The organism is Coleofasciculus sp. H7-1, assembly GCF_057473865.1.
Map to the genome: position 1 here is coordinate 1 of NZ_JBYCCT010000083.1, position 57,119 is coordinate 57,119.

At 46.9% G+C, this 57,119-nt stretch carries 57 protein-coding genes and 1 tRNA gene (1 of these 58 running past the window's edge); 26 read left to right on the top strand and 32 right to left on the bottom strand.

Going from position 1 to position 57,119, the window contains the following annotated elements:
• The coding region (locus AC2VDX_RS23865) for an IS1 family transposase (RefSeq protein WP_378172274.1) at positions 1-65 on the bottom strand (65 nt) is incomplete at its 3' end.
• 139 nt (positions 66-204) lie between these two features.
• Here AC2VDX_RS23865 and fni point away from each other — a divergent pair.
• From fni to AC2VDX_RS23880, 3 genes are all read left to right on the top strand, one after another.
• Entirely contained in the window at positions 205-1,278 is a 1,074-nt protein-coding gene (fni, locus tag AC2VDX_RS23870) for a type 2 isopentenyl-diphosphate Delta-isomerase (RefSeq protein ID WP_378172116.1), read from the top strand.
• 89 nt (positions 1,279-1,367) lie between these two features.
• Complete coding sequence (sppA, locus tag AC2VDX_RS23875; protein ID WP_378172119.1) at positions 1,368-3,182, top strand: signal peptide peptidase SppA; 1,815 nt, start codon at positions 1,368-1,370, stop codon at positions 3,180-3,182.
• A gap of 110 nt (positions 3,183-3,292) precedes the next feature.
• The gene (locus AC2VDX_RS23880) at positions 3,293-3,535 is read left to right on the top strand and encodes a hypothetical protein (protein ID WP_378172122.1); all 243 of its coding nucleotides are present in this window, start codon (positions 3,293-3,295) and stop codon (positions 3,533-3,535) included.
• 78 nt (positions 3,536-3,613) lie between these two features.
• On the opposite strand, the gene AC2VDX_RS23885 is transcribed toward AC2VDX_RS23880, so the two are convergent.
• From AC2VDX_RS23885 to AC2VDX_RS23895, 3 genes are all read right to left on the bottom strand, one after another.
• A complete protein-coding gene (locus AC2VDX_RS23885; protein WP_378172124.1) occupies positions 3,614-4,306 on the bottom strand; it encodes a GDYXXLXY domain-containing protein in 693 nt (230 codons plus the stop codon).
• Between the two features lie 15 nt (positions 4,307-4,321).
• Complete coding sequence (locus tag AC2VDX_RS23890) at positions 4,322-5,815, bottom strand: DUF2157 domain-containing protein (protein WP_378172127.1); 1,494 nt, start codon at positions 5,813-5,815, stop codon at positions 4,322-4,324.
• Positions 5,816-6,542: 727 nt separating this feature from the next.
• Entirely contained in the window at positions 6,543-6,947 is a 405-nt protein-coding gene (locus AC2VDX_RS23895; RefSeq protein ID WP_378172130.1) for a PPC domain-containing DNA-binding protein, read from the bottom strand.
• A 137-nt stretch (positions 6,948-7,084) separates the two neighbouring features.
• On the opposite strand from AC2VDX_RS23895, the gene AC2VDX_RS23900 reads away from it, so the two are divergent.
• Both AC2VDX_RS23900 and AC2VDX_RS23905 read left to right on the top strand, forming a co-directional pair.
• Positions 7,085-9,544 (top strand): dynamin family protein, encoded by a 2,460-nt coding sequence (locus AC2VDX_RS23900; RefSeq protein ID WP_378172276.1) that lies wholly within the window; start codon positions 7,085-7,087, stop codon positions 9,542-9,544.
• A 222-nt stretch (positions 9,545-9,766) separates the two neighbouring features.
• A complete protein-coding gene (locus AC2VDX_RS23905) occupies positions 9,767-10,111 on the top strand; it encodes a KGK domain-containing protein (RefSeq protein ID WP_378172134.1) in 345 nt (114 codons plus the stop codon).
• Between the two features lie 93 nt (positions 10,112-10,204).
• Here the strand turns inward: AC2VDX_RS23905 and AC2VDX_RS23910 are convergent, their stop codons facing one another.
• Genes AC2VDX_RS23910 through AC2VDX_RS23920 form a run of 3 tightly spaced genes read right to left on the bottom strand, consistent with a single transcriptional unit; the run spans position 10,205 to position 11,020 of the window.
• The gene (locus AC2VDX_RS23910; protein WP_378172279.1) at positions 10,205-10,459 is read right to left on the bottom strand and encodes a BrnA antitoxin family protein; all 255 of its coding nucleotides are present in this window, start codon (positions 10,457-10,459) and stop codon (positions 10,205-10,207) included.
• A gap of 3 nt (positions 10,460-10,462) precedes the next feature.
• On the bottom strand, positions 10,463-10,693 hold the full coding sequence (locus tag AC2VDX_RS23915) for a BrnT family toxin (RefSeq protein WP_378172137.1): 231 nt from the start codon (positions 10,691-10,693) through the stop codon (positions 10,463-10,465).
• Between the two features lie 33 nt (positions 10,694-10,726).
• Positions 10,727-11,020: a small RNA NsiR4-regulated ssr1528 family protein gene (locus AC2VDX_RS23920; RefSeq protein ID WP_190410805.1), complete on the bottom strand. Its 294-nt coding sequence runs from the start codon at positions 11,018-11,020 to the stop codon at positions 10,727-10,729.
• 33 nt (positions 11,021-11,053) lie between these two features.
• Here AC2VDX_RS23920 and AC2VDX_RS23925 point away from each other — a divergent pair, with 33 nt between their 5' ends.
• Positions 11,054-11,299 carry an HNH endonuclease gene (locus tag AC2VDX_RS23925; protein ID WP_378172141.1) on the top strand — a complete coding sequence of 82 codons (246 nt, stop codon included), beginning with the start codon at positions 11,054-11,056 and terminating at the stop codon, positions 11,297-11,299.
• Between the two features lie 259 nt (positions 11,300-11,558).
• On the opposite strand, the gene AC2VDX_RS23930 is transcribed toward AC2VDX_RS23925, so the two are convergent.
• From AC2VDX_RS23930 to AC2VDX_RS23940, 3 genes are all read right to left on the bottom strand, one after another.
• Positions 11,559-12,521 (bottom strand): Npun_F2552 family protein, encoded by a 963-nt coding sequence (locus tag AC2VDX_RS23930; RefSeq protein ID WP_378172144.1) that lies wholly within the window; start codon positions 12,519-12,521, stop codon positions 11,559-11,561.
• A gap of 125 nt (positions 12,522-12,646) precedes the next feature.
• On the bottom strand, positions 12,647-12,949 hold the full coding sequence (locus AC2VDX_RS23935; RefSeq protein WP_378172147.1) for a hypothetical protein: 303 nt from the start codon (positions 12,947-12,949) through the stop codon (positions 12,647-12,649).
• A gap of 170 nt (positions 12,950-13,119) precedes the next feature.
• Complete coding sequence (locus AC2VDX_RS23940) at positions 13,120-14,547, bottom strand: aspartate ammonia-lyase (RefSeq protein ID WP_378172150.1); 1,428 nt, start codon at positions 14,545-14,547, stop codon at positions 13,120-13,122.
• A 290-nt stretch (positions 14,548-14,837) separates the two neighbouring features.
• Here AC2VDX_RS23940 and AC2VDX_RS23945 point away from each other — a divergent pair, with 290 nt between their 5' ends.
• The 6 genes from AC2VDX_RS23945 to AC2VDX_RS23970 all read left to right on the top strand — a co-directional run bounded on the left by AC2VDX_RS23945 (position 14,838) and on the right by AC2VDX_RS23970 (position 22,257).
• Positions 14,838-15,767, top strand: coding sequence for a tetratricopeptide repeat protein (locus AC2VDX_RS23945; RefSeq protein ID WP_378172153.1), 930 nt, complete (start codon positions 14,838-14,840; stop codon positions 15,765-15,767).
• 271 nt (positions 15,768-16,038) lie between these two features.
• Positions 16,039-17,154: a tetratricopeptide repeat protein gene (locus AC2VDX_RS23950; RefSeq protein ID WP_378172156.1), complete on the top strand. Its 1,116-nt coding sequence runs from the start codon at positions 16,039-16,041 to the stop codon at positions 17,152-17,154.
• Between the two features lie 152 nt (positions 17,155-17,306).
• On the top strand, positions 17,307-17,561 hold the full coding sequence (locus tag AC2VDX_RS23955; protein ID WP_378172159.1) for a UPF0175 family protein: 255 nt from the start codon (positions 17,307-17,309) through the stop codon (positions 17,559-17,561).
• Positions 17,554-18,060 (top strand): PIN domain-containing protein, encoded by a 507-nt coding sequence (locus AC2VDX_RS23960; RefSeq protein ID WP_378172162.1) that lies wholly within the window; start codon positions 17,554-17,556, stop codon positions 18,058-18,060. The genes AC2VDX_RS23955 and AC2VDX_RS23960 overlap by 8 nt, the downstream gene beginning before the upstream one ends.
• A gap of 68 nt (positions 18,061-18,128) precedes the next feature.
• Positions 18,129-19,652: a carboxypeptidase M32 gene (locus tag AC2VDX_RS23965; RefSeq protein ID WP_378172165.1), complete on the top strand. Its 1,524-nt coding sequence runs from the start codon at positions 18,129-18,131 to the stop codon at positions 19,650-19,652.
• Positions 19,653-19,836: 184 nt separating this feature from the next.
• A complete protein-coding gene (locus AC2VDX_RS23970; protein WP_378172168.1) occupies positions 19,837-22,257 on the top strand; it encodes a sucrose synthase in 2,421 nt (806 codons plus the stop codon).
• A 91-nt stretch (positions 22,258-22,348) separates the two neighbouring features.
• Here AC2VDX_RS23970 and AC2VDX_RS23975 read toward each other — a convergent pair whose 3' ends face one another.
• Positions 22,349-23,413: a WD40 repeat domain-containing protein gene (locus AC2VDX_RS23975; protein WP_378172171.1), complete on the bottom strand. Its 1,065-nt coding sequence runs from the start codon at positions 23,411-23,413 to the stop codon at positions 22,349-22,351.
• A 393-nt stretch (positions 23,414-23,806) separates the two neighbouring features.
• Between AC2VDX_RS23975 and AC2VDX_RS23980 the strand changes: the two genes are divergently transcribed.
• Complete coding sequence (locus AC2VDX_RS23980; protein WP_378172174.1) at positions 23,807-24,112, top strand: RNA-binding regulator; 306 nt, start codon at positions 23,807-23,809, stop codon at positions 24,110-24,112.
• A 737-nt stretch (positions 24,113-24,849) separates the two neighbouring features.
• On the opposite strand, the gene AC2VDX_RS23985 is transcribed toward AC2VDX_RS23980, so the two are convergent.
• From AC2VDX_RS23985 to AC2VDX_RS24000, 4 genes are all read right to left on the bottom strand, one after another.
• A complete protein-coding gene (locus tag AC2VDX_RS23985) occupies positions 24,850-25,893 on the bottom strand; it encodes a WD40 repeat domain-containing protein (RefSeq protein ID WP_378172177.1) in 1,044 nt (347 codons plus the stop codon).
• A gap of 148 nt (positions 25,894-26,041) precedes the next feature.
• Positions 26,042-26,194 (bottom strand): hypothetical protein, encoded by a 153-nt coding sequence (locus tag AC2VDX_RS23990; RefSeq protein ID WP_378172180.1) that lies wholly within the window; start codon positions 26,192-26,194, stop codon positions 26,042-26,044.
• 25 nt (positions 26,195-26,219) lie between these two features.
• Positions 26,220-26,693: a peptidoglycan-binding domain-containing protein gene (locus AC2VDX_RS23995; protein ID WP_378172182.1), complete on the bottom strand. Its 474-nt coding sequence runs from the start codon at positions 26,691-26,693 to the stop codon at positions 26,220-26,222.
• A gap of 160 nt (positions 26,694-26,853) precedes the next feature.
• Positions 26,854-27,654, bottom strand: a complete 801-nt coding sequence (locus AC2VDX_RS24000; protein WP_378172185.1) for a TIGR01548 family HAD-type hydrolase — start codon at positions 27,652-27,654, stop codon at positions 26,854-26,856.
• A 127-nt stretch (positions 27,655-27,781) separates the two neighbouring features.
• On the opposite strand from AC2VDX_RS24000, the gene AC2VDX_RS24005 reads away from it, so the two are divergent.
• Positions 27,782-28,081, top strand: a complete 300-nt coding sequence (locus AC2VDX_RS24005) for a 30S ribosomal protein PSRP-3 (RefSeq protein ID WP_378172188.1) — start codon at positions 27,782-27,784, stop codon at positions 28,079-28,081.
• Positions 28,082-28,401: 320 nt separating this feature from the next.
• Here AC2VDX_RS24005 and AC2VDX_RS24010 read toward each other — a convergent pair whose 3' ends face one another.
• The 5 genes from AC2VDX_RS24010 to AC2VDX_RS24030 form a co-directional block, all read right to left on the bottom strand.
• Entirely contained in the window at positions 28,402-29,370 is a 969-nt protein-coding gene (locus AC2VDX_RS24010; protein ID WP_378172191.1) for an FTR1 family iron permease, read from the bottom strand.
• Between the two features lie 247 nt (positions 29,371-29,617).
• Entirely contained in the window at positions 29,618-30,052 is a 435-nt protein-coding gene (locus AC2VDX_RS24015; protein WP_378172194.1) for a ferritin-like domain-containing protein, read from the bottom strand.
• Between the two features lie 23 nt (positions 30,053-30,075).
• Positions 30,076-31,104 (bottom strand): ComEA family DNA-binding protein, encoded by a 1,029-nt coding sequence (locus AC2VDX_RS24020; RefSeq protein ID WP_378172281.1) that lies wholly within the window; start codon positions 31,102-31,104, stop codon positions 30,076-30,078.
• Positions 31,105-31,201: 97 nt separating this feature from the next.
• The gene (locus AC2VDX_RS24025; RefSeq protein ID WP_378172197.1) at positions 31,202-32,239 is read right to left on the bottom strand and encodes a multicopper oxidase domain-containing protein; all 1,038 of its coding nucleotides are present in this window, start codon (positions 32,237-32,239) and stop codon (positions 31,202-31,204) included.
• A gap of 323 nt (positions 32,240-32,562) precedes the next feature.
• Positions 32,563-33,537 carry an aldo/keto reductase gene (locus tag AC2VDX_RS24030; RefSeq protein WP_378172200.1) on the bottom strand — a complete coding sequence of 325 codons (975 nt, stop codon included), beginning with the start codon at positions 33,535-33,537 and terminating at the stop codon, positions 32,563-32,565.
• A 15-nt stretch (positions 33,538-33,552) separates the two neighbouring features.
• Here AC2VDX_RS24030 and AC2VDX_RS24035 point away from each other — a divergent pair, with 15 nt between their 5' ends.
• A complete protein-coding gene (locus AC2VDX_RS24035) occupies positions 33,553-33,735 on the top strand; it encodes a hypothetical protein (protein ID WP_378172202.1) in 183 nt (60 codons plus the stop codon).
• An 18-nt stretch (positions 33,736-33,753) separates the two neighbouring features.
• Complete coding sequence (locus tag AC2VDX_RS24040) at positions 33,754-35,436, top strand: iron uptake porin (RefSeq protein ID WP_378172284.1); 1,683 nt, start codon at positions 33,754-33,756, stop codon at positions 35,434-35,436.
• Between the two features lie 59 nt (positions 35,437-35,495).
• Here the strand turns inward: AC2VDX_RS24040 and AC2VDX_RS24045 are convergent, their stop codons facing one another.
• The gene (locus tag AC2VDX_RS24045; protein WP_378172205.1) at positions 35,496-35,987 is read right to left on the bottom strand and encodes a hypothetical protein; all 492 of its coding nucleotides are present in this window, start codon (positions 35,985-35,987) and stop codon (positions 35,496-35,498) included.
• A 217-nt stretch (positions 35,988-36,204) separates the two neighbouring features.
• Here AC2VDX_RS24045 and AC2VDX_RS24050 point away from each other — a divergent pair.
• Positions 36,205-36,277, top strand: a tRNA-Glu gene (locus tag AC2VDX_RS24050).
• 98 nt (positions 36,278-36,375) lie between these two features.
• Here AC2VDX_RS24050 and AC2VDX_RS24055 read toward each other — a convergent pair.
• The 4 genes from AC2VDX_RS24055 to AC2VDX_RS24070 form a co-directional block, all read right to left on the bottom strand.
• On the bottom strand, positions 36,376-38,058 hold the full coding sequence (locus AC2VDX_RS24055; RefSeq protein ID WP_378172208.1) for an ABC1 kinase family protein: 1,683 nt from the start codon (positions 38,056-38,058) through the stop codon (positions 36,376-36,378).
• A gap of 221 nt (positions 38,059-38,279) precedes the next feature.
• Positions 38,280-40,511, bottom strand: coding sequence for a GAF domain-containing sensor histidine kinase (locus AC2VDX_RS24060; RefSeq protein ID WP_378172211.1), 2,232 nt, complete (start codon positions 40,509-40,511; stop codon positions 38,280-38,282).
• A 220-nt stretch (positions 40,512-40,731) separates the two neighbouring features.
• Positions 40,732-40,992, bottom strand: coding sequence for a hypothetical protein (locus AC2VDX_RS24065; RefSeq protein WP_378172214.1), 261 nt, complete (start codon positions 40,990-40,992; stop codon positions 40,732-40,734).
• A gap of 306 nt (positions 40,993-41,298) precedes the next feature.
• Entirely contained in the window at positions 41,299-42,198 is a 900-nt protein-coding gene (locus AC2VDX_RS24070) for a hypothetical protein (protein WP_378172217.1), read from the bottom strand.
• A gap of 386 nt (positions 42,199-42,584) precedes the next feature.
• Here AC2VDX_RS24070 and AC2VDX_RS24075 point away from each other — a divergent pair, with 386 nt between their 5' ends.
• Positions 42,585-43,130 carry a LeuD/DmdB family oxidoreductase small subunit gene (locus AC2VDX_RS24075; protein WP_378172220.1) on the top strand — a complete coding sequence of 182 codons (546 nt, stop codon included), beginning with the start codon at positions 42,585-42,587 and terminating at the stop codon, positions 43,128-43,130.
• A 136-nt stretch (positions 43,131-43,266) separates the two neighbouring features.
• Entirely contained in the window at positions 43,267-43,611 is a 345-nt protein-coding gene (ndhM, locus tag AC2VDX_RS24080) for an NAD(P)H-quinone oxidoreductase subunit M (RefSeq protein ID WP_378172286.1), read from the top strand.
• A gap of 73 nt (positions 43,612-43,684) precedes the next feature.
• Here ndhM and AC2VDX_RS24085 read toward each other — a convergent pair whose 3' ends face one another.
• On the bottom strand, positions 43,685-43,957 hold the full coding sequence (locus AC2VDX_RS24085) for a hypothetical protein (RefSeq protein ID WP_378172222.1): 273 nt from the start codon (positions 43,955-43,957) through the stop codon (positions 43,685-43,687).
• A gap of 85 nt (positions 43,958-44,042) precedes the next feature.
• A complete protein-coding gene (locus AC2VDX_RS24090; RefSeq protein WP_378172225.1) occupies positions 44,043-44,390 on the bottom strand; it encodes a hypothetical protein in 348 nt (115 codons plus the stop codon).
• A 354-nt stretch (positions 44,391-44,744) separates the two neighbouring features.
• On the opposite strand from AC2VDX_RS24090, the gene AC2VDX_RS24095 reads away from it, so the two are divergent.
• The 6 genes from AC2VDX_RS24095 (at position 44,745) to AC2VDX_RS24120 (ending at position 53,256) form a co-directional block, all read left to right on the top strand.
• Positions 44,745-44,984: a DUF6737 family protein gene (locus tag AC2VDX_RS24095; protein WP_378172227.1), complete on the top strand. Its 240-nt coding sequence runs from the start codon at positions 44,745-44,747 to the stop codon at positions 44,982-44,984.
• A gap of 153 nt (positions 44,985-45,137) precedes the next feature.
• Positions 45,138-47,501, top strand: a complete 2,364-nt coding sequence (locus tag AC2VDX_RS24100) for a protein phosphatase 2C domain-containing protein (RefSeq protein ID WP_378172229.1) — start codon at positions 45,138-45,140, stop codon at positions 47,499-47,501.
• 354 nt (positions 47,502-47,855) lie between these two features.
• On the top strand, positions 47,856-49,493 hold the full coding sequence (locus tag AC2VDX_RS24105; protein WP_378172232.1) for a CHAT domain-containing protein: 1,638 nt from the start codon (positions 47,856-47,858) through the stop codon (positions 49,491-49,493).
• 120 nt (positions 49,494-49,613) lie between these two features.
• Positions 49,614-50,246: a hypothetical protein gene (locus AC2VDX_RS24110; RefSeq protein ID WP_486928252.1), complete on the top strand. Its 633-nt coding sequence runs from the start codon at positions 49,614-49,616 to the stop codon at positions 50,244-50,246.
• Positions 50,247-51,124: 878 nt separating this feature from the next.
• Positions 51,125-51,733, top strand: coding sequence for an exopolysaccharide biosynthesis protein (locus AC2VDX_RS24115; RefSeq protein WP_378172237.1), 609 nt, complete (start codon positions 51,125-51,127; stop codon positions 51,731-51,733).
• A 446-nt stretch (positions 51,734-52,179) separates the two neighbouring features.
• The gene (locus AC2VDX_RS24120) at positions 52,180-53,256 is read left to right on the top strand and encodes a YheT family hydrolase (RefSeq protein ID WP_378172240.1); all 1,077 of its coding nucleotides are present in this window, start codon (positions 52,180-52,182) and stop codon (positions 53,254-53,256) included.
• Positions 53,257-53,260: 4 nt separating this feature from the next.
• Here AC2VDX_RS24120 and AC2VDX_RS24125 read toward each other — a convergent pair whose 3' ends face one another.
• From AC2VDX_RS24125 to AC2VDX_RS24145, 5 genes are all read right to left on the bottom strand, one after another.
• Positions 53,261-54,619 carry a PrsW family glutamic-type intramembrane protease gene (locus tag AC2VDX_RS24125; RefSeq protein WP_378172243.1) on the bottom strand — a complete coding sequence of 453 codons (1,359 nt, stop codon included), beginning with the start codon at positions 54,617-54,619 and terminating at the stop codon, positions 53,261-53,263.
• A gap of 218 nt (positions 54,620-54,837) precedes the next feature.
• Positions 54,838-55,032 (bottom strand): hypothetical protein, encoded by a 195-nt coding sequence (locus AC2VDX_RS24130; protein WP_190410931.1) that lies wholly within the window; start codon positions 55,030-55,032, stop codon positions 54,838-54,840.
• A gap of 17 nt (positions 55,033-55,049) precedes the next feature.
• Complete coding sequence (gene def / locus AC2VDX_RS24135; protein WP_378172246.1) at positions 55,050-55,613, bottom strand: peptide deformylase; 564 nt, start codon at positions 55,611-55,613, stop codon at positions 55,050-55,052.
• Between the two features lie 125 nt (positions 55,614-55,738).
• Positions 55,739-56,302: a hypothetical protein gene (locus AC2VDX_RS24140; RefSeq protein ID WP_378172249.1), complete on the bottom strand. Its 564-nt coding sequence runs from the start codon at positions 56,300-56,302 to the stop codon at positions 55,739-55,741.
• Between the two features lie 3 nt (positions 56,303-56,305).
• Positions 56,306-56,614, bottom strand: coding sequence for a hypothetical protein (locus AC2VDX_RS24145; RefSeq protein WP_378172252.1), 309 nt, complete (start codon positions 56,612-56,614; stop codon positions 56,306-56,308).
• Between the two features lie 179 nt (positions 56,615-56,793).
• Between AC2VDX_RS24145 and AC2VDX_RS24150 the strand changes: the two genes are divergently transcribed.
• Positions 56,794-57,119: the 5' end (the start) of a cell division protein FtsX gene (locus AC2VDX_RS24150; protein ID WP_378172255.1), read on the top strand. It continues 577 nt past the right edge of the window; 326 of the gene's 903 nt are visible here — the first part of the coding sequence; its start codon is at positions 56,794-56,796; its stop codon lies beyond the right edge, outside the window.

The following is a 57,119-nucleotide window of genomic DNA, read 5'->3' on the forward strand; positions in this document are numbered from 1 at the left end:
GAGCGACCGTGTCTCACCACATCATCACTGCTACAATCGGGACACAACACAGGTTCTAATATCATTGGTCAGGACAGGAAAGACAACTCCTCTCATTCTCTCATTTCCACACGTCTAGAACATTGCCCAGTCTCCCTGGTGTGTTGGTGGGAGAATCGAAATTGTTAATAAACCAGTCTCTTGCAGATTTGTCAGGCACTGTCTATGCAGAACGTTGGAGATAGTAGATTGATTAATCAACCCGCCGTTACCAGAGAAACTCAGACGCGAAAGGCAGATCATCTAAGAATTTGTCTCGATGAGGATGTACAATTTCACTCCACGACGAATGGGTTGGAAGGCTACCGCTTTACTCACTGTTGTTTGCCGGAGTTAGATCAAAGTGAAGTTGATATATCAACAACATTTTTGGGAAAACAGCTTGGTGCGCCTTTGCTGATTTCTTCGATGACGGGGGGAACGGAACTGGCGAAGACGATTAATTATCGTCTAGCCGCTGCGGCGCAACGCTATAAACTGGCGATGGGCGTGGGTTCCCAGCGGGTGGCGGTAGAGAATCCCCAGGTTGCTTCAACTTTCGCCGTGCGATCGCTTGCTCCCGATATTGCCCTATTTGCTAACTTGGGCGCGGTGCAACTTAACTATACATACGGCATTGATGAGTGTCTGCGCTCAATTGACTTGCTAGAGGCAGACGCCCTGATTTTGCATCTCAATGCCTTGCAAGAGTGCATTCAACCCAGAGGCGACACCAATTTTCGAGGCTTGCTTGACAAAATTAAAATTTTATGCCATAAGTTACCAGTACCAGTGATTGTCAAAGAGGTGGGAAATGGCATCTCAGCTGCGATCGCGCAGAAGTTGATTGATGCGGGTGTGAGCGCCATTGACGTTGCCGGTGCCGGTGGGACATCATGGGCAAAGGTGGAGAGTGAACGGGCTGAAAATGCCCAACAGCGCCGTTTAGGATTAACATTTGCTGATTGGGGTTTGCCCACAGCAGAATGCATTACCAGTATTCGAGCCATTGCCCCAAATATTCCCTTGATTGCTTCCGGGGGATTACGCAACGGTCTAGAAGTGGCAAAAGCGATCGCGCTTGGAGCCGATCTCGCGGGTCTGGCGTGGCCCTTTCTCCAAGCAGCCGTGGAATCGGAAGACGCTCTTGATGCTTTAGTTGAAGTGTTAGTCGCTGAAATCACCACTGTATTATTCTGCACCGGCAATCCCACTTTGTCTGCTCTGAAACAGTCTGGCGCTTTGCAACCATTACGATAAATGTGTTGGGAATGGGAAAGTCATGAGTGAATTCAAAACTCAAAACTTTTACCCATTACCTTTTTCCCCATTACCCTAACCCCAGCCTAATGCGTAGTTTCCTAAAACAAACCTTTGCTAGCTTGCTTGGAAGCCTATTCGGACTCATCCTATTTTTTGGTTTGGGAACGACCGGGCTAATCTTGTTATTGATTGCGGTGGCATCTAAAGATACAGGACCGAAAGTTGAGGATAAATCGGTACTGGTGATCGATCAGTCGTTGACGATTACCGATAGCGATCCGATATCCAGCACCAGCGAGGCAATCGGCGAAGCTTTATCTGGTGAGGAAAATAATAGCGTGCGGCTGCGAACGGTTTTGGATGCCATTGAGCAGGCAACCAAGGATAAGCGGATTGTGGGCGTATATTTAGACGGCAGCGGTTCCTCTAGTTCTAGCACCGGCTTTGCCACGCTGAGGGAAATGCGTTCGGCGCTGGAGAAATTCCGCAAGTCTGGGAAAAAGATTGTTGCCTACAACATGGATTTGGGGAAACGGGAATATTATTTAAGCTCAGTGGCAGACACCATTGTGATGAACCCGCTGGGGACAATCGAAATGAACGGTCTGCGTTCTGAATCTATGTTCCTGACAGGAGCCTTGCAGAAATACGGGGTTGGGGTTCAGGTCATCCGGGTGGGGAAATATAAGTCAGCGGTAGAACCGTATGTACTCACTAAACTGAGTCCAGAGAACCGACAACAAACTCAGAATTTGTTGGGAGATTTGTGGGGAGACTTTCTGACAACGGTGAGCCAGAGTCGAAAATTAAACCCGAAACAGCTACAGGCGATCGCAGATACTCAAGGGGTGTTAACCGCACCAGATGCTAAAAAGCGCGGCTTTGTGGATCGGGTGGCGTATCTAGATCAGGTGGTGGCAGACCTGAAACAACTGACTGGCAGGACAGAAGAGAATAAATCATTTCGTCAAATTAGCCTCGCCACTTACGCCAAAGCAACTCAAACTGAGGGTAAAAATCGCACTTCTGACAACAAAATTGCCCTACTTTACGCCGAAGGTGAAATAGTGGACGGCGAAGGTGGCTCCCGGCAAGTGGGAGGCGATCGCTTTGCCAGACAGCTGCGACGGCTGCGACTCGATAAAGATGTGAAGGCAGTCGTGCTGCGGGTGAATAGTCCCGGCGGCAGCGCCTCGGCGTCTGAGGTGATTCAGCGAGAGGTGCGGCTCACTCGTCAGGTGAAGCCAGTCATCGTTTCTATGGGCGATGTGGCAGCATCCGGTGGCTACTGGATTTCTACCTATGCCAACCAGATTTACGCCGAACCAAATACCATCACTGGCTCGATTGGGGTATTTGGGATGCTGCTCAATTTCCAAAAGCTGGCTAATAATAATGGCATCACCTGGGATGTCGTCAAAACTTCCAAATTTGCTGACAGCAACACGGTTTCTCGTCCCAAAACGCCTCAAGAGTTAGCGATTTATCAGCGATTTGTCAACCAGATTTACGGTCAGTTCCTCACCAAAGTTGCGGATTCTCGAAAACTCTCAAAGCAGAAAGTCGCTGAGATTGCCCAAGGACGAGTGTGGTCGGGTCAAGATGCCAAGCAACTGGGACTGGTTGATGAGATTGGCGGCATTGATGATGCGATCAAATCTGCTGCCGTTACCGCTAAACTGGGTGAAAATTGGGAGCTGGAAGAGTACCCCAAAGTTCGCAGTCTGGAACAACGCATTTTGAAACAGTTTGCGGGTGGCGAAAATGCCCAAATCAAGAAACCAGCCGATCTGCTGAGTGCAGAACTCCTCAAGTTACAAGAGGAATTGACAACTCTCAAAACAATGAACGATCCCAGAGGTATCTACGCCCGTTTGCCTTATAATTTGCGAATTGATTAGTGCAACGTCCGGAATAGGTAGTTGAAAATGTGGAATATACGGTAACAGTCTGCCGATAGGTAGAGTAGACTGAACGAAATAGCCTACCAAAAAATTAAAAGCATCTATCTATGGATAGAAAATCTAACCGCTTTGTCCTGCTCTTGGTTTCTTGTAGTGCTGCTGGCATCCTTGTGGGAGGCGTCTCCAATTGGATAGATAGTCATCAGTGTCTGCAAGCCACAACTCCTACCAATGAATGCTTGATGCAAGACCCCACGAGCCGAACAATTCAAGGAATGTGTATGGGTTTGATAGCAGGAGCAGGAGCAGCACTGGGTGCTACTTTGCAGCTAAAGCGGCAAGAAAATTAGGAAGTTTGTTCTTGGTAATGGAAGTATCGCTAATTGATAAGAGATATCGAACAATTAGCCATACTTTCATTCGCTTACTTAAAATTGATAATGGCGATCGCTTACCCAGAAGCTAATCGGTACTGCACGACCTTGGGCATCCACCTTCGCTTCCACCACGATTGCTTGCCGTTTTCTGCCCCATTGGGCTTGATTAATATCCTGGTTAATTTCATCCCGCTGTGCTTCTGGCATATAGTAGCTTTCTAAGCCGTAATCGATGGAGTTACCGCTAGATTTGCCCTTTAAAGCTATCTGATTCGCAGGCAAAGATTTGGGCATCTTGCTACTTACCCGCACGGGTTTCCAAGCTTGGGGAGAATTGGTTTTAGCAGCAGCAGGCGCTGCTAAAATCACGTAGAAGCGAATTCCGGTCGGTAAAGAATTTAAGGGCGGTACGGACGGCGGCAAATCGGTCGCTTTTGCTTCGAGGTGTTGTTTCACTAACGCTTTCCAACCCGGAAGCGATCGCAAATTCTCTTGACGAGAGATGTTATAGCTTAGCGTCTGCGAATAGCCACGCAAGAAGTCGTAAGGGTCTACGGGAACCGTCTTGAGAACGACCGTTTTCCCTGTGAGGGTAGTATAAAGTGGCTGGGCAGGTGCGGCAAGAACAATCGCCGTTTGCAACAGGAGAGGCACCCAGAGTCTCCAGGCAGGCAATCGCTTTGGAAGTCGATGCTGCTCTATGAGTGTAGAATCTATTGAAGATGATTGAGAAGTTTGGCTCATTAAAAATCCTCTGATTCAATTTTTAATTTCCAGCGTGCGGACATAGCGCTCGAACCAAAGCCCGATAGCGATCGCCGTGACACCGCACAGAATAAACAGCAGGGATTTGAAGACTAATCCCGTCGCAGACAGCACAAACCAGGTCAGAATTCGCAGAATTAATAGCATCATGCCCCCCCAGAAGGCGCTGCGTTCTGCTTGTGCTAGCCCTTCGCGCATCAACCCCGCCGCCAACAAGAACAACAGCACATTGCCAATAAAAGTGGCAAGCAGGGGAATTGGCTGGACGGTGAGATGCCAAACAGGTATCCCCGCCATGAAGCAGATGAAGACACCGATGGCAATTGTGGTCAGAATTTCCTCCCGACGAGTGCGAGGGCTTCTGGAAAGCCACACCAGACGCAACCACGCAAAGATTGCCAAACCACTCAAAATCAATACATCCACGAGGGGAAACCAGGTGACTCTCGCGGATTGCTCCGCAGAAGACATTTTGAATAAAACACCCCAGAACCAAAGCGAGGACGACAGATAAAGTACGACGCCTAGGAATACCAGCGCCAAACGACGGGCGAGGGGTCTAAAGGAACCTCCCCAGCTTCCCCCTTGCCAAGAGGCGGCTGGGGGGATTTGGTGGTTTGGCTTTGGAACCCGATTTAAGTCACTGTAGACCCACAGGGAGTCATCATAGCCCCACAACAGCGCGGGGGGCAGTGCCAACGCGATCGCTAATACTAAACCTGTAGATTTCAGGGAAAATAGATTAAATAGTCCTAAGCTGAGCGGTCGGAGGTTGGCTTCCAAGGAAGAAATGACTGCGATCGCTCCCAGTCCAAAAATAACCCGCGAACGACACCAGTATGCCAGCGGCACAAACATCAAGCTTGCCAACAGCGGCATATGTTGTCCCATCTGGGATGACCAAGAAAACTCCTCATAATAGTAGGAATTTGACCAGCTTGCTCCTTCCCAGTTCCACCAAAAACTCCAGTAACCCAACCCGATAATGATAATCGCCAGCACGCTCAAGGAAGTCAAACGCAGGCTGTAAGCCATTGCTAGCACACCTACTCCCCAAGCTAGTAATAACTCATAGAAGGAGCTACTGATGTGAAACATCTGACCCATCAGCCCCATATTCGCCCCTAAAATTATTGCTCCTAACAGCAAGAATCCATGACCGAGACGCTGTTGCGCCCCATTCGGACGCCGCCACAGATAAAAACCAGCAGTATTTACCCCGATAAACAAACTCAGTAGCAGCGTCACCTTGCCATTTCGCGGCAACTCCTGCCAGTTCGCAGCCACAAAACTAATTGTCCCCAACCCGATGAGGATACTCCCCAAGCCTAACAAGATCATCACAAAGCGATCGCGGGCAGCAGTCTCCAGGCTATTAAATTGATAACGCTCTGATAACTGTTCGTATAGTTGAGCATCAATCAGCCCCTCAGTTCGCCAAAGATTTGCTTCCTGACGTAACTGACGGCGAAATTTATCTGAAACCATAACCCTCAATTACAATCCGCTCTGTAATCTGACTTTCCTAACTATAAACTTAGTTTTAACGCCCTCCCATCATTCAATTCAAGGGGATGTGACAGTTAGATTTACTATCTACAGATGGAAAAACCTTCTAATTTCCTACTTAAACTCAGTCGGCGTCTATTCGATGACTCAGGCGAACAAGCAAAATTTGTTAAAGCCTTAATTCATCCTTAACCTTTTCCTATTTGCATTCTTTGGTGTCAGGAAAAACTTTAGCTCTAGAACTACTTATTTTCAATGAGGTCATCAGTAATTGGGTGAGGTACACCTGTAAGGGCTTTCGCATTCTTGCAGATAAACTCTCGGTTGAATGGCACTGAAATAAGCCAAAATTCCGTAGGCTGGGCCCTTGGAACGAAACCCAGCAACCTCTATAGGAAGTTGGGTTTCACTATCGTACCGCTTCCTTCGTACCGCTACGCGGAAGCAAGCTACAACCATTCCCTACAGCTTAAGTCAGTGCCATTCAACTCTCGGTTAATCCAATATTTTAAACAAGAATGCTTCGCCCCTACTCACTCACAACCCTAATTGCTGTATTTCATCCAAATGAGAAACGTTATAGCTCACCCAGTATTTAAAAATAAAATTTAAACGCAGAGGAATAGAGGTAGCCATTCTTTGCGTACCGAAAGCGTAAACCTTTGCTTCCTTTGCGTTAAAAAACTTAAAGCTGAGTAGCAGATGCTTAATAACTGGTAGTTGATAAAATTTCTAACTCTTTATATCCAGTCTGCTCGTCAATTGTTCTTAAAAAAGTGAATTCTTCGCTAGCTCCGATGACAATTTCGGCGGTTGTATAGATAATACAGCCTTCCATTAAATGTCCACCAATAGTTTTGCCTTCCTTATTAGCGATCGCAATATGCAGGTGGATGCCGGTAGTTGCCAGGGTACCATTGAGAGAAAGAATTTCAAAGTTATCGTTAAAAGCTGTACTATACCTGTGATTTGCCAAGCGAATAATTGCCTTTTTTAAACTACCAATTCCGGTTAAGATAAAGCCAGCTTGAATATTTTGCTGAGTTGCAAAATCTTGTAAACTTAGTTTTAAATCTTGCTGTGGCTTGAGTCGAATAGCAAATACTTTCATTAATTAAAGACTGGTAAATATACTGGTATTACTGGGCTAATTACTAATTATATCGGTAATTCCACGATACCCGTCATGAATTGCCATTCCTAAGATATGCGTAAAGGCTTCTACTTTATATTAATAGGATGCAAACTGTGCCTGAATTGCCACCTCAGTGTCAAAATCTGAAAGAACAGGTCGAGACTATACTACAACTGTTGCATCAGGAGCCGTCTCTGCGATCGCAAGATGTTACACCCGTGCAGACATCCCTTGGTAAAGCGATTTCTCCTAAGTTTGAGATTGTGTTTGCTGGGGCATTTAGTGCGGGTAAATCTATGCTAATTAACGCTCTGTTAGAGCGGGAATTGCTTTACAGTGCAGAGGGACACGCTACAGGCACGGAATGTTATATCGAGTATGCCGAACCCGATAAAGAACGAGTGGTGCTGACATTTCTGAGTGAGGTGGAAATTCGGGAACAGGCAAGTGCGCTGTCTCAGCTGCTGGGATTAGGGACAGCTAGTAATATTAATCAGCCTGAAGTGATTCAATTGCTACGCGATGGATGCACAGCGATTATCGAGATCGAGGGTGGAGAAAGTAAATCAGAAAGAGCAAAACAAGCGAATGCGCTGATGTTGTTGCTGGAGGGATTCGTAGCAAATCGCGATCGCATCCAAACTGTCAGCAATGCTACATATCCTATGGAGCAGTTTAACTTCTCCAATCTCCAACAAGCAGCAGATTACGCTCGTCGCGGCAAAAATAGTGCAGTTTTGAAGCGGATTGAATATCACTGCAACCATCCCCTCTTGAAAGATGGCAACATAATCGTCGATACGCCGGGGATTGATGCGCCAGTTGAGCGAGATGCTCAGCTAACTTACGACAAGATTAAGCACCCCGACACCTCAGCCGTGGCTTGCATCCTCAAGTATGCCAAAGATGGGGACATGACGAAGGAAGAAACGGAACTCCTAGAAACGATGCGGGGGAATCCGGGAATACGCGATCGCGTGTTCTATGTCTTCAACTACATTGATATCACTTGGTTCAAGCCAGAACTGCGGCGACGGTTGGATAATTTGATTAGTTCGCAGTTTCAGCCTCCCACCCGGTTTTATAAAACCAGTGGGTTACTAGGATTTTATGGTAGCCTGCTGAGAGTTGCAGGCGATCGCAATAATCTCTGGGGGTTAGATACCTTCTTAGCAGGTGCAGAAGAACCTCACCCCTTTGTTAGCGAGTTTAATAATTACTGTGCCAACTCTGGCAAGCTGTCTTCAACTCAGTTCCGGACAGAAGTTCGTGGTTGGGAATCACCAAATCAAAACTATGTACGGATTCTCAACGAATGGGGTAAGCCACTCATAGAGCAGCTAATTAAAGATAGCGGGATTGAGGAATTTCGCACTGCTATCACCGACTATCTGACTAAAGAGAAGCGTCCTCAACTGTTTAAAAATCTGGCTGACGATCTCGAAGACGTGTGCATTAGCCTAAAGAAATATTACCAATCTGCACTGCGCGATTTGGATAGCCAACCCCGCGAAATTGAGGCAATGAAGACGCAGGAATTACAACGCCTCAACCAGCAGTTACAGCAAATTGGTCAAGAATTTCACCAACATATCACAGAAGAATTAAATCAGGTTGTGACAGGTCAATCTAGTGCTTTCGAGGGAGATTTTCGCCAACTACAATCTCGGATGGTTCGTCGTTTAGATGAGTTGCTGGATACTTTCTCGGTTGCAGATGCTTATAGTCGCGCCATCCTTAGCCATCCCCGCAATTCTACAGCACCTTTGATTGCCGTTTTAGTTGAGGCGCTTTATTACTTGGCGAATCAACTAGAGGATATCTTGAAAGAGTCTTGTCAGGAAGTAGTTACCAACCTATTCCAGTGTTTAATTGAACGAGTTCGGAAATCTGAATACTATCGGCAACTGTATCGTTTGCTAGGCAATGATGGCGGGATTGAGCAAAAGTTAAAAGAGATAGAAAAACAGATTCATCATGCTTTAAAGAATGCAGCGAGTGACGAATGCAATCGTTATGTCCGCGAAAGTCCTAAGTTTTACGATGAAGACACATTTTCCATTTATCAATTCCGACAAACCTTATCGCAAACTTCTCAAAGCTACGGTTGTGAAAGCATGATAGCAGCAGAACCGGCAATTCGTCAGTTGTTGAAGTTAGATTTTGAGCCAAAAGTTAAAGCAACAATTAGTAGCGGTTTTCCAGCAACCGTTAATCAAACTCTCACTACTAATTTATTGCCAATGGCAGCGCATCAAGCTGATGAAATATTACAGCAATACACTCAGGCTCGTGCTTATTTAGAGCAAACGCTAGAACAAGAAGCTGAGGAGAAAATTGCTAATAATCGTCGGCTCCAAAGTACAGTTGAGCAAAAAATTGCTGCTTACAACTTTGCGGTTGAAAGTATCAACGGTTGTTTGCAGGCGATAGGATTGTATGATCGTCAACTGCCTGTAATTGCTCAATCTGACGTTATCCCAGTTTCGCCTAATCCAGAAACTTTCAATGGCAGTACAAATGATAACGATGTTGTTAACTCATCTAAAGTAACAGACGCTGTGAACCTTTAAAGTTAAGGCATAGATATCTTGGTAATTGTGCCAGGATATTCAGATTACATCTGTTAGTCCGTTTCAACGGACTTTCGCTATTAGCCTTGAACTTGAGTTCAAGGCGGGATGGCAGGAAAGGCGATCAACCGCCAGGGAATTAATTCCCACAGCGAGTAGCTAAAGTCGGCTTAAGCCGACTGAAGAATTGTTCAAAACAAAACTTTAAGGACGAAAATTGATATGGAAGAGAATTCATATCTGCAAAACTGTGGTAACGATGATGTTTTGTCATTCAACGATACTTTATTTAAGGTAGGTAAAATTAGGTATGCAGTGAAGCTTGCATTTACAGAACCAAGATATGTACCAGATATTTTATATGTTGCTTTACAGCAAAACGGAATCCAAATAAATCCAAAATTTTGGTTAAATAATGGTGTAGATTGTGAAGTTTTAAAGTTGGGTGCTAAAAGCTGGCAAAAAGGCAAATTTAGAATCAGAGTAAATGTAGAGTTTATTCCTGATGAATTAGAAATCCCCCAAACCGAGTCGCCGCTTGACGATCTTCGTAAGATGATTAACTAAGAAAACAGCACTATAATTCATCAGCAAAAACCCTGGATGAATATAATTCCAGGGGGAGAAGCAGGATTTTAGCACTACCTATGAATGCTTGTCTCATCGGAGGTTGTGTAACTCCTCTCGCAACACGCGGCGCAAAATTTGTTCTAATGATTCTTCGCGGTGCTGAATGTATTCGCGTAGTGCTTTATTAATCAAACTTTGATAATTTCCTCCACCTACTGCGTGTACTTGGCTGCGGAACCATTCTAGAATGTCATCATCAAGTCGAATGGTAATGCGGGTTTTGCCAGGTGAAGTTGGATCGATGGCACCCTGCTTGCCTTGGCTGAAATCGTACTCTGGTTTCATCATTTATTCCTCGTACATTTTACGTTTACTTTTGGTTGTTTTACGTGCTGAGATAATCGGAATTTTTTCCTCCCGATATGTGTAAACCACGACGAGAATTTGTCCTAAACCATTCATGCCAATTGTGACAAACCGTTCTTCATCAGGATGATCGTCGAAAATAGTAATCGCTTGTATTTGATGGCAGCTATCCTTGTGTATCAAATTCCTAAACAAAACCCCCTGGAGTTGCATTCCTCCAGGGGATAAAGATTACAGTTGCTGATCCTATTTACCGCTATAGTAAAAAGCGATTTCTTTTTCTTTCAGCGGCGCAAAGTCGGCGTCGATTAGCATCTGGTTGAGTTCTTCCTGGGGAATATGCTTAGCACCGATGCGAACAATTCTAGAACGCATGGTATTGGATACGCCGCTGCGCTGCCGCCCAGCTTCCAGCCCCATTACTTTTGTGTATAATTCTAGTTTGGGTGTTGGAATCGGGGAACCGTCAAAATCAATTCCCTGCGCGATCGCTACATCAATCGCATCAGCACCTGTAGTTGTTTGATTGTCTGGATTCATTGCAGCGTGGGATCGTGTTTACAAGAGCATTTTATGACTAAAACGCCCAGAATTCGCATCCCGCCAGAAGTCAGGAAGTATGTGTTTGAGCGCGATCGCTATCAGTGCCAAAGTTGTGGCAAAATGGCGCTAGAAGCAAACCTCACGATTGACCACATCATACCGCTCTCTCGTGGCGGTTCCAATGACATCAGCAATCTGCACACCCTCTGTCTCCCTTGTAACCAGCGCAAAACCAACCATTTAGATCCTCGGTTCCGGCGTTATTTCGATCTTTAACCCGGAAAACACACCCGATCCCTTTTTGAAGAATATACTTTCCGTGCCGCCAAGAGTTTTCAGTTGGTAGGCAGAAAAAAACCGCCTCTAGCATGAGTCAGGGCGGTCTTCCTAAGCAATCGGAGGGTAGATAATAGATTACGCTGATGATTTTGTATCTTACTGTAACAGAATTTACCGAATCTGCCTCAAAATTGTTTATTTGATGGCTTTCCAAACCCAGTTTCTATAGAAACCGAGTTTTTTTATTAGCAAACTCTTATCGTCCTGCGTAGGCGTTCATTGGTTCCTTGATAAACCGGATATAAAGATGCCTGAACGTAGACTTAATCACGCGAGGCATGGCAAAGTCGATAGGCATCATGTTAGTAGGCAGTTGCCAATCCAGCACCTTTAGATTCTCCGGATGCAGTTGGGGAAAGTCAATTTTCTCCAGATTTGTGCAAAGTCCTAACCTCATGGAAGCCGCCACAGTAGGGACGTTGAGAGGATCTACATTGAGGATTTCTACAATCGCACGATCTAGGGCAAACACATCAGCCGATGCCGCTAAAATGCCTAAGAAGCGAGGTTCGCCACCGCTGGGGCCGTTACCTTCATGCCCGATAATTCCATCTAAAATCGTTAGGGTGGGATTAATTGCCCTTGCGGTTTCTACTAACATTTCCCCAAATCGGACGCTATCTTTCCCCGCTTCCATGTGCCACCAGGCTTTCATTTTTCCCGGTACGCAGCCGAATAAATTTTTGACGCCCATTGTCATCGTTAGCTGACAGTGGGATTTCAATTTAGGCAGGTTTATTACCACATCTGCATCCATTGCTTCTTTGCACAGCAACAGATGGTTGAATCCTTCGCTAACGGTTTGGTAACGCTTCCCTGTAAATTCCACTAGCGGCAGATTGAGTTCTTCCATGAGGGGAAGATAACCATTTGCCTTTGCCACACCCATTGCACTGCCAAACGCGGGACTATCCCCCAGGAAAGGCTTGCCACCCGCTTCTTGTACCAGTTTGGCAACACAGTGAACCAGTTCGGGACGGGTGACGCATTCTTGACTCGGATGCCCGCCAGTGAGTAAATTGGGCTTGAGGAGAACGCGATCGCCTGCTTTTACAAAAACTTTGATTCCTCCCAACGGTTCCAGCAAACTTTCCACGGATTCTCGCAATAATTGCCGATCGTAGGAATTAGCGCGAATTAAACTAACGGAAGGTTTCATGATTCTGAATTTGGGATTTAGGATTGAGCCAATACAAGAATTTTGAACTTTCAATTAAAGCGAGAATTGCCAGTCTCCAATTCTCTATGAAGACCTGGCAATTTTCAATCTAAAATCTCAACTCGTCAGCGATTGCTGCCACGAGTCAGGGCAGTTACCCGCTGGACATTCGAGAAGACATCTTCTCCCTGGAGGTGAGGAATCGGGGGCTTCACCTCAACTTTGATAATATTGGAGGTGTTAATAAAAACTGTTTCTTCAGCTAAATGGAGAATCCACCAGGATTTATCTAAAAGCCGACGGACTTCTTGCCGAATTTCCTGCTTCGTTTCTAAGCCTTCCTCTACTGACTCATAGATAGTAAAGGATTCTGTGTGACCATCAATATAGTGAAAAGTCAACTGGGTCAAACCATCATGACTATGCATCGAAAGAGACTCCTGGTTAGAAAGTAGAGACGCGATTTATCGCGTCTGATTTATCGCGTCTGATTTATCGCGTCTGATTTATCGCGTCTGATTTATCGCGTCTGATTTATCGCGTCTGAGTTTTGAATGATTAACTCTGGACTTTTAGATAGATGCAAATTTTGGTGTATCTACAACTCCGGACGCTGCACTCCTGACATGGCACTCATTTCCTCTAAGTCTAAGACCTTGGCTAGTTCTTCGGAACTCATCAAACCTCGTTCTAGGACAATTTGCCGCAAGGATTTGCCAGTTTCTAGAGATTCTTTGGCAACAGCAGCCGCATTCAGATAGCCGATGTGGGGATTGAGGGCGGTGACGAGGGCGAGGCTTCCTTCTGCATAGGCAAGGCAGCGATCGCGGTTGGCGGTAATTCCCTCCAAACAACGCTGCGTCAGTGCGCTTAAGGTATTGCCCAAAATTTCAATACTGTGAATCAAGTTATAGGCAATCAGCGGCATCATCACATTTAACTCTAACTGTCCCGCTTGGGCGGCTAAAGCGATCGCATTGTCGTACCCCATCACCTGAAAACACACCATCGAAGTCATTTCTGCCATCACCGGGTTATATTTCCCTGGCATAATCGACGATCCAGGCTGTACTGGCGGTAGCTGAATTTCCTTTAAACCTGTTTTTGGTCCGGAATCCATCAGCCGTAAGTCATGGGATATCTTGACGCAATCCTGGGCTAAGTTCCGCAGGCTACCGGAAACGCTGACAAAAGGTGCCATACTCTGCATTGCCGCCATCAGATGAGGGGCTGGGCGCAAGGGTTGATCGATTAATTCTGATAATAATTGGGCAACGCGATCGCCATATTGGGGATGGGTATTTAACCCAGTTCCCGCCGCACTTCCACCCAAACCCAGCGCCATTAAATCTTCAGACGCCCTCTCGATGCGAATCATGTGTTCTGCGAGAATTTGCCCCCAAGCGCGGAAGTTTTCGCCCAGTCGCACGGGTACGGCGTCTTGCAGATGGGTTCTTCCAGATTTGACAATATCCTGAAATTCCTCAGCTTTGTTATCTAAAGCAGCGATCGCATCGGATAAGGCTGGGTATAGCGTCCTCTCCAGCGCCACCAGCGCCCCAATCCGAATCGCCGTGGGAATTACATCGTTAGTAGATTGACCGTAATTGACATGATCGTTGGGGCTGACGCGCTGGTAATTGCCCTTTTTATCCCCCAGCAGTTCCAGCGCCCGATTCGCCAGCACTTCATTGATATTCATGTGGTGCGAAGTCCCCGCACCCGCCTGGTAGACATCCACGACAAACTGATCGCGGAACTTCCCGGCAAGCACTTCATCCGCCGCCTGAACAATCACCTGACTGATTTCTTTGGGAATGCAGCCAAGTTCCCCATTGGCGATCGCTGCGGCTTTCTTAATCAGCACGCAGGCATCGACATAAGTGGGCAACGGCTTAATTCCACTAATCGGGAAATTTTCCATCGCCCGCAGCGTCTGAATACCGTAGTAAACGTTATCCAAGATTTGGCGATCGCCCATTGAGTCGCGTTCGATGCGGTAGGTTTCACCTATCTGTTGAGTCATGTTAGTTGTCCTTTTAGCTGAAATCATCCCATGTCTAGCCGGGGGATTTGAGGAGTCAGTCTCAAGATTTGGCAGTAAAATTCTTTTCCAGCAGGGATTACGCTATACCGCCGCCCCAGAAATTTTACATTGCCCACAGCGGCTGAATGTCTTACCCAGACTTCATCTGGAACTTATTGTTCTTGCTTTGAATCTATTTTAGGAAGGGATTTGCCGTCTTGATGTTGAGTTATGTTAGTGTTTTGGGAATCTTAAACATAAGATCCTCCTAAAGCAAGATGCAAGATTTTATGGGTCAAACTATTACTCTCGAAGCAGAATTCTTTTTCCAACAAGGACTACGCCAGCTTCAGTCGGCAAAATATGAAGCGGCGATCGCTTGTTTAGACAGCGCCCTCAAGTGCGAACCCCATTACCCCGATGCCCTATCGCAACGGGGTTTCGCCCTAGGGAATTTAGGTCGCCACGAGGAAGCGATCGCCAGCTTCGACTACGCCTTGTCAATTCAACCCGATGCTTCTTGGGTTTGGTTCAACCGGGGCATTGCGCTGGGGAAATTAGGTCGCTACGAACAGGCGCTCAACAGCTTTGATCGCGCCATTGAATTTAACCCGGATGCTGCCGCTGCTTGGCACAACCGGGGCATTACCTTGATTGACTGGGGTTTCTATGAAAAAGCGGTCGCCAGCTTTGACCGCACCCTGAAGCTGCGCCCAGACGCCTACTGGGCATGGTACAACCGAGGCAATGCTCTTGCCCAACTCAATCATTACGAACAGGCAATTCACAGCTATGACCGAGCGATTGAGTTTAAACCAGATTCCGGCAATGCTTGGTATAACCGGGGCATTACCCTAAATGACTGGGGTCTTTATGAAAAGGCAATTTCCAGCTTCCAGAGAAGTCTGGAAATTAATTCGGAATACTACAAAGCTTGGTTCAGCCAAGCCATTGCTCTAGGGAAATTAGGTCGCTACGAAGAAGCGATCGCTGCTTGCGATAAAGCGTTAGAACTTCAGTTTGACTACCCCACCGCCTGGTATAACAAAGCTTGCTACTATGCCTTGCTGGGCAATGTCGAGCAGACAGTCCACAACTTGCAACAAGCGATTCATCTGAGTGCAGAAAAATATTGGGAAATGGCGAAATACGACTCAGATTTTGACGCGATTCGCGGTCAGGATTTGTTTGAGGCGCTGCTGGAAGCACCAAAGTTTTGATCCAGTTTTATTGCTCATTCCCCTTCCATGTAGGGTTGGAGATAGGGGAGCATCCCGATGACAGCAAATATACGCCCACAGCCTAGAAGCCTGGAGCTAGAAGAACGAAGCCTGACGAGAGCAGGCTTTATATTAGCCTGCGAAGGCAGACTTTGTTTGTTTAGCCGCGACTTTAGTCGTCGGACATTTTTACTATTCCTATTCCTCTAGAAGCAACCGTTAGGATTGGGGTAAGAAACCGATCGCAATCCTCCGCCGAGGACAAAATTATATGGAAGCTGAAATTCTATTTCGCCAGGGCATGAACTGTTTAGAGTCCAGAGACTTTGAAACAGCGATCGCGCATTTTGAATGCGCGATCCAGCGCCTCCCTCATCATGCAGATGCTTGGGCTTGCCGGGGCCTAGCGCTGGGACACTTAAAACGCTACCCAGAATCGATTGATAGCTTTGATAGAGCCTTAGAATTCAATCCTGATGATGTTCGTATCTGGTTAAACCGAGGGATTGCGCTGGATGAGTGGGGGCAACATGAAAGAGCGATCGCTAACTATGACCGATTACTAGAGATTGAATCAGACCACTACGAAGCTTGGGCAAATAAAGGGAATACTCTAGTTATTTTAGGGCGAAATCAAGAAGCGATCGCCTGCTATGACAGAGCGATTAAAATTAACGCAGACTATTACAAAGCCCTCAGCAATCGAGGCAATGCCCTAATTAATTTGGGTAAACATCAACGGGCAATCTCTAGTTATAAAAAAGCGTTAAAAATTAATCCTGACGATCCAGAAGTATGGTATAATCTGGGCTGCGCTTTAATGGTTTCAGGTAGCGATAAAGACGCGATCGCATCTTATGACAAAGCGATAGAAATCAAGGCAGATCATCTGGGTGCCTGGATGAATCGCGGTACAGTGCTGTCTAAATTGGGTAGCCAAAAAGAAGCACTAGCCTGTTATGACAAGGCGATAGAAATTCAGCCGAACGAGACTCAGGCTTGGAACAACCGGGGCTTAATCTTGCGGAGATTGGGGCAAGTGAAAGAAGCGATCGCCTGCTATGACAAAGCCGTAGAATGCGGTCCTAATAATTATGAAGCCTGGGACAATCGGGGTTACGCCCTAATCAAATTGGGTAAGTATCGAGAAGCGATGGCGAGTATCGACAAATCCCTCGAAATCAAACCCAATCATGCTAACGGCATCTACAATAAAGGTTACTGTTACGCTTTTCAAGGAAAAGTAACATTAGCCGTCGATTATTTGCAACAGGCAATTCAGATAAATCGTCCTAAATATCTACCAGCAGCTCAAACCGATCCAGATTTGGATTGCTTGCGAAAAAATAAGCGGTTTCAGCTTTTAATTGGGGATATTAGGGAATAAGAAGTTTCCGCCGAGTCCTTTAAAAAGGATAAGTTAGGATCTGGGGAAGAGCGCGATCGCATATATACCCAGATGACTAATCAGGCTCTTTACATTTTGCTCCAGCAAGCACAGGACTTTTTAGAAACCATTCTAAAATTTATCAAGGCAATATGTCGTTACAACTCACAATCAACTACCCAGAGACACTTCCCGATGCCTTGCAACAGACCCAGGAACAGTTTGAGCAAGAAGCGAAGATGGCTATGGCAGTTAAGCTGTTTGAAATGAAACGCATTTCTTCAGGCATGGCAGCTACATTAGTGGGCACAGATAGAGTCTCTTTTTTGCTGAATTTGCATCGTTATCGGGTAGCTATGATCGATTTAACAGAAGAGGAACTTTTATCCGATCTAGAAAATGCCTGAGACTGAAAGAATTGTCATCAACACGGCACCGCTTATTGCTTTGGTGGCTGCTGTGGGTGATTTAAATATTTTGCGATCGCTCTACGATCAAGTATTGGTTCCTTTTGAAGTATGCCAAGAGATTCTGGCAGGTGGTACTACAGGATTTGCAGTAGCAGAATTTGAGGCTGCAAGTTGGCTGCAAAAATGGTCAATTCCCCTTGCGATATCCCCCATTTTGATAAATTCACTGGATCGAGGCGAGGCAGCTGTCATTCAGATGGCAATGAATCAAGGTATTCAAACCGTCTGCATCGACGAAGCCGTTGGTAGGCGGATTGCTAGATTAAGCGGTCTTTCACTAACAGGTTCTATAGGTATTTTGCTGCGTGCCAAGCGAGACGGGTATCTAGTTTCAATGCAGCAAGCTATCGAGCGCATGAGAAATAGAGGTATCCGACTGAGTGAAACTGTCGTCGCTTTTGCGCTTGAGCAAGCTGGGGAAAGTGACATATCGTGAACGGTGGTTGGACGTATATTTGTTGCTGTCTGCGCCACACTATAGAAAACGAGCATTAACAGCGAATCATGCAGACTCTGGAAAAGACTCACCCCAAACTTCAAGAACTCAGAACTCGCCTTACCGAAATTGACGATATCAATTCAGCGTCTTCTCTACTCTACTGGGATCAAGCAACCTATATGCCGCCAGGGGGTGCAGCGGCGAGGGGGCGTCAGATGGCGACTCTCAGGCAAATTGCCCACACCAAGTTTAGCGATCCAGCGATCGCGCAACTGTTGGAAGATTTGCGCCCCTATGAGGAAAGCTTGCCCTATGACTCCGATGAAGCCAGCCTAATTCGTGTCACCAGACGCAGCTACGATCGCGCGGTGCGGGTGCCAGCAGATTTTATGGCAAAAATGTCTCTCCACCGAACTCAGTCTTATGGTGCTTGGGCAAAAGCGCGTCCGGAAAATAACTTTGCCGCCGTGCAGCCTTATCTGGAAAAAACGCTAGAACTGTGCCGCAACTATGCCAATTTTTTCCCTGGCTACGAGCATATTGCAGATCCGCTGATTGACGGTGCCGATTACGGCATGAAGGCTTCAACCGTGCGATCGCTCTTTGCTGAACTCCGTCAAGAACTGGTTCCAATTGTAAATGCGATCGCTTCTCAGCCGATTGCCGATGATACTTGCTTGCGCCAATCTTTCTCAGAAGCCGAACAGCTAGCGTTTAGCTTAAAGGTAATCGAACAGATTGGGTATGACTTCCAACGGGGGCGGCAAGATAAAACACTGCACCCATTTATGACCAATTTCTCGATTGGGGATGTGCGAATTACTACCCGCGTCTACGAGAACGATCTAGGGCAGGCACTGTTTAGCAGCATTCACGAGATGGGACACGCCTTGTACGAGCAAGGGATTAACTTAGAATATGAAGGGACGCCTTTAGCCAGGGGCACCTCATCTGGCGTGCATGAAAGCCAATCGCGGTTGTGGGAAAATTTGGTGGGACGCAGCCGCAACTTCTGGAAATTCTGCTATCCGCAACTGCAAGCAGCTTTCCCAAATCAACTCAGTAATGTATCCCTAGAGACATTCTACCGGGCGATTAATAAAGTCGAGCGATCGCTCATCCGCACCGACGCCGACGAAGTCACCTACAACCTGCACGTCATGATCCGCTTTGACTTAGAATTGGCGCTACTGGAAGGCAACCTGGCAGTGCGCGATCTCCCGGAAGCTTGGAGAGAACGCTACAAATCTGACTTGGGTGTTGTCCCCCCCAGCGACAGCGTTGGCGTCATGCAGGATGTCCATTGGTACACTGGCAGCATCGGCGGAATGTTTCAGGGATATACCCTTGGCAACATGATGAGCGCCCAGTTTTTTGAAGCAGCACTGAAGGCGAATCCCCAAATTCCCACCGAAATCGAGCAAGGGAATTTCAGCACTCTACATAATTGGCTGAGAGAGAATATTTACCAACATGGACGGAAGTATACCGCCGCTGAAATTATCGAGCGCGTCACTGGCAATTCTTTAAGCATCAACCCCTTCATTCGTTATATTCAGCAAAAATACGGAGAAATTTACGCTTTGTGATACACAATAGCGTCAAAAGAAGCTAGGCTAGGCATATCCTAGCCGATTCACTCTTAAGAAAGATGAAGGGTGAATTAATTTTGCCTTGAGGCTTACTCCTTCCACCTTCCGAAGGGCGTCACTAGGAAAAACATTTTGTAATTTAGTCTTTGTGAATGTTCTTGAATTAATCTAGGGAGTTGTCATGTCCGATCTGATTCAGGCTGTTCTAGAGAGTGATGAAAAAATCGATCTGCGCCAATTTGTTAGTGAGTTACGCCAACAGGACAAGCCGTATTTACTGAGAAACGACATTCTCAACGCTTTTTCCGAATACTGCACAAATCATCAGAAGCCTGAACATTTTGATCAATCCTCCCATTTAGGAAAATTAATTTACTACACTCAAGAAATTATTCGTGAGGAGGGAAACATCTGTTTGATCGTCCGCCCAACCATTGCTTCTCAAGAAATCTATCGGTTAACGGAAGATTTAAGCGTCGAACCAATGACGGTGCAAGAACTGCTGGATGTACGCGATCGCCTGGTGAATCGCTTCCATCCTCAGGAAGGCGACATCCTAGAACTCGATTTTCAACCATTTTATGACTATACTCCGACAATTCGCGACCCTAAAAATATTGGTAAGGGGGTGCAGTATCTCAACCGCTATTTATCGAGCAAACTCTTTCAAGACCCCGGACAATGGCTGGAGAGCTTATATAAATTCTTAAGCGTCCACTCCTACAACAATCTGCAACTGCTGATCAACGGGCGGATTCAATCGCAGCAGCAACTCTCTAAGCGCGTCAAACAAGCTTTGGCATTTTTGGGCGATCGCCCTTCTGAGCAACGCTACGAAGAATTTCGGTATGATTTGCAAGGAATGGGCTTTGAGCCTGGGTGGGGAAACACCGCCGGACGGGTGCGGGAAACTCTGGAAATTCTTGATGAACTCCTCGACTCCCCCGATCACCAGACTCTAGAAGCCTTTCTCTCCCGGATTCCAATGGTCTTCCGGATTGTCCTAGTGTCTCCCCACGGTTGGTTTGGGCAAGAAGGCGTCTTGGGGCGTCCAGATACTGGCGGGCAGGTCGTTTACGTCCTCGACCAAGCCAAGAGTCTCGAACAGCAGATGCAAGAAGACCTCTCACTGGCTGGGTTGGATATCCTGGGTGTTGAGCCAAAGGTGATCATTCTCTCTCGCCTGATTCCCAATAGCGATGGTACTTTGTGTAACCAACGCCTGGAAAAAGTCCACGACACAGAAAATGCCTGGATTTTGCGGGTGCCTTTGCGCGAGTTTAATCCCAACGTGACTCAAAACTGGATCTCCCGGTTTGAGTTTTGGCCTTATCTAGAAAGCTACGCCATCGATTCGGAAAAAGAACTGCTGGCAGAATTTCATGGTAAGCCCGACTTAATTGTCGGAAATTATTCCGACGGCAATTTAGTGGCATTTCTACTGGCGCGTCGCTTGAAAGTGACTCAGTGCAACATTGCCCACGCTTTAGAAAAATCTAAATATCTTTTCAGTAACCTCTACTGGAACGATTTGGACGAAAAGTATCATTTCTCCCTACAATTCACCGCCGATTTAATTGCAATGAATGCGGCAAATTTCATCATTAGCAGCACTTATCAAGAAATTGTCGGGACGCCGGATAGTGTGGGACAGTATGAGTCTTACAAGTGTTTCACAATGCCGGATTTGTACCATGTAGTGAGTGGAATTGAGCTATTTAGCCCCAAATTCAACGTGGTGCCGCCTGGGGTAAATGAGAAAGCTTATTTTCCCTATTCGCGTACCGAAGATCGGACACCGAGCGATCGCGCCCGTCTCGATGAAATGCTCTTTACCCTCGAAGATCCATCCCAGATATTTGGGAAGTTGGACGACCCCAACAAGCGTCCCCTCTTCTCAATGGCACGTCTCGACCGAATTAAAAACCTCACCGGCTTGGCTGAGTGTTTTGGTAAGAACGAAGCGTTACAAGAACATTGCAACTTAATTTTAGTTGCTGGGAAATTGCGTGTTGAGGAATCAACCGATAACGAAGAAAAAGACGAAATTGTCAAGCTTTACCAGATCGTTGAACAGTACAATCTACAAGGCAAAATTCGCTGGCTGGGCGTGCGCCTTTCTAAAACCGATTCCGGTGAAATTTATCGCGTGATTGCCGATCGCCAAGGTGTCTTTGTTCAACCGGCGCTGTTTGAAGCTTTTGGTTTGACAATTTTGGAGGCGATGATTTCTGGTTTACCGACATTTGCCACTCAGTTTGGTGGTCCCTTAGAGATTATTCAGGATAAGTTTAATGGGTTCTACATTAACCCGACGAATCTTGAAGATATGGCAGAAAAAATTCTGGAGTTTGTCTCTAAGTGCGACCAGAATCCTAACTACTGGTATGAAATTTCCACGCGAGCCATTGACCGAGTTTATAGCGCCTATACGTGGAAGATTCACACAAGCAAACTGCTATCTTTAGCTCGGATTTACGGCTTCTGGAATCATACTTCTAAGGAAAACCGCGAAGATTTGCTGCGTTACATTGAGGCGTTGTTCTATTTAATTTACAAGCCGAGAGCGCAAAAACTGTTGGAACAGCAGATGCAGCGATAGGGAGTTGGCTCCCAGCTAGAAGCGTTTTGTAGGGGCAATTCCCCTGTGGTTGCCCCCAGATGTGGTGATATTGCGTAAGTCCTGAGTATAATTACTGGGGTTCCCAGAAGGTAATTGTTCCGTCAAAGTTACCACTAACAAGAGTCTGACCGTTTGGGGTGAAAGCGAGTGAGGAGACGACGCTAAAAGACCCTGTAAGAGGATTGATTGCATTGCCAGTTTGCAAATTAAACAGGTTTAGAGTGCCCTCCGATCCGCCTAAGGCACTTGCAAGTATCCGACCATTCGGATGCAAAGCGACAGCATTCACGAAAACGATGCCTGAATCTTTAATCGGTGTAGAGATGAGTTCGCCGGTTTGCAGATTCCAGATTTTGACGATTTGATTATAACTCTCGCTGACAAGGGTTTTGCTATCTCGACCAAAAGCGATCGCTCTGACAGCTTCTCCATTATTGAGGGTGCGAATGGGTTTGCCTGCCCTAAGATCCCATAGTTGGATCGTACTGTCTTCATTCCCACTGGCGAGAGTTTTTCCATCGGGACTGAAAGCGACCATTAAATTCGACTGAGGAGATCCCTGGAAGCTGTAGATTAATTTACCCGTGCGTGCATTCCACACTTCAATCTCTGCGTTCCGTGCAGTCGTGTTCCAGCTACCAATGGCAAGGCGTTCTCCATCCGGGCTAAAGGCGAGAGATTTAACGTACCAATCCTGCTTGATAGTCCGAATTACCTTGCCAGTTTTTAAATTCCACAGTTTCAGCGATCCATCGTTGGTCGCACTACTGCTGGCGAGGGTTTGTCCGTTAGGACTAATAGCAAGTGCCCAAATGGTGTCAGTATGCCCAGTTAGGGCGCGAATTAGTTGACCCGTTTTTAGATTCCATACTTTGATCGTGCCATCATCGCTTCCACTAGCGATTAGCTGTCCATTGGCGCTTATAGCGATCGCTCCCACGCTCCCTGAATGCGCTTCTATGGTGCGAATCGGTCGCACATTTTGCCAAGTGTTGGCGGGTGCTTGAGCTGTTAAGGTGGAGATTGGAGTGAGCGGCTGAGATACTGCTTTGAACATAGGCATTGCGGAAATGCCAATCGTTGTCACCACTGCGATCGCCGTGAAAACTTTAGCGGAAATTTGCTTATTTGTCATTTTAGTATATTGGGAAACAACGCACACCACAAAAATGTGTTGCTCTACACTGAGACGTTGTTGATTTCATCCGTGTGCCCGAAATTATAAAATTTATGTAATCTTTCTATTGCAAATTCTTTCAAAATATGCATCCGCCACGAAAGCGATCGCCCTGACTTTTCCCAATCCGGAAAATTCGCTAGAAGCCATGCTCAGTCAAAGTTTGAAGAATTGTTGGAAAAATTAGATGCCAAGCGTCCCATTCCGGAATCCGTTGTGCTATCTTAATAAGTGAGAATAAATTCGGTTGCAGTGTTTGTTTATAGTATTGATAGGTGTTTTCCTTTTGGACTTGACAGGCTTCTCTCCGAAACTCAAATCTCTACACCCCTCTGATTTTGGAGACAATCTATGTCTATTTATGTAGGCAACTTATCCTACGAAGTTACGCAAGAAGACCTCACTGGAGTTTTTGCAGAATATGGTTCTGTAAAGCGCGTCCAGCTACCCACTGACCGGGAAACAGGTCGTCTACGCGGCTTTGGCTTTGTAGAAATGGGTACAGAAGCTGAAGAAACAGCTGCCATTGAAGCCCTTGACGGTGCTGAATGGATGGGTCGCGACTTGAAAGTTAACAAGGCGAAGCCCAAAGAAGATAGAGGCCCATCTGGTGGTGGTGGTGGTCGCGGAAACAACAGCTTTTCTCGCCGCTACTAAGCTTTAGAAGCTAAACCCTTTTAGTTTGTGTTTGCAAAAGCTGACACGAAAAAGGCTGAGTAATCTGTAAGCACAATTAGTTTCAGTTACTCGTATTTAATTTACAAAGGCTTAAGCATTTATGCTTAAGCCTTTTTCTTTGGAGGCAGGTATCTGAAGTCTGGCGATTCAAGATGCACGTCAATGAGCGACACTTATAGCAGTTCTCCTTTGGATACAAGTACAGTTTAACCCCATCCCCACTCTCTGCTTTTCGGTGAGGAGGTTGGGAGGTAGATTCCTTTTTAAAATATAGATTTAAAGTGAATGGCACTGACGTCAGGAGCCTGGAAATAAATTTCACAGCGAGAAGCTATGTCAAGCTAAAGCTTACTGAGTAAGCTTTAAACCCGTTGAAACTCACATCTTGCACCAGTTGCAATAGCCCTCCAGGGGTTTAAACCCTACAGCTTATAGCTCAGGACTCGCCGCACATCACCACATCTGAGGGCAACCACAGGGGGATTGCCCCTACAAAACGCTGTATGTATAAGCTTTGCGTAAGTCCTGAGCTCAAGTCCACGTTTCGTGGACTGGGAAAGAATTTCAGTCCATTTCAATGGACTTGAGCTATGAGCCTTGAACTTGAGTTCAAGGCGGACTTTGTTTACTGAGAATGGTGCAATATCTCACTTGAAACGGGTTGCGAACTTTTAGCCCAAACTTTAGTTTAGGGCAAAAGTTCAGTGCGATTCAATTTAAAGTCCCTGCGTCCGCCAAATTCTGACCTTTTTGTCATAACTACCAGTTGCAATCGTCTGTCCATCGGGGCTGATGGAGAGGGAATAAATCGCACTAGAATCACCCGTGAGGGTTGTAATTTGTTGCCCAGTTTTCAGGCTCCAAATTTTAATTGTTCTGTCCTCGCTACCACTGGCGAGAAACTGCCCATCCGAACTAATAGCAACTGCATAAACCATGTCTGAATGCCCTCTAAGGCGACCCATGAGACGACCTGTGGTCATATCCCAAAGGTAGATGGTTTTGTCAAAACTCCCACTTATGAGCGTCTGTCCATCTGGGGTGATTGCCAAGGAATGAACCGCATTTGTATGCTTTTTGAGGGTACGGATTAACTGACCTGTGGCTAGATTCCAAACTTTGATCGTTTTGTCCTCAGAACCACTCACTAGGGTCTGCCCATCTGGGGTGAAGGCAACAACATCAATCCCATTAGAATGTCCCGTGAGGCTTAAGATTTGCTCGCCGGAGGTCAGATTCCAAATCTTGATCGTGTCGTCCTTACTCCCACTGGCAATAAACTGTCCGTCGGGGCTAAAAACGACCGAATCAATTGAGCTAGAATGCCCTCTGAGGGTGCGGATTACTTGACCTGTAGCAAGATTCCAAATTTTGATCGTACTATCTTGAGAGCCACTGGCGAGAAGCTGCCCATTAGGGCTATACGCAATTGTGTAAATTGGTTTGAAATGCCCCGTAAGGGTACCAATTTCTTGTCCGCTGGCAAGATTCCAAATTTTGATCGTGTTGTCAGAACTGCCACTGGCTAAAGTCGTTCCATCGGGGCTGATGGCGACAGCATTTACCCAATCAGAATGCCCTCTAAGGGTGCGTTCTAGTTGAGCGTTTTCCCAAGCGTTTAAGTTCGCTACTGCAACAGAAGCATCGATTGGGGCCGCGTATGCCTTGATGTTGCTTGGTGGAATTGTAACGCTAGTAGCGATGACTGTAGCGATCGCGCCTATCGTACCGAATAAAGTCCTAGTTTGAGCAGAAAACATAAAAATAACAGATGAATGGGAAGAAACTTTGCACATCTGCTGAAATATGAGCAGTAATTGCAGAATTTTAGGGGTCGTCTCTTAATATAGATGGCGATACCCGCTCCGCACACTCTCTGCGGTCAGAAGCTGCATTCTGAGTGGAAATTTATCGATTTTCTGCACAGTTGAGACTCCCGATCAAACAACCAGCGCGTGAAGCTGCGCGATCGCGTAAGCGAATCGCCCTAGGACTTCTAGAGCGATCGCGCTGGTTGAAAGTTCCATCTTCGGTGCGAGGGATGGAGGTTAAAAGTATCACCACAACATCCCGATTCGGCAACTTCTTAGTGAGGTACCTTGCTCAACTCAAACCAAGTCCGAGAACCAACAACGCCATCTGCTACCAAATTATGGGAGCTTTGGAAGCTTTTCACAACATTCTGCGTATTTGATCCGAAAACACCATCGGGAATCAACTGTAGGACTTTCTGAAGGGTTTTCACGGCTTCACCACGGCTACCCAGTCTCAGTTCTGGCATATCAACGGGGGCACCAGAGTAAAGAGCTTGCCACGTCTTAGCGCCAACAATCCCATCTTCTACTAGAAAGACGCGGTGCTGGAAAGCTTTCACGGCATTTTCGACGGGGAGGTCAAACACATCATCGAAAGGAGTGGCATAATAGCCCCAATGAGCGAGTAGTTGTTGTAGTTCTACCACTGCGCGATCGCGGGAACCTCTACGCAGAACTGGCTTTTTAATGGCATTTGTAGCAGCGGCTTGAGGAGTCATGGCTTCAAATTGATTGGTTGATTGCATGATGAATTTTCCTGGGAAGTGTTGTTTCTACTGTTCCAATCTACTGATGGCAGTCCCACTTCCCCTTCGCCCTGCTAGGTGTATTTAAACTCACCTTAACCGCTCATCCATTTGTATGAGGCAATATCCACTCGCCCGTCGCTACACAATTAGCTCATGCTTATGAATTTACCAGTTGTAAAATCTGCACTGGCGTCAACTCCTGCACATTGCGGAAAATCGCAGCAGCACCAGCAGCCTTGAGAGCATCTGCATAAGCATCACTTTGTCCCTGGGTTTCCTGAACGTGGGGTGGCAAAATGCCCACCGCAATCCAACGACGGTGAGGCTGGAGCGATCGCGCCTTTTCAATCGTGTAAATATCGGCAACCGTATCTCCCACATAAATAATCGGCGTTGAGGGGTGAATCGGCGATCTTTTTTCCAACTCTTGCACCGCCGCAAACAGCCCTGTCGGGTCAGGTTTACCAGGAGCATCCTCCATCGCAATTAGCAACGGCGACTTTAAACCCAGGCGTTGCTCTAAAACATAACTAGCCGATCCACGGGTAGCACCGCTAAAAAATCCCCACGGAATCCCAGCCGCCGTCAGTTGCTCTAGATAGCTCGGCTGTAATAGCAGCGGTTCATCGCAGATATAACCCGTCCAATGGTGCGGATCTGGCCCTCGATACCGGGATTGAAAAAAAGCAACCAAAACGTCATAATCAAGGCTCAGTTGCGATCTTTTCTGTCCAGAGCTTTCAAAGTAACGATATATCAACTCTTGGGACGCCTCCCAATCGTTATTCCACATCCCTTCCAACTTCAGCCGGTCAATTTCCTCTGGCGTCGGTCGGTAAGCGCCCTCAGTAAACTGCTCCACAGTATCAGCCAGCGCCCGTCGGTAAGATCCCCCAACATCTCGCACCACACCGTCAATATCGAAAACGACTAAAGGGCAACTAGATTCTCGAACCACTGCAAAGCACCTCCCAATCCCAATTAAAATATCCGATGAGCAAACACATAGCTATCCACGATCGCCTAGGTGTAAAATAGTCGTTTGTAGAGTATCCAACAAGCCTGGGGCTTCCCTGGAGGTGTGATTGTCGAGGTTTATTTTAAAGGTTCTCTGGCTGGAAGAGAACGTAGCACTAGCAGTTGACCAAGTAGTAGGCAAAGGCACCAGCCCTCTGACATCTTACTTTTTCTGGCCTCGGAACGATGCTTGGGAACAGCTAAAAAATGAGTTGGAAGCCAAGCATTGGATTGTCGATCTAGAGCGCGTCGCGTTGCTCAACAAAGCGACAGAAGTGATTAACTACTGGCAAGAGGAAGGCAAACGCCGTTCTATGTCTGATGCTCAGGCGAAATTTCCAGAAGTCGCCTTCACGGGTAGTGCTTAAGAATTATCCCGTGCATCTGCGAGAGTTTGATGCTTTTGTCCCTGCTGCCAAAGCACTTCGGAGTTGAGCAAGAGAGCTAAGCTAACCTTTATGTGACTCTTCCTAGGGTAGCAATTTCTTCTCTAGTGCTAGACTTTCGTGCTTAGCAACTGGCGATCGCTCATTTTTGCATAGGACGTATTGTTCCTGTCACCCTGAAGCGGTAGGACAATCGGTATGTCGCTAAAACAATCCGAACATAGGAAAACCCGTTTTCTTCTCAGAGAACGGGTTTTCCTATGACTACCACTATACCAATCTCTAGAATCTGGCAATCGGCTCTATTCTTGCCGGTAGCTAATGGGTTTTTGCGCCGATTTACCATTTGCCGCTGCTACACTGGTGCGTCCGGTAATACTGCGGAAATAAATGCCCCCAATGGTAAGCAAAAACAGCACGTAACTGATTGCTTGAACAACGTAGAGCTTATCGGTATATCCGAACAAGGCGCTAAAAAGTAGCCCAGGAAACTTGTCATCGGGTAAGGTTTGGGTCGTATTCCAAACCATCGGTCCCAAAATACAGGAGGGATTTTTAGCAAACCGTTCGTAATAGAAACACAAGGCTTCTGACTGCCGATCCATCTGAGCTAAGGTAGCAACCGCTGTGTCAAAATGGCTCAACGAGGATACGACTAAACCCGCAACAACTAGGATCAATAAAACGCCCATCACCTGGAAAAACAGGCGGATATTAATCCGAATCCCCCACTTGAACAAAGCAATGCCAATCCCGGCGGCAACTCCTAAGCCAGTTAGGGCACCCAAAGCTGGAATTAAACCTTGTTGAAATTTGGCAAAGATAAATAGAACGGTTTCAAAACCTTCCCGCAGAACCGCAATGAAAATTAGGCTGAAAATCCCCCAACCGGCAGTCCCATTTTGCCTCAGAGCCGAGGTGACGGCTCCTTCGACTGATGCTTTCATCGATCGTGCCTGCTGAGTCATCCAGATGAGCATCCAGCTGAGCATTGCGATCGCTATCACACTGAATACACCCTCCAGAAGTGGCTCCAGCACCGGTGCATACGGTTGATTGGATTTCGAGAGGGTTTGAGCTATCCAGGCTAACAGAACGCCTACTACGGCACTGGCGGCAAGCCCGACCCCAACACCCGCATAAACCCAAGGGTTCAGGGAACTCTGCTTGGCTTTTTTCAAGCAAGCCAGCACGATTCCCACAACTAGGGCGGCTTCAACGCCTTCCCGCAGGGTGATCGCAAAGGTAGGTAGCGCAGAACTAAAATCCATGATAATTGGTAATTGGTAGTAGGGAATTGGGAATTGGGAATTGGGGAAAAGTTGTAGAGACGCGATAAATCGCGTCTGAGTTTTGAGTTATAGCGGTTATTACAGGAGTGAGGTACGCCAAAATTCACGATTATCAAGCTTTCCAGTTTTGAGAATGTACCTCATATAACCGAGAACCTCTATAAGAACTTTCTTCTAATTCAAAACTCAACATTCAAAACTCAAAGCTCTGCTTACCCATTACCCATTAGCTAAAGTCGCGCAACATCTTTTTGATTTCTATGGTGTGCATTTCTTCGGTGCCAATCATCGTGCGGGCAAATTCTTCCAAGTAAATGCTGGCATCTGCAACCGTTTCTAGCAAGGTTTTATATAGGTCTAGCGCTTTCTTTTCATGATTAAAGCTTTCCCGCAAAATGTCTTGCACCGAGTGTTTATAGGTTTCCTCAATGGGAGCAATCCGCAGGCTGGGATGTCCCTCTAAACCTGTCAGAATTTCTCCCGCTTGTTGGGCATGAGTTAAGGACTCAGTTGCCTGCAACTTGAAAAACTCCACAATCGGAATCCGATTGGGGCCAATTACCATCAAGGAATAGTGGGTATAACGCACCACTCCTGCCAGCTCAAATTCCATGATAGTGTTCAGCAGGTCAATGGTCTTTTTTTGGTCAAGCTCTTTCATGCTTTCAGTAATGTAGTAGATGGTTAACTTTTCGCGATCGCAGTTTGAGCGTTTTTCTCAATTGTCTTGATTAGCTGGTTCACTTCCTCCGGAGTCTTTACGGGTGCAGCCGGGGGAATGGCAGTAGGCCAAGCAGTTTTCAACTGGGTCATGCTATCTGCGATCGCTTTGTGGGCTTCCGGATTTTCTTTAACCATTTTATCGGCGATCCCTTTATATAAAGTGTCGGCGTAGTTAACAAACCCCCGCGAGTCTTGATACTCAATCGCGGCGGAGATTTTGCCGTTAGCGATCGCGGCTCCATATTCTGCATTCGCCGCATCCAGCAACCCGTTGATCGTCTGTAGCACAAATTTCGGAGACTGGCGTTGTGTTTCCGGTAAAGTCTGGATTGCTGCGTCAACAGCCTCTGTGGACTGAGTGAAACTCGTTTTTACGCTGGCATCTTTGGGTTTGGACTTCACCAAATCTTGCAAGCTAATTAAAGTTGTCTTAAATTCTTTGACGTTACGTTCCTTGAGTTGATCTTCTACATCCACGTAGATTTCTTCTACAGGATGCCCAATGTGAGGTTCCGCTTGGTCGGGTTTTTGTTGATCCAGAAGTTCTCTAGCAACCAATAGATGACCTTTCATCAAGCCCAACTTGGTCATATAGTCAACGTCTTTGGCTTCCCCAGTTAGCACTACATCCTCAATTGTGACCATGTCTTTCACTTGGTCATATTGTTCCTGGCTAATTACTTTTTTGGAAACTAATTCCTCCGGACTGGCGTAGGGACGACTTGCTTGAATTTTATTAGACAGCGCTGGGATACCTAATTTCGCTTCTAATTTGTCTAGCTCGGAGAGAATGGCAGTGTTAATGTTGATTTGCTTACCACTACTGTGATTGTGAGCAGCCGTTTCAGTGGTACTTGCAGGGGAAGAAGCTGCGGTTGAGGGAATAGCCGCTGGGGATGTGTTGTTGGTGGTTGAGGCATCACCGCAGCTGGTTAGAGCGAGTAAACCAGCGATCGCCACGGCAAAAGATAGGAAACGAAAAGAAGGCATCATTGAGAAGTTTTGAGACATTTTTTTAATTCAGATTCCGGGGTCTATTATCTAGTAGTTGCGAAACTATATCAACTAATTTTTGCGAAAGTTTCTACTAAGCGGAGCTGATAGCTTCAAATTGACCCATACAACCGTGTTCTGCCATCTCGTCTTGATGGGGATGAAACATATATTTCCCCGGATACCGGAAGGAAAATTCTAGGATATGCCGTTCAGCGGTACCCATTGTGATGACATCTGTCTCTTCCGTGGGAGTCAGAGTTCGCCCAGTGCGATACACCTGAAACATATTGGCGTGCAGGTGAAACGTCGCCGCTACATCGAACTCAATCATGTTCAGAATGTACAGTCGAATTAGCTGATTCTGGTAAATCGGGATCGGGTGCATCATGTAATAGTCCGGCAGACCATTAAAGGCATAGAGTTCATTTTTGCGATCCTCATTGATGTCATAGCCAGCCATTATCAGCACCATCTCATCCGCCGGTGGACGCCCCTCCGGAGGGTCAATGATAAACATTCCGTATAGCCCTTTGCTAATATGTCGCGTCACCGGCTCCGTGTGGCAGTGGTACAGATGCACGCCAAACGGTTCTGCATCAAACTCATAAATCGTTGCAGCTCCGTGGCGCACCGGACGCACGCCATCCATCTCAGGGCGGTGGAAGCCATGAAAGTGCATTGAGTGGGAATGTCCCCCTTGGTTGAGAAAAAGAACGCGAATGCGATCGCCTTCTTTTGCCCGTAATGTTGGTCCCGGTACGCGCTCGTTGAAAGTCCAGGTGTTAAAAGAAACAGCACTATTGAGCTGTAGCGTGGAAGTCCCCGCTACAATCCTAAATTCCCGAATTGTGCGTCCATTTTCCCGCTTAATCGTGCCATAATCAAAATCCCGCAACACCGCCATTGGGTTGAAGTCGCTAGGATCGGCTGGTGCATCACTCGCAAGTGGCACTCTCACGGGGAGCGTTTGTTTTTTATTGAGGGCTGGGAAAGCGAAGCGCAAAGCATTGCCTCCGGCTAACGCTGCACCAGTCACACCGACTCCTGCTAATCCTAGTGCCAGCAGTTGGCGACGGCTCAAAGGTTTTCCTTTTTGTAGTATTTGTAGTAGTAGTGGGTTCTTCGGCATGACATGATCGACGATTAGCGCCGATCAATTGAGAAAGGTTTGCAAATAACTCCAAAGAGTATAAGACTCAGTTAATTTATTGTCAATAATTCTCAATAACTAAATCAATATGAACGTCAATAACACTGATCGCCTAGTTCTGACGGTGCATAGCATTGAGGCGTCGCGCGAATTTTATTTCCGCGTTCTCGGTATGCAGGTGGTGACGTTCGGTAATAGTCGTAAGGCGCGTTCCCGATGGTAATTTGATTAAATCAAATTACATTGAGTCAGTTAAAGTGCGATCGCAGAAAAATTTTCTGCATCCTTTATAGTTAAAACAATCAAGTCCAAGCGCGAAAGAAAGTATTATCCTCCCAAGCAGCAGCAGTGCGTTGCTCAATTTCTGCGATCGCTGTCTCAGCAAATAATTGGAATACCTGCGCTACCTTGACATTTGACTCCAATTGTGCTGGATTTTCAGCGGCGATGACTGCACAATCCACCCCTGGTACTGACAGCGAGTACCCCAACGCTTGATGCATTCCATCCAACACTCCCGGCTTAAATAGACGCCCATAAGCTGGCACCTTCATGGCAATGACGCCCACCTTTTTCTGACGCGCCACTGGTAGCACTGCCGGGATAAACGGGCGCGGGTGGTGTTTATCGGCGGCATTCACGGGAATAAGTGTCGTGTCAAAGGCATAGCGACGCAAGCCTTCAGCGATAATTGCCGGTTCGTGATGCCCGGTGATGCCAACGAAACGCACCAGCTTTTGCTGTTTTGCCTCTTCCAAAGCATGAATTGCACCGCCGCGCCCAAAAATTTCGTCTAGTTCTTGCTCAAAAGAAACATGATGGAGTTGCCAGAGGTCAAGGTAATCTGTATTCAGACGTTTGAGACTGCGCTCCAACTCTCGCCAAGCCCCATCTCGGTCACGGATAGCCGTCTTACTGCTCAGGAACAACCTAGTTCGATGTGCAGGTAGCACCTTTCCTAGATAATCTTCGCTAGGGCCATAGCTAGCCCCTGTATCAAAGTGACGAATTCCTAAATCTAAGGCTTTTTGAATGAGCGCGATCGCTTTATCTTCCGCTTTTTCCCAGGATAATGGTGTCTGACCAGCACCACCTAAACCGAGAATCGGGAGACGCACCCCAGTGCTTCCCAATTCCCGTTCTGGCATGGTCGCTGTCACCGGCGGGGATGACTCCGCTGGCGTCTGATTTTGTTTCAACGCCGCAGTGCCGACAATCCCTCCCGCTACAGCTATGCTAGTGGCTAAGAAAGCACGGCGCGTTGTTTTCGGTGTCATGGTGATTTTAGGGTAGTGCTTCTACTCTTTGTTTTAGCAGCGATTCCTGCCTGCGATCGCCATGAGTTTGGTTGTTTTATCGGATGGGCGATCGCTACTGAAATTTCAACGCAGGAACACTCTGGGTGGAATAAAAAAAATCTTCTCTCTCGTCATGTTAGAAAGCATCTGACAATGAACAATGTGGGAGAAGCTTAAGTGGTGTCAAGAGTAGAGATGTGCAAAATCTTCAAGAATTCTCAGTGGGTAAGCTCAGCAGTTTTAGGAGCAATCCTGGTTGTCGGGGGGAAAGCGATCGCGTCTGAAATTCCGACAACGCCAGAAAATCCCGTTCCTGTTGACACCCCAGAAGTTGTCATGCCTGTCTACGATCCGCCTGAGTCATCATCCAGCGTTTTAGAACAAATCGATGGCTACACTCAGCCAGACTCGGCGCAGGAAGACTCTGTTGATGACCCTATGAGCCAAGTCACCAACGTTTCCCAGCTAAAGGATGTTCAACCTGGCGACTGGGCCTATGAGGCGCTGCGGTCTTTAGTAGAGCGATATGGGGTCATTGCAGGCTATCCCGATGGCACCTTCCGGGGCAATCGAGCCTTGAGCCGCTATGAATTTGCCGCCGCCCTGAATTTCGCCCTCAACCGAATTACCCAGATACTGCCTGTGGCGAACTCAGACGCCATTGCCAAAGAAGACTTAGCGATCTTGGAGCGCTTAAAAGAAGAATATACGCTAGAACTCGCCTTGCTGCGCGGGAAAGTCGATGAACTAACAGCGCGGACTGCGGAACTGCAACTGATTGGATTCTCCACCACTACCAAACTTGCTGGGGAAGCGATTTTTGGGGTTGCAGGTGTTGCAACTGGGGAAAATGCTGATGGCAAGCCAATCGATAACGTGGCAATCTTTGGGCATCGGACGCGCCTAAACTTAGAAACTAGCTTTACAGGTCGAGATATCCTGAGAACTCGACTGCAAGCTGAAGGATTGGGTTCTCTTTCCGAACGTACCCTCACCCCAGAAGGCGACCTATTTTTTAAGGGCGATACCAGCAGTGATATCGTGATTGATGAGCTGTTTTACCAGTTCCCAGTCGGCAAGAATACAGAAGTCGTGGTTGCCGCCAACGCCAGCGCAGAAGATTTTACCAATACCGTCAACCCTTACCTGGATGGCGACGGTGGCAGTGGTGCCTTATCTCGCTTCGGAACCCGCCCTTCCATCTACTACCTGGTTGAAGGGGCGGGTATTGGCATTCGGCACGCTTTCAACGACAAACTGGAACTGAGCTTAGGCTATTTAGCCGGTGACGCTGAGAATCCAGAATCTGGAAGTGGATTGTTCAATGGTTCTTATGGCGCACTGGCACAAGTATTATTTAAACCTAGCGATCGCGCCAGCATTGGATTGACTTATGTTCACGCTTATAAAAATGACCTGCAAACTGGCAGCAATGACGCTAACCTTACCAATCGGTTAAATCCGTTAGGGTTTCCAGTGGTTAGCAATTCCTATGGTGTAGAAGCCTCCTTTCAAATTAGTCCCCGGTTTGTCGTTGGGGGTTGGGTTGGCTACACGGCGGCAAGGGCTAGAGCGCTGGGAGATGCTAACATCTGGAACTGGGCTTTAACTTTGGCATTTCCTGACTTGGGAAAAACCGGCAATTTGGCAGGTGTAATTGTTGGTATGGAGCCAAAGATGACAAATCGGGATAATAGCCTTAGCCAGTTGGGTATTCAGGATTCAGATACCTCATTGCACCTAGAAGCGTTCTATCAGTACCAGCTGACGGATAACATTGCCATAACACCGGGGATTATCTGGCTCACAGCTCCTGATCATAACGCTGCTAATGACGATCTTGTGATTGGCACCGTCCGCACAACGTTTACTTTTTAAGGATCTGAAGTAATTAGTAATTAGTCCTTAGTTGGGGAGTAGCAACTAAGGACTAATTACTAATGATGAATCTCCAAATTCAGGATATAGCTCCCCATCTGGACTTTTTCCGACCATAATTCATATTCCAGCCGCAGATGCTCTGGTAACAGACGCCCCTCCAGGGTCAAACTTCTGGTAAAGTTTCGCAGACGCACCTGTCCATGCGTGCCTAAGGAATCGCTATGCAACCAATAGCGGCTGAGACCATAAATCCCTCGTTCCCAGAGGTGGCGATAACTCAACTTGCCGTTTCCCTGCATGGTCATGATCACCCTAGAAGGGGAAATTTCCAGCCACAAAAGTCGGGGAGTTGCTGGCGGTTGGTCTGTAGCACCAGCGGGGGCTTCATCAGAGCGTTCCCAATCCCGGATTTCTGGTTCCGTGAGCAGCAGATGAAAGCGCTGCTGGTCTTTTTGATACAAGGTAGCAGCGGTTTCAATGGTAGACCAAACCGGCATATCAGTAGATACAAGTGATAGGCAGACAGGTCTGCGGTGATGGGTCAGCATGGAATGTGAGAAGATAGAAATAATAGAAGACTACTATTGTTCTAGCAGCTCTGGCTGAAGCGATCGGGCTTTTTGAATAAAATTACGTCCCAAGCGATCGCTTTCCCCTGCCCCAATGCTCCGAATTGCCTGTCTTCCTCACCGCTGAAATTTTTTTCGTCCAGGTGTTGACAAAAACTTTTAAATTCGCTAACTTAATAAAAGTGCAACGGAGCTGGCCCCCATCGTCTAGAGGCCTAGGACACCTCCCTTTCACGGAGGCGACGGGGATTCGAATTCCCCTGGGGGTATCAAAAAGGCAAAAGGCAAGAAAAATTTTTCTTGCCTTTTGCCTTTTTAATTGAATGGAGTAAATTCTCATCGTTCTAGGTGGTAAAGGAACTAATGGCTATTTTTCAGCTAGTTTGTCTATCTTTTCTTTCAGAGCTAGATTGAATAAAGAGCGTAGCAACACCAAGAACCATAGACCTGATAAGCCAAAAATAGCGATCGCCCAACTACCATAGGAAGGTAGTGCCAGCAGCACTACAGCCGACAGCAGGGTAAAACCTGTTAAGCAAGCATAAATTAGGCTTTTTAGGGCTAAATTAATCCGTTTGAAGATGCGATCGCTTTCCAGGTTTCGCACCCGCAATTGTAACTCTCCCCGTTCAATTCGTTCTTCTAAGCGCCGGATTAAAATTTCCGAAGCTTTTGGTTGTCGCAATTTATAATTAATAAAATCTTTGGCTTGTCGGGCAAGTTCCCCGATTAAATTTCCTTTAGCTTGAGAGACGGTGATACTTTTAATAAAAGGTTGAGCCGCTGCTACTGGATTGTATTCAGGATCGAGTGCCCTAGCAATACCATCGAGTGTGGTTAATGCCTTTAAAATAAACGTCATCTGGGCAGGCAAGCGAAAGGGTTGCTGCTCAAACATGGCATAAACTTCAGTACTCATTTCACTAAAAGCTTTGATATCGATAGGTTTTTCGGTAAACTTATCTAAGATAAAAGTTAATAATCTTCGTACCGGAGTCATATCCGCGACGGGCACGATTAAACCCATACTAATTAAGGTATCTAATACCTCATCTGTGTCCTTTTTTAAAACGGCAAAAAACGTCCTAATCATTTGGTCTTTGGCAATAGACTTTAGCTCTGCCATCATGCCAAAATCATAAAAGATTAAGCTGCCATCTTGGCTCACTGCCATATTTCCGGGATGAGGATCTGCTTGAAAAAAACCATCTTGCAAGAGTTGCTTTAAGTAACAACAAATCCCCAGTTGGTTAATTTTCTTTGGATCTAATCCACAGGCTTCAATAGTTTTGCGATCGCTTACTTTTATTCCTGGTAAATATTCTATAGTCAAAATTTTGGTAGTCGTGTAGCGCCAATAAATTTTAGGAATAATAACGCGGGGATAGCCGAGGAAATTGGCGGCAAAACGTTCGGCATTTTTGCCTTCTTGAACATAGTCAATTTCTTGATAAAGAAGATTAAAAAACTCGCTATAAATCGCTTCTAATTCATATTTTCTTGTCCAAGGTAAGTAGCGCCGCGAAAAACGGACAAGTCTACCAAGAGCTTGAAAATCTAATTTAAATAACCTTTCTAATCCCGGACGTTGTACTTTGACAACGACATCTTCACCCGTATGCAGCCGTGCTTTATGAACTTGCCCTAAGCTAGCAGCAGCAATCGGAAACCGATCGAACTCCCGATACAGAGCATGAATTGAATTACCGAGTTCAGATTCAATGAGAGCGATCGCTTCTTGGACACTAAATTCCGGAACCCGATCCTGTAGTTGCCCTAACGCCTCTACATATTCTAGAGGTAGCAAATCCGCACGGGTAGACAATGCCTGCCCAATCTTAATAAAAGTCGGACCTAAATCTAGTAAAGTTTCAACTAACCACTGTGCCCGACGCTTTTTATGTAAAGGAGAAGTATTTTTAAAGATGCCATCCCACCATAAATAAAACACCCACTCTGCTGCCGCTCCAAAAATGTCTAATTGACGAGCCAGGGGAGTATATTTAGTTCGTTGCCAACGTAAGGGTTTCAGTGGAGCTTTTGCGAGCATATCATCACTTAATGAAGTCAGGAGTCAGAATCGGGGCGCTTGGCAGGTAAGCCTTTACAGGAATTAGTAAGCCGTGCAATCTCCAAGAAAGCCAGTTTGAACTGCTTCAGGGACCGAGGAGAGGAATTCACCACTTTTCCCCTATTTTTAAAATATGCAAGTTAAATGTGCAACAGCTTATAAACGCTCAGATTTGGCGTCTGGCTGTCTAGTTTCTGGCTTCAGACTTGGATGCTGTCAAAAGACTGAGGCAAGGTGAGCGTGAAGCAGGTTTCGCAAGCATGAGTATCTTCAGTAGAACAACTGGAGACAGCGATCGCGCCATTTATATGCTGTACTAAAGACTTTACCAGAGCTAAGCCCAACCCAGTGCCTTGAATCGCTTGTTTGGTGATGCCTTCACCCCGGCGGAATTTATCAAAGATATACCCCATTTCTGTTGGCGAGATGCCAGAACCATTGTTGCTCAATTGAAGAACAATCTGATTACCTTGCGGATTAATCTCATGAGTGGCACGCAGATGAACGGTAGAATCTGGCTCAGAATATTTGCCAGCATTAGTCAAAAGTTCTTGCAGTATCCGATTGAGGCTATCCGCGTCAGTCTGGAGCATTAGCGATCGCTTGGGTAACTCCACTGCTAGCGTTAATCCTTTATCCCCCCATTTCTGCTCAAACGCCTCAACCAACTCTTGAATAACCTGCTTGAGGTCTACCTTTTGCAGATGAATTGAAGACTTCTTCGACTCCAATTCCTGGAGAGCCAATAAATCCGCGATCAAATTAATTTCTTGAGTACATTGCTCATCAAGGATTTCCAGGTACTTAGCACGACGTTCTAGCGGCAGTTCCGCTTGACGTAACATACAAATCGCCATCTTCATTTTGGTGAGCGGTGTTTTCAACTCATGGCTCAGGTTGCTGATGAATTCATCCTTCACTTGATTGAGTTGCCGCAACTGATCGAGTTGTTGGCGAGTTTTTTCGTACAACTTCGCCTGCATTTCCATACTGCCTTGCAGCTGGGCGGTACGCTCCTCGACGAGGGCTTGCACCTGGCGTAATGATTGCGTTTGAATGATTGCCGTACTCGCCTGAGCGCTGACCAATTTTACTAGCTCTAATTCCTCAGACTGCCAAGAACGAGGCTGATGATGCTGTAGCACCAGGAACCCCAACACGATGCCTTGGCTTTCCAGGGGAACCATCAGCAGAGCAGGCATGGCTTCTGGGTTAAAGAGGTCGGAGGGTTGACTGGCAGAGGTGTCTGCTGGGTTGCTGGTGGCGAGATCCGCTTGACTCGCGATCGCCAATGGCTCAGGCGACTGCATGAAGACTTGTTGGCACCAGTGACACTCCGACAGAGCAAAGGAATGGTTTAACCAAGAAGGCGACACGACAGACTCAGTATCTTCAATTGTTGCTGCTTGTTCGCTGTTGCTTTGGGAAGGCGATTCGCAAACCACCGTGACTTTCGCTTTAGGAATGCGTTTTAAAGAACGATTTTTCAACGGGGGATCGACGTATTTCAGCAGTAGAATAAAGCCACGGTGAACTTGGAAAGCTTGCGCTGTACCGGCAAGCGCGAGTTGGAGAATCTGATTCACGTCTCTGCCTGCCCGAATTGCCAGCGTCAGCTGGTTGATCAGGATTTGGTATTGGGCGGCGATACGTACCTGTCGCTGGAGTTGGACTTGAGAAATCGCGATCGCAACTGAGTCTGAAACAGCTTTCAGCAATTCTTGTTCAACATCTGTCCAATCGCCTGGTTGCGATCGCCCGACGACAATCACCCCATTTGCTGAAGATTGAAATTGGGCTTGAATTCCCATGACGGCACGTACCGGATCTTCCAAGGCACGTCCGATTTCAATTGCCTGAGTATCCGAAATCGCTACAGGTTGGCGATCGCTCAGGATCTCTTCCAGCACGGCATTGTCTTGCATCCACACTTTCGAGGACAGAGGACGCAGGCTCTTCAACTCAACCGTTCCTGCATCAGCCGCGTTCGATGTTCCATTAGACCACGAGAGTGCCTCTGCATACCAAAAAGCAGCCTGCGGTGTCGCCTGATGGCTAGCGATCGCTTTAATGAAGCAAGCGTCTACCTGCAAACTCTTTCCCACCACATCCGCAATTTTGGGCAATACCGTTTCCGGATCTGAGCTTGTCAGAAGGATTTGAGTAATCTGTTGCCTTAACTGAGTGCAGCGATCGCTGGGGTAATGCATGAGTGCGCCCTTGTATTCCTCTATAAAACCCGGTTCAACTGGGCTGGGCATCGGTGAAGTGAGAGGCTCTATCGTCAGGGTTGCAGACGTTGGCAGCTCTTCGCGAGCCGCCAGCTCTTCCTGAGCCGTGCTAACGTTAATGCGCCGCTTCTCGACCAACTTGTGGGACATCCGCTTTGCGATCGCACTGGCTGCATCCATATCCGCTTGTGCATCATTCATCTTAGCCGAGCTTCATTAGGAGGACATCAAGGCAGGGTCTAAAAGACACTCTGCTCAATAGAGGGAGAGGCTTCGGCAGGGTAGCAATAGAAACTAGCAGTTTGTCGAGAGCAATCCGCTGTCAATCCCTTACAACCATGACTGGGGCAACCAGATTTTACCCTCACTCTTCTATAGACTAGGGTTCCCAAATTTTTTCCATTTCTACCAATCCAAATGCCTAATTTCCCGAAGTGATAACTAGCACCTCTGTGGGCAACAGTTGCACCAACTCAGCCTGCCCCAGCATTTTTTCTTCCAGCAGCACGCGCGACTCTTGCGTCACCTGACCAGAGATTGCAGCTTGTTGTAGCGTCATAAAAGCCTTCAGATCCTCTGAGTCATATTTGCCTCGGAGCATCTCCCGAAGCTGCTCTTCTGCTGCCACTGTCAAATAACCAGTACTGAGAGCTTGTTGAACCACTTCTCGAATTAGAATCATCGCGCACCTCCTAGACGACTTGCTCCGCAAGTCAGTATCCGACTTATCCAGTTGCTATCAGGTGACGCTAATTTTTCAGCCTAAATAACCTGGTCGGCAATGACTTTATGATATATACATCCCGATTCTTGTGATTTCCAGTTAGGGCATTTGTGATTAAATTCACTGAAATATCTACTAAAATATGCATCAACGAATTTGATCGAGATCAAATAAAACCCGAATCGGCAGGCTTGGTTTAAATCAAAGCGACATATCTTCTTGTGTTCCCTTCCTCCGTAGGCGCTTCAATTTCCGGCTTGGCGGCTAAGAACGCCTTCTTTTTGCCTCCTGCTGGGCAATTTCACTCTTTTTCCGATAAGATTCCACCCGATCCTGAGCAGTTCCGTAACGACTATCAGTAGGTGGTACAGCAGCCATTAAATCGGAAGCTTGTTGCCATTTAGCCGCCAAATCCAACCACTGAGCAGAAGTCTGAGCATTTCTCCCAGAAATTGACGTTTGTTCCGCAAGTCGCACAGCGTCTGCAAAAGGATCTGACGAAGGAAATACAGTTGTTTGGGTGCTAGATGCCACAGGTGTTGGAGAGGTTACTGGCGCTGTCGCCTGTGGGGGAGAGTCTGGCGCAGAAGCTGGCGTCCGAGTAATCGTAAATGGAATCAATGGTCTTAGCCAATCATAAAGCGCCCAGCCTACCAGCAGTAAAAGTAACGATAAGCTAGCACCACCCACAATACCACGCCAAAATTGGCGTTTTTCCCCTACCAATCGGGAGGAAGGTTGGGGAAAAGGTAGCTGACTTTTTTTTGCAGGTTTCCGCTCCTTTAAATCCTCTCCTAAGCGTTGGAAAAGATTCGGCTTGGCGAGGGTAATTTCTTCAGCCCAAAGTAACTGACTCTCTGGATCTCGATAAATTTCTTCTAGCCAAAGTAATTGTTGTTCGCGGACAATCCGACTGTTGATGTTGACGCGACGAATATTTCGCGGTGAAATTGATTCCAGAATCTGCCGAATTCGCTGTACCAGGGTGGATTGTTCGAGTTGATCTGGCGTAGCTGCTTCACACAAAAGCTGCAAGACGCCATCGGCAAAAATGGCTCTGGTTCTGACACCAGCCTCTGCCAGCTTGTCATTGAGTATTTGAATAATCGCCGCGACGCTCCCCTGGCGAGCTTGTGAAGCGATATCATCCATCGGATCAACCATTTTGTTTGAGTAAATGATGCCGGTAGTTCAACCTGACTTTTTTTATTTAAGAGTATCAGTCTTTTTGTTTAAGAGACTCTGTCAGAGTAGTATAATTGACCAGAAACAAGCGATCGCTCCTTTTTCGCTTTTACATTTCATGGGGCAGCGCAGACGACTGCCAAGAGCCTTGCAGCGGCAAGATGCCCACCCCACCAGAAAATAATTTTTCTACATTTATCGGGAATTTATCGGGATCTTCGCTAACGAAGCTTTATTAAGGAGATTCAGAGGCAGGCAATTACCTCCCATTGCTAGATGCTATCTGTCGCGGCGCAGCGAGTCGCGCTCTTGAATGATAAAGTAAAATAGCTAAACAGAAGATTGGAAAAACCGGGAACTGAATCATGGGCGCATTGATTCGCGGCGCAATTTTTGTTTTGGATGACAACATCGATACCGATCAAATTATCCCAGCTGAATACCTGACTCTGGTTCCCTCCAAGCCTGACGAGTACGAAAAATTGGGCAGTTATGCCTTGATTGGATTGCCAGATCGTTATGGAAAGTTTGTGGCTTCTGGAGAAATCAAGACTCAGTATCCCATCATTATTGCTGGGGAAAACTTTGGCTGCGGTTCTTCACGGGAACACGCACCGATTGCTTTGGGTGCTAGCGGCGTTAAAGCAGTGGTGGCTCAGTCTTATGCCCGGATCTTTTTCCGCAATTGTGCTGCTACTGGGGAACTTTACCCTTGGGAATCAGTTGAGCGGTTGTGCGATGAATTTGAAACGGGACAGGAAGTTTCAATTGATTTTGAACAAAATCAGCTGATTAACCATACCTTGGGTAAAGTTTATTCTCTCCAGCCTTTGGGCGATGTAGGGCCAGTGATTGATGCGGGAGGAATTTTCGCTTATGCTCGTCAAACGGGAATGATTCCCACCAGGTAGCGATCGCAATATCTACTGAGTGTTGAATTTTGAGTTAAATCATTCAACACTCAAAACTTTTGAACTTAAGCGCGATCGCTTTTACAATTATTTAAAATAGTTATTAATGTCTGTAAGCCAAAAACTATTTACTACTATGCTGCTAAAGTCTTCAACCCGCCACATCCGCATCTATACTGCTGAAGTGAAGAACAACGAACTCGTCGAGAGTGACAATGTATTAACCCTGGATGTAGATCCCGATAATGAGTTTAACTGGAGCGAAGACACTCTACAACAGGTTTATGGCAAATTCGATGAAATGGTTGAAGCATACAACGGTGCAGATTTAACAGAATACAACCTGCGCCGTATCGGTTCCGAATTGGAACATTTTCTGAGAAGTCTGCTACAGCATGGGCAAATTAGTTACAACCTGAGCAGCCGCGTTCTCAATTACAGCATGGGAGTGCCTCAGGTTAGCACTCAATCGGCTGAGTAATTGAGTTTTAGTTGTTAGAAAAGTTTTGTTTAACCAGCAGAAAACTTTCTAACAACTAATCACTGGAGATAATTTACCGCCAAATCCGATTTCCATTTTCATCGACGCGAGCTTGGCGAATCACATCAGAGATTTCTTCGGCATCTTTAACATGGTGTAGCGCCTTCTTTTCTCCGTCCGGTTCTTCCACTTCAAAGTAAGTTGGAACAACGATATGATCGCCGGTAATGTCTGGCGCATCTACAGCAATTTGCTCGCCTTTTTCTTCAACGCTTTGAGGTTCATCGGAAATCCTGTCGCCCGGATTGGTAGTTCTATTTTTTGTATCTTTGGGTGGGTTTTCCATATAACTCCTAAAGATTTGAATCTTAATGTTACTAATATTAGATTAGAGAAATGGGTGCGCGATCGCCTCTTTCTGTGGGTGTAAGTCAACTCTCTGTCCGTTTCTGCACGGACGAGGGATTGGGCTGAATTGGGTTGCCGATGCTACCCCCCGAAGACTGAGCATTCGCAGCAACTTGGGACTTTGCAGCTCGTTTCTGCTCCAAAAATTGCTGAACAGCAGTGCGGCGATTTTCTAAAAAGCGGTTCCAAAACCCTGGAAGAAAATGATCCATCGTTTCAGCCAGCGCCCAAGTTTCCAGATTCACCATCTTGGAACGCAGGCGGTGAGACTCCTCTAAAGAGTCAATTAATTGTTTAATTTCTGCACAAGCAGGTGAGTTAAGCTCTGCGAATGGTGGATCTACGGCAGTATAAGCTTCGGACTTGGGCATGGCAATTGGGAAAAGCGGCAGTACAGATGAGCTTACTGGAACAACAATCCTTTATTGGCGAAACCTGAGAACCTGCAAAAGGCACAATGCGGATCACAGTAGGACAACAAATTGAACCCTCCAATCCCCTTCTCTACCAAGGAAGGGGATAATTTCGCTCCTCATTTGTGAGGAGTTGCAGGAGGGGTTAAATCCCAGTTGAAGTTTGGTAGCCGGAGTGATTTTACCCAACGTTTGAAAGAAGCATCGCCTAGTCTGATTCAAATTTAACGCGAAGTGTCAATTTTCTTTCGCAGGATAAGACCCTTAACCGCTAAACTCTGGAAATAGAAACTTGATTATTTTTTACCTCTAGTGTATAAAAAAGACCCCGAAAGCCCTTGGACATATAAACCTTGGTGGTGTCAGCCTTGGTCTATTTTGCTGACGAGTATTACCGTCATCAGTGCATCTTGGACACTAACCAAAACGATCTGGATAACGGCTGGCGTCTCGATTCCCGTTCTTGTCTGGATGTCATATTTTTTGTTACTGTGGCCTCGACTAATGCGGCGTCATTATCAACAAACACAAAATTCTGTAAGTGAAGAATGAGTTTCATTGACAGATCGCAAATTTATTGAGTGTCAGAGGCTACAATCCAGATTAACGCTCAGATTTGGCGAATTGAGAAAAGGCTACATTTCTCAGTAGCTTCTGGTAACAGCAAGTCAAATCACAACAGGCTGATGGGAGCGCATAACCTTCATGAACAATTCTGCGGCAACGCTTTACTGCTCGAATCTCAATTGTCAGGCTCCTAATCCCCAGAGCCATAACTTTTGTCAGAAATGCCGCACGCCGCTGCCCAAACGGTACTTGTGGGCAGTAGGTGAAGGGATAGAAGCTTATCAAGCTGGGGATCTGATTGCCGAGCGATATTTGCTTAAAAGCGATCGCATCATTCTAGATACCAAACCGGCTTTGTCCCCGGAAACACTGCCGGAGATCCCCAACAGCCTGATGCCGTATCTCAAGCTGTCTCCTTATCAGCTGCACATTCCTCAACTGTACGGACATCTGACGCCAACAGAAAAACAGCCCAACGCCGAAACTTGGCTGCTAGAGCAGGTACCGATTTACATCTGCGGTAACGGGGAAGGCACCCTCATGCCCGAATTAACTAGCGTCTGGAAAAATGCCTCAGCAATGCGCCAGCTGACTTGGCTATGGCAAATGGCGAATTTGTGGGAACCCTTGCAAATCAATCATGTAGGATCGAGTTTGTTGACACCAGCGCTGCTGCGAGTAGAAGGTTCCATCTTGCGGTTATTGATATTGCAGGCGGATCAAAACTCCCCAGTAACACTGCAAAACCTAGGTCAACTTTGGTCTAAATGGGTCGCCTCTTCACACCCAACCATTGGGCAATTTTTGGAACAAGTTTGTCAGCAGCTCAACGAAGGGGCTGTGCAGACGGCACAGGTGGTGACGCTGTTGGATGAGGCAATGGCAACCATCGGGCGATCGCAATCTTACACCTATCAAATTGTCACCCGCAGCGACAAAGGGCCAACTCGTCAGCAAAATGAGGATGCCTGCTATCCCCCCAGTCCCAGCAGTACCGATCGTTCCTCCCCCCCCTTAGCGATAGTCTGCGACGGCATTGGGGGACACGAAGGCGGCGAGGTAGCCTCTAATCTGGCAATTGCCACCATCCAAGAGCGAGTACAGAGTCTGCTGGCGAACCCAGGCAATCCTTTAAATCCGACCACTCTCACTCTAGAATTGGAAAACTTTGCTTGTGCTGCCAATGATGTCATCAGCCAGCGTAACGACACGGAACAGCGGCTTGATCGGCAACGCATGGGTACCACATTGGTGATGGCATTAGCCCACGCTCATGAAATGTACATCACCCATGTAGGAGATAGTCGAGCTTACTGGATTACGCGCACGAGTTGTCGGCAGATCACCCTAGATGATGATATTGCTTCGCGGGAGGTGCGGCTGGGATACGCCCTATACCGGGATGCCGTGGAACAATCCGGCGCTGGCTCTCTCGTTCAGGCGTTGGGCATGAGTTCATCCGCAACCCTGCATCCCTGCGTACAGCGCTTTGTTCTAGATGAAGATGGTGTTTTTCTTCTCTGTTCGGATGGTCTGAGTGACAATGACCGAGTAGAGCAATACTGGGAAACAGAGATTCTGCCGATTCTAGAAGGTCAGATTGATTTGGCAACAGCCGGAACGCGGCTGATGGAGATTGGTAACACCAAAAACGGGCACGACAACGTTACGGTAGCCCTGGTTTACTGCCAAGTGGCATCAGCACAAACTGGGCAACAGGTCACAGCGCTACAGATGGGAGCCATCCCACCCTTAGCACCAACTCCGGCTCCAGCGGCTCCGGTGCGCTCCCAATCTGCGTCTGCTTCCAGAATCAAAACCAAGATCATCTCACCGCAGTCTACTACTAGGAGTCCTTTGCCGCTCCTTTTGGCGCTGCTTCTGTTAACAGGTGTCAGCGGAGCGATCGCTTATTGGTTCATTCCAGAAATCCAGAACTGGGTCAATCCTCTCATTGGACTGGCACCCCGCTCCAGTCCCAGTCCTGCACCACCCGCAGTCAGTTCATCTCCATCGGCAGAACCCGTCGTGACTCCTTCCACCTCTGTTCCCTTAGAGGCTGGCTTGGTGTTCCAAACCACCCGTTCCACAACCAAGAACTCTCAGGGCAAAGAGGCTCCTGTTTTGCTGCGACCCGGTGCCAAGGCACCCCAAAATCAATCTGTGGTCGGCTTAGTTTCAGATGGGAGTATTTTGCAAATCAGCTCCATCCAACGAAATCAAGACTCTGAGAGCTGGCTACAGGTGAAAGTTTGCTCAACGCTCGGTACGTCTAATCCGCAGCTTCCCCCTGAAAAAGTTAATTCTGGCACCCCAAAACCAAAAACCGCCCCCGAAGTGACCCACCGCCCGGTAAAACAAGGAGAAATTGGATGGATTCGGGAATCTGACATTTTACCTGTAACTAACCCAAATTTCACGCCAACATCGGCTAACTTGGGCGAATGTGCGATTGGGACTAACGCGACAACACCTATCGTCACATCGTCGCCCTCTAAATAGCCATTAGTTGCTAGCCTTTAATTGTTAGGACTTGGGTTTTTGTCAGGGTTAGGTGTTCTTGGGTAGTCGCTAGTCGGGAGTCATTAGCCAATTGGTAAAGAAGCGATTCATCGTGTCTCTAGGTCAGTTGTTTTTGGCTGCCAGTGAAGAGTGCCAGGGACTTCTGACCCATTACTCACGACCCACTACCCAAAAACGATTGATACTGAATCGCTAAAGCTAAAACATCTCTTCAATAAGCTTGTTTGAGGTGATAAGAGCGAGTGAAGAATATTCAGTGAGTATTCCCGTGTTGTTCGGGTAGACTGATAAAAAACCTCGTATAGTGCTAGGTTTAAGGTTAATGTCTTTAGAATGTCCCAGTCTGAGAATCCCTGCCTCAGTTTAGCCATCAATCGGCTCTCCAAAACTACCCTTGGGGCAGAACATTTTGCCATTTGGGTGATGAAGGCACCCTGTCCGGGTGGTCACGTCCTGCATGACTGTACTTGGCCCGAAATGTTGACCCAAAAGTGGCTGGCATGGCAGGAAATGTTTTCCCCACGGGGACTACCTGATGTCCCGCTGGTACATCAGGCGACTCCACCAGCCTTGACATTGCCACTCGATACCCCGAATGTCAACGGTCAGGCACTTCCGTATACGGCTCGTCTGATGCAAGACTTAGGAATCAGCCTCTGGAAGTGGTTATTTGATGGGGAAATTCAAAATAGTTTCGCTCAAAGCCAGGGAATTGCAATTGGGCAGAAGAAACGTCTGCGGCTGCGGTTAGAAATTCGAGACCCAGATTTAATTCCTGTGCCTTGGGAAATTATGCAGCCCGAACCTGGGAAACAGGCGATTTCTCTATCACAACAACTTTTGTTTAGTCGTACCAGCAATGCGGTTGACCCGCTGCCACCCCAGCGCTTAGAGCAGGCTTTAAACATCCTGTTGGTACTGGGACACGATACAGAAAGCGAAATCGCTCCCAGCTTGCAGCTGGAACAAGAAGCGGAGGCGCTGGCTAATATTTTGGAACGCTGCGGACGACCAAACTTACACCCTGAGGGCGAACATACTGGTGCGACAGTTTTGTGCCAGGTAGATACGCTTTTACAACCCACAAAAGCCGAATTGATTTCACGCCTGGAAACTGAAAATTACAACATTTTGTTCTATGCCGGTCATGGCGTCCCGGCAGCGGATGGTGGATTACTGTTTTTGCGACCTGATGCCAGGATCAATGGCACGGAGTTAGCCCAGGTTTTGGTTCGCTGTCAGGTGACGTTGGCGGTGTTTAATGCCTGTTGGGGCGCTCAACCAGAGCGGCACAACCAACAAAGTTTGCCGCGCAGCAGTTTGGCAGAGGTATTGATCCATCACGGTGTTCCAGCAGTTTTGGGAATGCGCGACTCGATTGCCGATGAAGAGGCTCTCTCGTTTATTCAGGCTTTTGCACAAGCTCTGGCAGCACGGATGCCCATTGATGAGGCGGTGGCGGTGGCAAGGCAAAAGTTGTTGACGCTTTACAAGTTCAACCAACCAGCCTGGACTTTGCCGGTTTTGTATATGCACCCGGATTTTGAGGGTGAGTTGATTCGACCGATTGGCGAGGAAGTGACGATACTGCCGCCGTGTGTGAAGTCATCCGGGCACGATTTATCTACTCCATCTGCCTATCTGCGTCCGCTAGGAGTAACTGGTAAAGTTTCGCCAATTAGTGGCACGAGTCTGCGAGTCGGACGTAATCCCAAGGGAAATGACCTGGTGATTGAAAAACAGGAAGTTTCTCGGCAACACGCTGAAATTATTTGTGATGCTCTCCCAGACGGTAAACTTACTTACTTTCTAAAAGATAAATCTCGCTACGGCACGTTCATTTTAAGACCCAATGGTTGGCAGAAAGTCTATCATCCGGAAGTGCCTTTGCAATCGGGAGACCAGATAAAGTTTGGGAGTATGCAGGGTCAGACTTGGGAGTTCATTATTCAAGATAGTGCGAAGTTCTAGGGTATGCTCTTGAGCGATCGCCCTCTAGAATACTGAGTGCTAAATAATATTTACGGAACTCGCTAAAGTGTCGCTGTATCTACCCCTGCCAAGAACGGTATATCAATACACAGGAGCATCATGATGGCAAGGAAATCAATTGATTCAGGATGTTATGAGAATTCTCTTTCTCAAGTGCAAACAGAACTACTAGAGGCACTCCTCCAGCCTGAAGAAGCTCCCTATCCCTGGAATCCTGCCGATCCAAATGTGGAAGCCTATTGGACAGAGCTGGAACAAGGGTTTGAACTTGAGGGATGGTTAGATGAAGAAATCAGCAGAGGGTCGCAAGCGCTCTATGCAAAGTTTGACCAATGTTGGGCAAATGCGAATGTGGCAGTTGTGCCGAAAGCAGCAGCGATCGCAGTTACATCTAGTTTGAGCGAGCGGTTTGCCGCCCGCGTTCCCCAAGCTTGGCTGGATGCGATCGCTCACAAAGCCCAACAGGTTGTATCAAGCCCTCTGTCAATCGCGGATCAGATGGTACAGTGCGTTCAAGAGCTGCTGCCAGAATGGGGAGAAGATGTGTTGCAGGTATGGGCGCGTCCTTTGGCTTCTGCCATGCGAGGCTCGGAGGCTGAAATTGTCCGCCCAGCTGAGTGGGATGAGTTATCAGAGAGCGAACGGGCACGGTTGAGTTTGGCAATTTCCCGGTATGCGCTAAGACAATTCAACGACCTTAACCCTTCAGCACAAAATAAGTCCCCTGAGTAGACACTTTACCAGCTTTATTCTCTGCGTAGTAGCGGGCATAATTTTCGTTTTGATTGGCGCTTAAGAATAACCCCATAGCGTCTCAGACAAGGACTCAGGAAAGTGTACTTCTATTCCTGGCTGCCTTGTAGTGCCGATCGAGTTCGCCAACATTGATCGTGGCAATTTACCAAGCTGTTCATTTAATCAGTCATTTTAGAGGCTCCTATGGACGACGTGGGAGAAGATTGGAGGGTTGTTAACGAGGGTCTGCTTGTAGGCAGACCCGTCCCCTCTGTATAGATATCGGTCTAATTCCGGTTTTTATGCAAGAAGTAAAATTTTTGTTACAAAACATCATTATTTTTTTCTGACCCCGGTAGGCGATCGCTTCCACTGGTTAAGGATCATCATCTGGCTGGCTGACAAATCTTTCCGTGTAGGTTGGGTTGAACAGCGTGAAACCCAACAGCAGTTTGAAAAATTTGCTTACCCCTTCTAAAACACCTCCCTCTCCGGGAGATGAGAAGCACTTCTTCCTGCTGGCATAGCTAGTTGTTGTTCCTAAGTGAGTAACCAACTGCAAGCTTTAGTATCTCCTAGGATATTCTCATCCGCCAGAATGGCTAGCTAAAATAAGTTAGGGGATCGCAATTGTGTAACCATCTCTTGCTACACCCAGCAATGAGATCCTCCTCAATAACATCCATATTTAGTGGGATTTTTTAAATTTTTCTGTCTGTACAATCAGGGGTCGATCTGCTTTACATCACTGCAATTTTTTCTCTAGCCAATAGTTAAGTGTCGTTTAAAAAAGCAATCTTCCTTTACATTAAAATTATAAAAGATGTTTATTTATTGAAAAAAAGTTGATCTGGAAACCCAGAATTTAACATCCCATGCACCTCAGATTTTCTCAAAATATCAAGTCTCTTCTAGAAAAGTTAGCGAATCAACCGTTGACTCTAGCAGATGTTCTGGCAGAAACTTCTGAACGGGGCTTTAGTTTAGTTATCGCATTACTTGTTTTGCCTTTTCTGTTTCCGATGCCACCCGGATTTACAGTAATATTGGGTAGCGGCAGCTTGATATTAGCGTTGCAAATGGCTTTAGGGCAACGTTTTCCTTGGCTACCCAAAAGAATTCGCCAGTTCCAATTTCCCCGCTGGTTTGTCCAGCAACTTTTAAAAAACCTGCAACGAGTCACGGGGGTGTTGGAGAAAGTGACTCGTCCCCGGTTACGCTGGATCGCAGACAATCCTCAAATTTGGCAATTAAATGGGCTTTGTATTGCATGGCTGTCTGTGTTGCTGATGTTACCGATACCCTTTACGAATCCCATTCCAACAATTGGGATTTTGCTACTCGTCATTGCCATGTTAGAAGCCGATGGTTTACTGATGTGTTTCAGTTATGGATTAACTGTGGCGATTACTTTGTTGTTTGCAGTGGCTGCTGGCACGTTCTGGCAAGCGTTGAGTTTGTTTGTGCAAACCTTGTTTCAGTGAATTCTATAATTTAGAGATTTCTCGTTCTTCGGGCTGGTGAGATAGAAGTGTAGAGGCGCATATCTGTGTCAATACGGTTCGGTTAGAGCGAAAAACACCAAAGTTCGCGTAGGGAAGGATTGAGGAAGAAAACCTAACAAAACATAAGCATTTGTTGGGTAACGTTGCCTCAGCCCAACCTACTAGCGCGTCTAGGCTAAAATGCTGGGTTGAGGAAATTCGCTCTCATCAAAATTTGCAAGCATTTATAGGCGTTGCTTTACCCAACAAATTACGCTAGACGTGCTACTACAGTTATTTTTAACCGAACCGTATTGATATCTGTGTACCTCTACAATGATTGTTTTTCAATATTTCAATAGGATTTAGACACCCAGCATTAGTTTGTTAAGCTGTATTAAGTTAATGCTCAGATAATCCTCAGAACTCTACAGATGCGCTTGTTGATGCCGAAGCCCTATACGCCGCCTTGGTTGCTGAGAAATGGTCTGACAATGACCTTATATACTGCTTTGCGGGCGGGTCGTGAATGGGAGAAGATGACTGTAGAGCCAGAGCCAAGTTACCGAGAGACAATTTTTACAGGTGCAGGAGACGTGCCGATTTATGGCTGGGTTGCCATTCCCGATCGACCTCGCGCTACGATTGTGGGTACTTATGGCATTACTGGCGATTTGGAGAATCAATGGTTTCTGAGACTGCTGGGGCGCAAGGCATTTGCACAAGGCTATGCAGTGGTGCTATTTGATTGGCGTGCCCACGGGAAAACCGCTCAGTTGTCTCCTACCTTGACTTCTGATGGCTTGTACGAGGGAGAAGATTTCGTCTGGATTGCTGCCCAAGCTAAGGCGATGGGTTGTCCTGCACCGTTCTGGTTCACGGGGTACTCGTTGGGAGGACAACTGGCGCTATGGGCGGTGAAAGCGTCACAGGAGTTGTTAACGGGGAGAAGTCAGGAATTAGGGTTGCAGGAAAGGGAGATTGGGGGGGCTGCGGTGATTTGTCCCAGCCTAGATTCTAACCGTTCCCTATCCTATTTGGTGAAACATCCGCTGGGTAAGTATTTGGAACAAGCGATCGCGCAAGAATTAAAAAGACTGGCTTGGCGCGTTTATCATGCTCATCCTGAAGCAATCGATCCCGTAGCTATTGAGCGGGCTAACAGCATTTGGGGCTTTGATAATGAGCTGGTAATCGGGCGATTGGGCTTTCCATCCGTCGAAGCGTATTATGACGCCAGCAGTGCCCTACACCTGTTACCTCACCTCAAAAAACCGACGCTGATTCTGTACGCCGCTGACGATCCCCTGTTTGACCCTTCAATTGTGCCTGAGTTGCAAGCTGCTAGCGATCGCAATCCTGACATTACTTTAGCGCTGACGCAATATGGCGGTCATGTTGGCTACATCAGCAGCCGGGAATGTCAGCATCAAACAGGAGATCCCGATCCTTGGTGGGCGTGGAATCGAATTTTAGAGTTTTTTAACGCAAAGGTTCGCCAAGAGTTGTCTTCTTTGGGTTAAAAAGCTACGATAAGTTCCCAAAACGGGTGGCAAAGTTTGAATTTCGCGTTGGAGATAAAGCACGCGCTTTGAGAATTGCCGCTGTTAAAAAGGCATAGGACACAATTCCCACCACCGCCAACAATAAGCCGCTGACAGCGCCTGTGGCGTTCCACAGGGCATGGAGTCCCGCTGCTGTAAGATAACCAATCAGCAAAATTGTCCAGCGCTTCTTGGGCTTCAGGGCACTCAACCCAATGAAATAGCCTAGATAGCCACTGTAAGCCATGTGTCCTGCCACTGAGCCTAAAATTCGGGGAATCAGGAGTTGCAATCCCACCAATTCTCCAGCGCCTTCTCCAGCTTGCAGCGTCACATTTTGGATAATCTGGGGTACATATTGACCTAGCGTTTCTAACAGGGTGAAGCCAACTGCTGAGGCGGTTCCCAGCAGGATTCCATCCAGGGGTTCCCAGACGCCAATGCGATCGCGCCAAGGAGAGCGAAATCCCCGCCCAATTAAATACAATCCCAGCACTGGCAACGCCTTGAGCAACTCCTCCATCAATCCTGCCCCGAAAAACATTCGGATCAACAAATTGGGAAAGTCGATCAAACTAACCTGTTCCGAACCTCGGAGTACCGCTTCTACGTCTCCGGGCAAAATACGGCGAAAAACATAGATAAAAGCCAGTAAAACAGGACTGACCAAAATCAAGGCGGTGGTGGCGGCTGAACCTAGTAGTACCCACCAAGGCTTATGCTTGCCGCAAAGTTGGTAGACAAAGTAATAAGCTGCCCAAGCGAGATAAGCTGCCAGTACCAGATTGAATACCACCGACTCACCGACGGCGGCAAACATTAGTACCACAAATCCGACTGTAACCATCCCCGGTATTAGATAAGCTTTTTTAGTTAAATCTCGTCCGGTTGAAAGAATGGGAAATAACTGGGTAAATGTCACTCCTTCCGGCTGGGATGGCTGCACAGGTGCGATTGGCTGAGACGACAGTTGAGTTTTGATCGAGGGGACTTGGGACTCAAAAATAAATTCTGCGCCGTTTTGCCCCAACTCAATGCGATCTCCTGGGTGCAAAATTTGACATCCCTGCAAGCGTCTCCCGTTCACGTAGGTACCATTGGCACTATCAAGATCGCAAATTTGCCAACTGGGTGCTACTCCTGACTGAGTAAGGGGACGGACTGCCGCATGACGCCTGGATACAACACCATGTTGGTTGGAATCCAACACAATTTGACAACTGGGTTCGCGCCCAATTACTACTTCCTGATTTATCGGAAGCAAGTATGGGGGCAGTGGCTTACCAGCAGCACCAGTAGAAAGCAGCCGGAGAAACCCACTTGTGTAGCTCTGGCCTGTCATTTTAGTAGATTGTGAGAAAGCGATTAGCGATAGCTTAGCAATTAGTGGGGAGTGTAGAGACTGGGGTTAACCCCCGTCTGTCCGGCTAAAAGCTAACAACTCAGCACATCATCACAAAAAACCCTATCGCTCAGAAACCCGATTTCTTCAAGAAACCGGGTTTCAAGCTCTAATAGGTGATTTTTTGTTGATTTCTATCACCCTGATTCAATGCTTGTTTATTGGTGAGAGTTAGCTTCCCGAACTGCGGCATAGAACAGAAATCCCACCAGAGGAATACTGGCAGCCAGGATGATCCCGGTGGGCAAGTTGCCCAAGTCTGGGTTTCCAGAAGCGAGTTCAAAAATAGAGCCAACGGCAGCGATCGCTGCTACGCAAGAACCGAGCAAAAATACACCACTTTTAGGGGTCATCATGGGCGGATATATCCTTAAGCCACTGGCTTGACAGCTTGAGCAGAGAAGCCATATTTTTTTAGCTCTTCATTCAAAGCGATCGCATTTTCCACCCGATCCACAAACAGCACGCCATTGAGGTGATCCATCTCGTGCTGAATGGCGCGGGAGAGTAGCCCAGTTGCCTTTATAGTGCGGGGGCGTCCCTGTTCGTCTTTAAAAGACACTTCCACCATTTCTGGGCGTTTTACGTCAAGGTAGACGCCAGGAATGCTCAGACAGCCTTCTTGGAAGAGGCACACGTCGCGACCAAATTTCTTGATGGTGGGGTTAATCAATACTAAAGGCTGATTAGCGGCGTTATCCGGTTCGGTGTCAATGACAATCATCTGTTTGTGCATCGCTACTTGAGGCGCTGCCAAACCAATGCCATCTGCGCTGTACATGGTTTGCAGCATTTCCCGCACGAGTTGCCGAATTTCGTTGTCTACCTTGGCAATGCGTTTGGCAGGCTGACGCAGGACGCGATCGCCCATATAGTGAATTTCTAATGGCGGTTTTTCTAACTTTTTCTTTTCGACGGCAACTTCAGTCGTCATAGCATTCTGGCTCGCAGATACAGCTCTTTGTTCAATGGGTCGAGTTTTTTTATCTTAACAGTTCTCAGCTGTTAGCTGAATTACTACTTAACTTCCTTGCTATCGTCCCCCAACACCTACTTTCATCAACAACGCGCCGAACGCGGTAGCATAAATTTTTCCCCCTCTGCTGCAAATTTACCCCTCGCCATCAGCACCGTCTCATCAAATGCGTGGGGAAATGCCCCGATATCTCCTGCATCCAAAAGTTCAGGACTAAAGTATATCGTCACCTCTTCAATGGTTTGAGGTATTCTTTCGATAATTTCTTTCAACGGACATATCTGCGTTGCCACTATATCAAAAAGGTGGAGTTGGGTATCTTTTATTTCCATGCAAGCGATTAAATCCAAATCTTCTGCATAGTATAAAGGGCGACTTCCTTCATTGGCGCAAAATAAGGCTTTTTCTTTCACAACTCCAACAATCTTAGAAACAGGTATCCGCGTTTCCAACAGTCTGTGTAGCAATTTTAAATCTTTGGCATCATCAAAATTCAGTATTCTAAAACCATCGTTGCCACTCTGGGAATACCATCTTATTTTAAACACGTATTCTTCTAGTTTCCGAAAGCCAAAAGACGTATAAAATTCTGGGTTCAGCGTTGTTAATACCAGCGTTTCATAGCGTTTATCGCAATATTTCAGCACCTCTTATATCACTTCGCGGTAGTAGCCGCGCCTGCGAAATTCCGTCCGCGTGCATACTGCATGGACTCCCCCCACCGTCACCGTTTGTCCCATAATTTGCATAGGAATTTCTAACACTCCTACATGGGTAATAGCTATGTCGTCGTGAAACCGAATAAACGGAGTCGAAGCATCTTCCCACGATGCGCCTAATTTTCTCCCGCATTCTGCTATGTCCCCCAGTCCAGGAAACACGATTTCAACCAAGTCAAACAACTTATTACTTAAATTGGAGTCAGCAGAGAATGACCGTTTAAAGCGATACTGATTCATAACTTAAGCATAATTATTAACACTTCATACTACAAATAATACAAAATATTAGGTCTTCAAGGCAAGTGGGGACGGTTCGGGAGAGTAGAATCTAATGCAGCTCTAAAATCTACTCTTCAAAGAATGGAACGCCCGTGCTATAAACTCTCTGATGATACCTGTGGTTGAGGAGGAAATTCGTGTTTAAATTCCTGAGCAAACTGGACTACCTGCTGCGCGAAACCTTCCTGGGGTTGCGGCGCGGAGGTTGGATGAATTGGGCGGCAATCAGTACCGTTACCGTTTTGCTGTTCTTGTTCGGCATGAGTTTACAGGCATCCTGGCAGCTAGAACGCCTGCTGACTCAATTTGGGAGCCAGTTGGAAGTATCTGTATATTTAGATCCCGGAGCGCGGGTGGAACTTGTAGCCCCAATCGTGGGGAAAATGCCAGAAGTGGTCGAGGTAAAAACCATTTCCAAAGAGCAAGCTTGGGAATCTTTGGTAAAAGAGCTGGGAATGTCGGA

Coding starts and splice junctions, on each gene's coding strand:
- fni (WP_378172116.1), top strand. CDS start 205: ATGCAGAACGTTGGAGATAGTAGATTGATTAATCAACCCGCCGTTACC.
- sppA (WP_378172119.1), top strand. CDS start 1,368: ATGCGTAGTTTCCTAAAACAAACCTTTGCTAGCTTGCTTGGAAGCCTA.
- AC2VDX_RS23880 (WP_378172122.1), top strand. CDS start 3,293: ATGGATAGAAAATCTAACCGCTTTGTCCTGCTCTTGGTTTCTTGTAGT.
- AC2VDX_RS23885 (WP_378172124.1), bottom strand. CDS start 4,306: ATGAGCCAAACTTCTCAATCATCTTCAATAGATTCTACACTCATAGAG.
- AC2VDX_RS23890 (WP_378172127.1), bottom strand. CDS start 5,815: ATGGTTTCAGATAAATTTCGCCGTCAGTTACGTCAGGAAGCAAATCTT.
- AC2VDX_RS23895 (WP_378172130.1), bottom strand. CDS start 6,947: ATGAAAGTATTTGCTATTCGACTCAAGCCACAGCAAGATTTAAAACTA.
- AC2VDX_RS23905 (WP_378172134.1), top strand. CDS start 9,767: ATGGAAGAGAATTCATATCTGCAAAACTGTGGTAACGATGATGTTTTG.
- AC2VDX_RS23910 (WP_378172279.1), bottom strand. CDS start 10,459: ATGAAACCAGAGTACGATTTCAGCCAAGGCAAGCAGGGTGCCATCGAT.
- AC2VDX_RS23915 (WP_378172137.1), bottom strand. CDS start 10,693: ATGCAACTCCAGGGGGTTTTGTTTAGGAATTTGATACACAAGGATAGC.
- AC2VDX_RS23920 (WP_190410805.1), bottom strand. CDS start 11,020: ATGAATCCAGACAATCAAACAACTACAGGTGCTGATGCGATTGATGTA.
- AC2VDX_RS23925 (WP_378172141.1), top strand. CDS start 11,054: ATGACTAAAACGCCCAGAATTCGCATCCCGCCAGAAGTCAGGAAGTAT.
- AC2VDX_RS23930 (WP_378172144.1), bottom strand. CDS start 12,521: ATGAAACCTTCCGTTAGTTTAATTCGCGCTAATTCCTACGATCGGCAA.
- AC2VDX_RS23935 (WP_378172147.1), bottom strand. CDS start 12,949: ATGCATAGTCATGATGGTTTGACCCAGTTGACTTTTCACTATATTGAT.
- AC2VDX_RS23940 (WP_378172150.1), bottom strand. CDS start 14,547: ATGACTCAACAGATAGGTGAAACCTACCGCATCGAACGCGACTCAATG.
- AC2VDX_RS23945 (WP_378172153.1), top strand. CDS start 14,838: ATGGGTCAAACTATTACTCTCGAAGCAGAATTCTTTTTCCAACAAGGA.
- AC2VDX_RS23950 (WP_378172156.1), top strand. CDS start 16,039: ATGGAAGCTGAAATTCTATTTCGCCAGGGCATGAACTGTTTAGAGTCC.
- AC2VDX_RS23955 (WP_378172159.1), top strand. CDS start 17,307: ATGTCGTTACAACTCACAATCAACTACCCAGAGACACTTCCCGATGCC.
- AC2VDX_RS23960 (WP_378172162.1), top strand. CDS start 17,554: ATGCCTGAGACTGAAAGAATTGTCATCAACACGGCACCGCTTATTGCT.
- AC2VDX_RS23965 (WP_378172165.1), top strand. CDS start 18,129: ATGCAGACTCTGGAAAAGACTCACCCCAAACTTCAAGAACTCAGAACT.
- AC2VDX_RS23970 (WP_378172168.1), top strand. CDS start 19,837: ATGTCCGATCTGATTCAGGCTGTTCTAGAGAGTGATGAAAAAATCGAT.
- AC2VDX_RS23975 (WP_378172171.1), bottom strand. CDS start 23,413: ATGACAAATAAGCAAATTTCCGCTAAAGTTTTCACGGCGATCGCAGTG.
- AC2VDX_RS23980 (WP_378172174.1), top strand. CDS start 23,807: ATGTCTATTTATGTAGGCAACTTATCCTACGAAGTTACGCAAGAAGAC.
- AC2VDX_RS23985 (WP_378172177.1), bottom strand. CDS start 25,893: ATGTTTTCTGCTCAAACTAGGACTTTATTCGGTACGATAGGCGCGATC.
- AC2VDX_RS23995 (WP_378172182.1), bottom strand. CDS start 26,693: ATGCAATCAACCAATCAATTTGAAGCCATGACTCCTCAAGCCGCTGCT.
- AC2VDX_RS24010 (WP_378172191.1), bottom strand. CDS start 29,370: ATGGATTTTAGTTCTGCGCTACCTACCTTTGCGATCACCCTGCGGGAA.
- AC2VDX_RS24015 (WP_378172194.1), bottom strand. CDS start 30,052: ATGAAAGAGCTTGACCAAAAAAAGACCATTGACCTGCTGAACACTATC.
- AC2VDX_RS24020 (WP_378172281.1), bottom strand. CDS start 31,104: ATGCCTTCTTTTCGTTTCCTATCTTTTGCCGTGGCGATCGCTGGTTTA.
- AC2VDX_RS24025 (WP_378172197.1), bottom strand. CDS start 32,239: ATGCCGAAGAACCCACTACTACTACAAATACTACAAAAAGGAAAACCT.
- AC2VDX_RS24030 (WP_378172200.1), bottom strand. CDS start 33,537: ATGACACCGAAAACAACGCGCCGTGCTTTCTTAGCCACTAGCATAGCT.
- AC2VDX_RS24040 (WP_378172284.1), top strand. CDS start 33,754: ATGTGCAAAATCTTCAAGAATTCTCAGTGGGTAAGCTCAGCAGTTTTA.
- AC2VDX_RS24045 (WP_378172205.1), bottom strand. CDS start 35,987: ATGCTGACCCATCACCGCAGACCTGTCTGCCTATCACTTGTATCTACT.
- AC2VDX_RS24055 (WP_378172208.1), bottom strand. CDS start 38,058: ATGCTCGCAAAAGCTCCACTGAAACCCTTACGTTGGCAACGAACTAAA.
- AC2VDX_RS24060 (WP_378172211.1), bottom strand. CDS start 40,511: ATGAATGATGCACAAGCGGATATGGATGCAGCCAGTGCGATCGCAAAG.
- AC2VDX_RS24065 (WP_378172214.1), bottom strand. CDS start 40,992: ATGATTCTAATTCGAGAAGTGGTTCAACAAGCTCTCAGTACTGGTTAT.
- AC2VDX_RS24070 (WP_378172217.1), bottom strand. CDS start 42,198: ATGGTTGATCCGATGGATGATATCGCTTCACAAGCTCGCCAGGGGAGC.
- AC2VDX_RS24075 (WP_378172220.1), top strand. CDS start 42,585: ATGGGCGCATTGATTCGCGGCGCAATTTTTGTTTTGGATGACAACATC.
- ndhM (WP_378172286.1), top strand. CDS start 43,267: ATGCTGCTAAAGTCTTCAACCCGCCACATCCGCATCTATACTGCTGAA.
- AC2VDX_RS24085 (WP_378172222.1), bottom strand. CDS start 43,957: ATGGAAAACCCACCCAAAGATACAAAAAATAGAACTACCAATCCGGGC.
- AC2VDX_RS24090 (WP_378172225.1), bottom strand. CDS start 44,390: ATGCCCAAGTCCGAAGCTTATACTGCCGTAGATCCACCATTCGCAGAG.
- AC2VDX_RS24100 (WP_378172229.1), top strand. CDS start 45,138: ATGAACAATTCTGCGGCAACGCTTTACTGCTCGAATCTCAATTGTCAG.
- AC2VDX_RS24105 (WP_378172232.1), top strand. CDS start 47,856: ATGTCCCAGTCTGAGAATCCCTGCCTCAGTTTAGCCATCAATCGGCTC.
- AC2VDX_RS24110 (WP_486928252.1), top strand. CDS start 49,614: ATGATGGCAAGGAAATCAATTGATTCAGGATGTTATGAGAATTCTCTT.
- AC2VDX_RS24115 (WP_378172237.1), top strand. CDS start 51,125: ATGCACCTCAGATTTTCTCAAAATATCAAGTCTCTTCTAGAAAAGTTA.
- AC2VDX_RS24120 (WP_378172240.1), top strand. CDS start 52,180: ATGCCGAAGCCCTATACGCCGCCTTGGTTGCTGAGAAATGGTCTGACA.
- AC2VDX_RS24125 (WP_378172243.1), bottom strand. CDS start 54,619: ATGACAGGCCAGAGCTACACAAGTGGGTTTCTCCGGCTGCTTTCTACT.
- AC2VDX_RS24130 (WP_190410931.1), bottom strand. CDS start 55,032: ATGACCCCTAAAAGTGGTGTATTTTTGCTCGGTTCTTGCGTAGCAGCG.
- def (WP_378172246.1), bottom strand. CDS start 55,613: ATGACGACTGAAGTTGCCGTCGAAAAGAAAAAGTTAGAAAAACCGCCA.
- AC2VDX_RS24145 (WP_378172252.1), bottom strand. CDS start 56,614: ATGAATCAGTATCGCTTTAAACGGTCATTCTCTGCTGACTCCAATTTA.